The following is a 57,383-nucleotide window of genomic DNA, read 5'->3' on the forward strand; positions in this document are numbered from 1 at the left end:
ACAACATGGAGCTGCGCTGGGACGGCGTGCCGACCCTGGCCGACGCCATGGCCATGCTCAAGAAGCAGGCCGCCAACACCCCGCCGCCGCAGTGGGTGCGGGTGGTGGGCGGCTTCACCGAGCACCAGTTCGCCGAGAAGCGCCTGCCGACCCTGGACGAGATCAACGCCGCCGCGCCCGAGACGCCGGTGTTCATCCTCCACCTCTACGACCGCGCCCTCCTCAACCGCGCCGCCCTGCGCGCCGTCGGCTACACCAAGGACACGCCCAACCCGCCGGGCGGCGAGATCCAGCGCGACGCCTCGGGCGAGCCGACCGGCCTGCTGCTGGCCCAGCCCAACGCCACCATCCTCTACGCCACCCTGGCCAAGGGGCCCAAGCTGCCGCCCGAGTACCAGCTCAACTCCACCCGCCACTTCATGCGCGAGATGAACCGGCTGGGCGTGACCGGGGTGATCGACGCTGGCGGCGGCTTCCAGAACTATCCCGACGACTACGCGATCGTCGAAAAGCTGCATGCCGACGACCAGCTGACCCTGCGCATCAGCTACAACCTGTTCACCCAGAAGCCAAAGGCGGAGCTGTCGGACTTCCAGTCGTGGTCCAAGCAGATCAAGCCGGGGCAGGGCGACGACAAGTACCGCCATAACGGTGCGGGCGAGATGCTGGTTTACAGCGCCGCCGACTTCGAGGACTTCCGCGTCGAGCGGCCCGAGATGCCGCCCAACATGGAGAGCGATCTCGAACCGGTGATCCGCCTGCTGGCCGAGCAGCGCTGGCCCTGGCGGCTGCACGCCACCTATGACCAGACCATTGATCGGGCGCTGGACGTCTTCGAGACGGTCAACAAGGACGTCCCGTTCGACGGCCTGCATTGGTTCTTCGACCACGCCGAGACGATCAGCGAGCGCAACATCGACCGCATCGCGGCCCTCGGCGGCGGCATCGCCGTGCAGCACCGCATGGCTTTCCAGGGCGAGTACTTCATCGACCGCTACGGCGCCAAGGCGGCCGAAGCGACGCCGCCGATCAACAGGATGCTGGCGGCCGGAATCCCGGTCGGTGCCGGCACCGACGCCACGCGGGTGGCCAGCTACAACCCTTGGGTTTCCCTGAACTGGCTGGTCACCGGCAAGACCGTGGGCGGCACGCGCCTCTATCCGCCGGCCAACCGCCTGGACCGGGAAGAAGCGCTGCGCCTGTGGACCACGGCCAACACCTGGTTCTCGAATGAGGAAGGCTCGAAGGGCCAGATCGCCGTCGGCCAGCTGGCCGATCTGGCGGTGCTCAGCGCCGATTATCTGCGCGTGCCCGAAGAGGAGATCCCGCACCTGGGCTCGGTCCTGACCCTGCTGGGCGGCAAGGTGGTGCATGGCGAGGGGGACTATTCCAAGCTGGCCCCGTCCCTGCCCCCGCCCATGCCCGATTGGTCGCCGGTGCGCACCTTCGGCGGCTACCAGGATCGTTCGAAGTCTCACGCCAGGGCCCTGGCCTCGGCTTGCGGCTGCGCCAACGGCTGCGGCGTCCACGGCCACGACCACGCCGCCGCCCTGGGGGGCGAGGCGCCGACTTCCGACGCCCGCTCCTTCTGGGGCGCGTTCGGTTGCGGCTGCTGGGCGGTATGAACATGACCACGCCCACGCCGATCGCGGCCCTGCTGAGATCCCCCGGGCTCTCGATCCTGGCCCGGGGGCTGCTCACCCTGCCCTACTGGTGGAGCGGCCTGAGCAAGATCGCCGACCTGCACGGCGCTCTGGCCGAGGCCGCGCACTTCGGACTGCGGCCGGCCTGGCTGACCGTCGTCGCCACCGTGCTGGTCCAACTGGGCGGTTCGGCGGCGGTGATCTTCGGTCGCGCCACCTGGCTTGCGGCCGGCGCCCTGGCGGTGTTCACCGCCATAGCCACCCTGATCGCTCATCCCTTCTGGATCGTCTCGGACCCCATGGAGCGTTTCCATGCGCTCAACACCTTTCTGGAGCACATCGGCCTGATCGGCGGCTTCATGCTGGCGGCGATCCTGGTCGAGCGAGATCGGAAATCGGAATGACGCCACCCCCTCCGAAAGGAAGCACCGCCACCGCCGCCCTGGCGGCGTTCACGGCCGGCTTTGTCGATACTGTGGGGTTCGTGGGGCTGTTTGGCCTGTTCACCGCCCATGTCACCGGCAACTTCGTGCTGATCGGCGCGGCGATCGTCACCCATCATTCGGGGATCATCGCCAAACTGCTGGCCCTGCCGACCTTCATCGTCGCGGTGGCCCTGACGAGCCTGTTCCTGCGCCATTGCCGCAAGACCCAGCGCTCGGCCGTCAGGCCGCTGCTGATCGTCCAGGCTCTGCTGCTGGCCGCCTTCATGGTCGCTGGCCTGACCCTGGCCCCGTTCACCGGCGGCGACCAGCCGGCCGCCATCCTGACCGGCCTGACCGGCGTGCTGGCCATGGGCGTGCAGAACGCGGCCTCCCGCACCGTCTTCACGCACCTGTCGCCGACCACGGTGATGACCGGCAACGTCACCCAGATCGTCCTGGACCTGGTCGGCCTGACCGAGCGCGACGCGCCCGCCGACGAGGTCAAGGCCCGCATCCGCAAGATGCTGCCGCCCGTGCTGGCCTTCACCGGCGGCGCGATCGCCGGCGGGGTTGGCTTCGCCGTGGCGGGCTTCTGGTGCGTCCTGGCCGGAGTCGCCGCCGTCCTGGCCATGCTGTTGTTCAACCCCGTCACAGAGGCCAGGGCATGAGACGCGCGCTCTCCGCGCTCACGCTCGGCGCGGCGCTGGGCGCCGGCGGCTTCGCCCGGGCCGCCGAGCCTCCGGCGTTCAAGCTCATCCGTTCGGACGAGACCTATCGCTATCTCGCAGACCAGCCGCCCGCGACGCCCGGCGACCGGCTGCGCTACATTCCGCTGAACGATGACCCGGACGTCTACTTCTCCCTGGGCGGCGAGGCCCGCTTGCGGATCGACGCCTTCGACGCCCCGCGTTTCGGGATCGGCGGCGAACCGTCCGATGTCTATGGCCTGGCCCGCGCCCTGGTCAGCACCGACCTGCATCTGGGGTCGCGCGTGCGGATCTATAGCGAACTGGGCCTGCATCGCGACATCAACAAGAAGGCCCCGCCGGCGGTCAGCGATCGTGACGGCCTGGACGCCCAGGTGGCTTTCATCGACTTGACGCCCGACGCGGCGCGCCACTGGCGGTTGCGCCTGGGCCGGCAGGAGGTGTCGCTCAGCCCTACCCAACGCTTCGTCTCGGTGCGTGAAGGTCCCAACATCCGCCAGAGTTTCGACGGCGTCCGCATCACGCGCCAGACCGCGGGCCTGCGGCTGGACGCCTTCTATCTGCGCCCGGTCGTGATCCAGACGGGCGCCTTCGACGACAGTCGCAACATGGATCAGCGCTTCTACGGCGTGTACGCCTCCAGGACGCTGAGCAAAGCGGTGGCCCTCGATCTCTACGCCCTTGAACTGGACCGTGACGGCGTCCGGTTCGGAGCCGTGCGCGGCGACGAGCGGCGGTCGAGCTTCGGTGCGCGCCTGGCGGGCAAGCACGGCCCCCTCGACTACGAGGTCGAGGGCATGATCCAGGGAGGACGGTTCGCCGGCCGCGACATCCGGGCCTGGGGCGGCGGTGTCGGCGGCGGCTACACCCTGGCCCGCCCCTGGGCGCCACGCCTTGGGCTGAGGTTCGACGCCGGCTCGGGCGACGCCGACGCCGCCGACGGCAGGCTCCAGACCTTCAATCCGCTGTTTCCCAAGGGCGCCTATTTCAACGAGACCGGCCTGACCAGTTGGAGCAACCTGGTCGCCCTGCGTCCCAGCCTGGGTCTGTCGCCAACCCGCGACGTCAGCCTGGAGCTCAGCTACCTGATCCGCCGCCGACAGACCGGCGACGACGCGATCTACCTTCAACCTTCGACGCCGCTCGTCCCGGCCGGAACCAACAGGTCGCGGGCGGTCAGCGATGGGATACAGTTGGACGCCGGATGGCAGGTCGACCGTAACCTCAAGCTTCAGCTGCAAGCGCTGCATCAGGACGCCGCAGCCGCCGTGACTGCGATCGGCGGCAAGGACGTGAACTTCGCCATGGCGATTATCCAGTACCGCTTTTGACCCAGGCTAGCGACCTGGCGTCTTCAAAGGTCAGGGTGAGTCCTATGGAAGCCCAGCACAGCCTTCGGTCGCAAGCCGCGCCAATTGTCGGGCGTCGATACTCGTCAAGCGCGACACCTCAACAATCTGAATTGATTTCAAGCGTCTGCGCCTCGCGCCGCTCTTCCTCCCGCTGGCAAATCATCGCATGGTGCCGGCCGATGGACGGGGATCGCCAGCAGGAGCCTACCCACGACGCCGCGCCGGATCTGGCCGCACGCTCGATCACCTTGCGCGGCGCCCTGGCGCGATATTTCCAGCGCCGCCTGCCCGGCGCGAACGACATCGAGGATCTGGTCCAGGATGTCTTCCTGCGGATCGTGAGACGCGGCGACAACGCCGATCTCGATCGATACGAAGGCTATGTCTTCGAGACGGCCGCCAGCGTCCTGAAGGATCGCTTTCGCCGCCGCAAGGTGCGGGCGACCGACCGCCACCAGTCCTTCGATCCGGACCTGCACATCCAGACGAGCCTTGACCCCGAGCGCACCGTCCTGGGCCAGGAAGCCCTGCGGTCGATGACGCGCGTGATCCTGCAGATGCCGGAACGGACCCGGACGATCTTCATCCTGCGCCGGCTGGAAGGCTTGCCGCACCAGGAGATCGCCCGCAGGCTGGGCCTTTCCCTGAGCACGGTCGAAAAACATATTCAGCGCGCCGCGCGCCACATTCTCTCCAGCGGCGAAGGTTCGTGATGGCTGGCCGCAAACTCCACCTCGTGGCGTTGTCCCCCGATGAGGCGGCGGCCGCCTGGCTTGCTCGTCACGATGCGTCGCCGCAAGCGGCCGAGGATCCCGACTTCGTCGCCTGGCTCGACGAATCCGACACCCACCGTCAGGCCTGGTCACGGGCTCAACGGCTTTGGGAGGACGCCGCCCATCCCGTGGCCGATGATCCGCTGCTCTCGGCCCTGCGCGCCGAGGCCTTGGCCGCCCGGCCCGATCCCTGGCCCAGGATGGCGATCGCCGCCTGCCTAGTCGCGATCATCGGCGGCGGCTTCCTGGCCTGGCGTCTGCATGGCCCGCCGGACTCCGAGACCTCGGGCCGAAGGATCGCCGCCGTCGACCCGACGGCGCGTTACGGTGCGGCGGACCTCGTCAGCGCCAAGGGCGCCAGGCTGGTCACGCAACTGCCCGACGGGACGCGCCTGGAACTGGACACCGACAGCGCCGTCGACCTGGCGTTCACCGGGCGCGAACGACGCTTGCGCCTCGTGCGCGGCCAGGCGTTCGTTACGGTCGCCGCCGACCCGCGCCGCCCCTTCGCTCTCGACGTCGCCGACCAGACCATCGTGGATCGCGGCACGGCCTTCGCGGCGCGGCTGGACCCCGCGGGCGTTCGGGTCACGCTCGTCCAGGGGCGGGTGGCCGTCGGGCCGTCGGGCGCGCCTCCACGCTACGACCTGGCGCCGGGCCAAAGGCTGACCCTCAAGCCAGGTCGTCCGGGCGTCGTCGAAGCCGTGGACACCGACCAGGCCCTGGCCTGGCGGCAGGGTTTCATCGAGTTCTCCGACACGCCCTTGGGTGAGGCGGTCGCGGAGATGAACCGATATGGCGGTCCGACCCTGACCGTGCGCGATCCCCACACGGCGGGCCTGAAAATCAGTGGGCGCTTCAAGCTGGGCGATGCCGAGCGGTTCGTCCGCACGACCTCGGCCCTGTTGCCCATCCACGCGACGCGCGTCGCCGGGGGGCTGGAGCTGCGGGCCGGTGCAGAGGCGTCAGAACCGGCGGGCTAGCGTCAGTTCGAAGCGACGTCCGCGCGGGTCGCCATAGGTGCTGTAGCCAAGTTCGGAGTTGGCGTCGATCGGCGCACGGGCGTCCAGAAGATCTCGCACAGCCAGTTGCAGGCGGGTGCGCCCGTCCGCCCCGAAGACGTAGTTCACCATGGCGTCGGTATAGACCTGGGCGGGAAGGGTGTCGGACTGCTGTTTGGCGATCAGGTCGGCGCTGTCCAGGTGCGCGAAGCCGGACCGCGCCACCTTTGATCGCCCGTAATATTGGCCATTGAGCTCCAGCGTCAGGTCGCCCTTGGTCCACTCGACGCCCAGATTGCCGCGATGGGCCAACGGCCCGTCCCGGTAGCCGGCGGTCTCGTACCAGGCTCCGGCCGGATCGTCGCGCCGCCGGTAGCTGGGTTGCCAAGTGTAGCGCAGATAGATCCGCAGGGCCGCGTCGCCGCCCAACTCATGACGATAGTCGAGGCTGACATCGACGGATTCGATGACTGAACGCCCGACATTGAGGGCCGAGGCGTCGACCTTCGTAATGACCCCGCCCGTGTAGCCCAGGGCGCGGTCCGCGTCGGTGAGCGGCAGGCGCGTGATCCGGTCGGGATAGAGGGCTTCACGCGCAACGAAATAGCCCGGATCGTTGGAAGCGTAGGTTGTCACCTCGCGCGACTTGTCCGTCCGCAGATAGTCGATCGAGAGCCGCAAGCCTGGCGTCGCCTGGGGCGTAAACACCAGCCCCGCGGCCAGGGTGCGGGCTTTCTCGGCCTTTAGCCGCTCGGACCCGCCCGCGATCAGGTCGAAGTTTCCGTCGACCCCGAGATCCGCGCCGCCGCGCTTGGGGTCTTGGGCCCAAAAGTAGCGCCCCGACCAGTTTATCACGCGGTAGTTGATCTGCTCGGCGGTGGGCGGGAGGAAGCCGTCGGCATAGCTGGCGCGGAGCATCAGATCGGGGCGAAGAAAGCTGCGAAAGCCGAGCGTCGTGGCGATGACCGTGTCCGACGCCTTCAGGACGCCGACGCCCAGTTCGGCGATCGCTTCGTCCAGATACTGAGGAACGCGCAGGCGATAGCGGTCGGTGCGCACCGACAGTTGCGCCTCCAGGCCTCGCCACGGCCCCTTGGCCTGGGCCGAGACCAGGGGCGCGCGCCATTCGGCGTAGAGCGAGCCATTGGTCTGCTCCAGACCCGGCGTCAGGGTATGCGCGAAGGCGTCTGGCAAGTAGCTGTAGCCCAGGCGAGCGCCCAAGGGCGCGCGCTCGGTTCGGGCTTCGGCCAGAACGGTCATGGTCAACGGCCCGCCCGGCAATCGCAGCAGCGGACCCGAGGCCCGCAGATTGAAGTCCTGCAGCCGATCCTGCTGCTTGATCAGATAGCCGCCGGGCTGGCGATAGCTTCCGTAGGCCTTTAGGAAATCGGCGCCGGACCAAAACGGCGAGATCGCCGGTGTGCCGTAGAGCAGCGGCATGTCCAGAGCCGCCACAATACCGGCATAGATGTTCGGTTGCCGCCGATCGTCCTCCAGCCGCAGGGTCGAAAGGCTCAGGCTGTAGTCGGCGCTGGCCATCCAGCCCGCGGATAGGCGCGCGATCAATCCCGCCGTGCCCCGGCGCGTCAGCGTGCGATTGAGGACAGGCCCCTCCCAACCCAGCGGGAAGACGACCACCACCGTTTGCTCGAAGGGGTTGTTGTCGCTGCTGCCGGCGATGGGGCCGATCATCGCCTCCCCGGCCGGGGCGATGGCGCGGCCTTGGTCGTCGACATGCAGGTAGTCGAAGAACGCCTCGACGGCGCCGAACTGATGGCGACCGCTGAGAATGAACGAGGCGGTCTGTGTGTCGGTCAACAGGCTCTGACGTCGGCCGAAGGCGTCTCCCGACAGGCCAAGGTCCAGCGTCCCCGCATTGGCCAGGACTTCGGCCGTCGTGAACCCCTGAGCGGAAAAATGCGTCTTGGTCGAACCTAGCGCCTGGCCGCCACGGGCGGCGTCGAGGACCAGTGGAGCGCCGAAGCCGTAGACGTTGACGTCGGAGCCGACAGGGATGTCGAGCACCGATTGCACGCCCTGGCCCAGGCGCAGGGTCCGCCCCCGCTCGACATAGTCGCGATCGCCAAAGCGTAGGCCCTCGGCGCGGGACAGTCCCAGGGTCAGCGACAGCGACGATCGGCCATCGGCGGACGAGACGCCCAGATGCCCGCCGAACCGCGTCTGCGGCGCATCGCCTCGAGCGCTCAGGCCCTGGCTCAGGCCGACCGACTGGTCATTATAGTCCCGCTTGAGGATGACATTGACCACGCCGCCGGTCGCCCCCGGACCGTAGATCGCCCCCGCCGTCGCGGTCAGCACCTCGACCCGGTCGATCGCGGCCAGCGGAAGGCCGTTGAGATCGGGCTGAACGAACCTGGCCAGCACGCCCTGGCCGTCCGGCAGGCTGGGCAGCCGCCGTCCGTCGACGAGGACGAGCGTCTGATTGCCGCCCAGGCCCAATAGATCGATCTGTGAACGGGTCGAGGCGAGGTTGGCGCTCGGAGCCTGAATGTTGGCGGCCGCCTGAGCATTGGCCGGCATGCGCGCGCGCATGAAGTCTTCGAGGGTCTCCGCGCCCGAACGCGCCAGGGTTTCGCTGTCGGCGACGTCGTAGGGTTGGATGTCGTCGCGGCTGCGGCGGATGCCGGTGTTGAGGTTGCGACGACCCAGGACCAGCAGCTCGGAAACCGCGCCGTCGCCGGGATCGACCGCCAGCTGTTCCGCCGAAGGTCCCGGACCGGCCTGGCTGACGACGAAGGCGCCGTCGATCGTGCGGCGATAGGTCAGGCCCGAGCCGGCCAGCGCCGCAGCCAGCGCCTGCTGTGTCGTGAACCGCCCGCTCAGCCGCGGCGCGCGCCGACCGTCGGTCACGGCGCGATCGAAGATCAGCTCGGCCGCCCCCGTCCGCGCGACCTGGTTGAGCGTGATCGACAGCGACTGGGCGGGCAGATCCAGGTTGGCGCCGGGCGCGGCGGCGTGCGCGCTCGCGGCCGCGGCGCCGAGCGCCACCGCCAGGGGCGCTCGCCTCCAGCGCCTCGACCGCCACGCTCCGAACTCCACTCACGCCTCCAAGCCGGCCAGACTCGCCGTCTCAAGAAAGTTTCGCGCCCGCGTACGGTTTTTCCGTCGGCTTGCGTTCCTGGCGCCGACCCAGGAGCCCCAAAACGCCGATGCTCGCCAGAAACCCCAACCCGATCTCGCGTCCATATCCCTTCATGCCGCCTCGCGATCGCGAACCGAGCGCGGCGATCAGTCCGCCGTCCGGAGAAGCCCATCTGCGCAGCGCCCTGGCCCGTCAATACGGTTGCAGCGATCCACAGGTGCTGACCTCGCGACTGGGCGAAGACCAGGCGGTCCATATCACCCGCAAGTTCCATCATGCCGACCATTTTGGCCGTGTTGAGGCCCCTGCCAGCGCCGACGCCTACCTTCTGTGCGCCAATCTCGGCGCCGGCAGCCAGCAGATGGTGACCCGGGGGCGAGGTCTTGGGCGCCAGGTGTTCGCGGCGGACACCATCGGCCTTCGCCCGCTGGCCGAGGACCACGCGGCCGAGGTTCTGACGCCCTTCGACTTTCTCTTCATTCATCTGCCGCGCGCAGGCCTGGCGGAGATCGCCGATGATCTTGGACGTCAACGGCTGGTCGACCTGGCCTGCCCCGCCGGCGAAGCCGATCCCGTCGCCGTCAACCTGGCGCGGGCCCTGCTGCCGGCGTTGAACCGTCCACGAGAGACCAATGCGCTGTTCGTTGACTACTTGGTGGCGACGATCGGCGCGCACCTGATCGAGCGGTACGGCGACCTGCGGCCGATCAGCGACGGAAAGGGCGGCTTGGCCCGCTGGCAGCAGATGCGCGCCGAGGAGTTCATGCTGAGCAGCGGCTCCGACCCGATCCGCCTGAGCCGGATCGCCGACGAATGCCGTCTTTCGCCCAGCTATTTCGCCCGAGCGTTCAAGCAGACCTATGGCGTGACGCCGCACCAATGGCTGTGCCGGATGCGGGTCGAGAAAGCCAAGACGATGCTGCTGGACCCCGACCTGTCGATCGCCGACATCGCGCTCGACTGCGGCTTCGCCGACCAGAGCCATCTGACACGCGTGTTCCACCGGCAAGCCGGCGCTCCGCCCGCGCGCTGGCGTCGTCAGTATCGCCTCTGAATTTCGAGATAAGCGACAATTTCCCGTGAGATCCGTTTTCAAATATATAGGAAAATATTCTCAACGCCATCTGAGTGCGCAAGCGCCGAAGCCGACGTCGTCGCGAAGATTCATCGCCGCAGCGAATTCCCGTTGCGGACCTTGGTCCCGCACCGGCCACCGAGAGGCTGTGCGAGTTGGGGAGCGTTCATGGCTGCCCGAATGAGGCAAGAAAAATCCCCAATTCGTTGTAGCTGAAATATGTTAATGTGATTGTGTGGTGCGGTTTATGGAGATGATTTTTGTCATATCAATATAGTATTTTCATAGTTCAAATTACGTATTGAATTTCAAGTTATTTCTTAAATATACTCTTCAATACTATTGACAAGGTTTCGATCTGGGGTAATCGCTAACCACTGTTTCGCTTCGCGTTGGCAAACGTGGCGTTCCATGGGCGGCGAATGGTCGTGGATTGATGTGGAGCGGGCTACCGCTCCCCCACCCTCTCCGACGTCCAAGAAACGAGGCGCGCGCCTCCGGCATCGACGTTGGAGTTCCTCCCAGCAAGCTCTGACGTCGACGCCGTGACAGAGGACTTCCTTTGCATTGCGCGGACGAGCGGGACTGCACGCGCGCGGAATGTTCAGAAGCCTGTCATGGCCGACATCGGCCTCACTTCGCCCGGTAGTATGACGCTACCAACTACATCTCGATGTGCGCCGACTTCGGCGGGCCGGGCTGTTCCGGGCGTTCCGCGAACAGTGAACGCAGCCATGGCGACTTGCACGAGATGGGAAAATATTCCTATCCTGGTGTTAGCCGGGAACGCCGTGGTCAGCGACGATCGTCCAAGGCCGCCCCTTCGCGTCAGGCCTTCAGCGTTACATCGACGCCGTTGGCCTTGAGTTGTCCGGTCATCCAGTCCGCCACCGCCAGCGCGCAGGCCCGGTCGCCGACCACGTCGGGCCAGGGCACGCCGCCGGCCGCGCCATGGGTGCCCGTGAACTTCTTTTCCTCGAGGATCCCGTCGCCGTCGAGCCAGCGTCCGGTGTTGTAGAAATAGAAGCGCGACTTGACCGGGTTCCGGATCCAGAACGCCAAATTGCGCGCTGTCCGGGCATGGGCGACAAAATCGACGTTGTCGGGAATGGTCTGCGAGAGGCCCAGTTCGCTGGTCTGCATGTCGACCGCGTCGAACAGGAACATGGCCTTGACCCGCTTGCCCTGAGCCTTGAGCCGCTTGGCGGCGATGATCGCGGTGCATCCGCCGCGGCTGTAGCCCACCAGGATCACCGATCCGGACCCGCCCTGGGCGGCGCCGACCGCGCGATCGGCGATGCTGGATACTTCCTTGCCGGTTAGCGAGGGACCCCGGAAATAGGTGCTGCCGACGACTTGCTTGGCGATCTGGCTGGGGAACGAGTTCCCCATCTCCTTGGCGTACTCCTGGTCGTTGTCAGGTCCGGTTCCATCGATGATGACGATCATACTCTTTCTCGCTGGCCTGAATTGCGCGGGAGCCTAGCGTCGGTGCACAGCTTACTCAATACAGCTTTGCCACCTTTTGTTGTAATTCAGGAAATCCCTTTCTAAATCAACCGGATGACGCGATGTTGTTTCCTGTAAATGCTCGTAAACATGAGCAATGTGGTGCAAGTATATTGTAGCTTAACCTTGGGAACCTTTATTCGATTCACCCGTTTTGGGCCGCCCTGAGGGCGTCTAACCTGTCGCGCGCCTTTCGGAAGGCCGCCAAAGCTTCGCCATTGAGGGCGCGGCGGCTGCTGGTCTGGAAGGTCATCGGATCGACCTGGGCATCACGGACGATCACCTCGTAGTGCAGGTGCGGTCCCGACGAGAGGCCCGTATTACCCGAAAGCCCGATGGCCTGACCCTGCCGCACGGCCGCGCCCACGACCACTCCGGGCGCGTAGCCGGACAGGTGCGCATAGGCGGTCTGGAGCTCCGGCGAGTGGCGGATCCGGACGAAGTTGCCATGGCCGCCATGCGGTCCCACGAAGTCCACCACCCCGTCGCCCGACGCATAGACGGTTGTTCCCACGGGAACGGCGAAGTCAGTGCCCTTGTGGACTCGGGTATAGCCCAGCACGGGGTGCAGCCGGGGGCCGAAGCTCGACGTGATGCGGGCGCCTTCAACCGGCGTACGCATCAACCCGCGCGCGACGCTGGCTCCATTGCCGTCGAACCAGCTGGGCTTGGCGTCGCCCGGCGGTTGGAACAGATAGAGCGCGCGGGACTTGGTCTGGGTCTGCAGCGAGGCGTACACCAGTCGTTCGGGACCCACGACGTCGCCTCGGCCGTCGACTTTCTGTTCGAACGCGGCCTCGAAAATGTCGCCCGGCCGGATCTCCCGCTGGAAATCGAAATCGAAGGCGAAGGCGCCGGCGAAATCGTTCACCAACGAATCCACGACGCCCGCCGCCACCGCCGAGGAATAGAAGCTGTTGGCGTCCATCTCGCCGCGCACCACCTTGATCCGGACCTTGAGGTCCGGGGCCAGGTCCTCGGCGACCAGGCGACCGCTCTTGTCCGGGCGAATGACAAGGCCCGAACCGTCCGGGCGCCGAAGTTCGATCGCCTCGATGTCGTCGGCCTTGCCATCCGGAAAGGCCAGCGAGACCCGAAGCTCGCCGGGCGCCCCTTCCAGCTTCGCGTTGGCGGCAAGGCCGAACCGCAGCGCCCGGTCCGTCGCGACGCCCTCGGCGGTCAGCGCCGCCGCCAGGTCCTGCACGCGGGCGATCACCAGCGTGCGGTGAAATCCGTCGGCGGGCACGGGCGCCTTGGACGCGGCGGCGGGGCGGACGGGCGCGGCCGGGCGCCGCCAGACGCCCCACCCGACCCCGGCGATGATCGCCAGCAGCGCTCCGCCCGCCATGGCCGACAGCACGAGATTTCTTATGCTCAAGCTTGTTTCAGACAAGCTTGACTTATCGGAGCCCGCGGGTTCCGGCGATGCAGGTTTCCGTCGCCAGCTGCGAGGATCGAACGATGGTTCATCTTCTCGTACGCCTCGCATCCATCTCTCGTTGCTTGCCTTTCTCCAAACATAACCGCAAGGCGCGCGAGAACCAGGGCTGGAGATGGCAAATGCGTCTTCCTCAGCTCTGCCGACTAGTGTTTAAGTGGTATTTCTAGAGTCCGTTGAGGGAAGCGTATGCAGAGCGACAGCCGCGTCGCATGGCGCGAGGGTCTATTCCTTCGACAACAGCATTTTCAGCAGCAGGATCGCTATCTGGAGGCCTTGGTCGCGGCGCGCGCCAATGGCCTGCGGCCCTATCCGTGGGGCCTGTCGGAGCTCAAGATCAACGCCGACCTCGCGGCTCTGGGCAAGTTCGCGATCGAATCGATGACCGGGGTCCTGCCCGACGGCTTGCCGTTCTCGATCCCTGGCGACCTGCCTCCGCCGCCGCCGCTCGACATACCGCCCGACGCCCGCGACGTAATCGTCTACCTCACCCTTCCCGCGCGCCAGAGCGGCGCGGTGGAGTTCAAGAGTCGAGGGGAACGGGGCGGCGCGACCGTGCGCTATGTGGTCGATGAGGAGGATGTCGCCGACTCCTTTTCTGACGAGCGCGGCCAGGAACCCATCGAGGTCGCCCGTCCCAACCTGACGTTCGGCGTCACCCAGGACCAGACCTATGGACGCGTGCTGCTGGGGTTGGCGCGCGTGCGCGAAGTCCACAACGGCGCCGTGGTCTTTGATGACCGCTACATTCCGCCGGCCCTGGACATCCGGGCCAGCCCGCGACTGTCAGGCTTCCTGACCGACATCATCGGACGGGCCTCACAGCGCGTCGACGAACTGGCCCTGAGAGCGGTCGAGGCCACGGACGGCGGGGCGGAAACCTTCGCCAGCTTCCTGCTTTTGCAGGCGCTCAATCGATGGGTCAGTCAACTGCGCCACCTGGCCGCCCTGCCCGCCGTGCACCCCGAGCGGCTCTATGAGACCTTCCTGGGCATGGCCGGGGAACTGGCGACTCTGACGCGTCCCGACCGACGGCCACCGCCCTTCCCCAACTATGTTCATGAGCAGCTGCAACTGACCTTCGAGCCGGTGTTCGAGGTGCTGCAGGCCGCGCTCTCGGCGGTGTTCGACCGTTCGGCGATCCAGTTGCCGCTGCAGGTCGCGGGGCCGGGCGCCTACACCTCCCGGATCACCGACCACAACCTCTACAAGACCGGCTACTTCTATCTGGCCGTCAACGCTCGCGCGTCGCTGGACGACATCCGCGGGCGGTTCCCCGCTATCGCCAAGATCGGCGCGGTCCAGAAGATGCGCGAGATCGTCGACTCCGCCCTGCCCGGCGTGCCGCTGAGACATACGCCGACCCCGCCGCCGCAGCTGCGCGTCATCCCCGGCTACGTCTATTTCGAACTCGACCGCTCCGTTCCCGACTGGCGCGACTTCGCCAACGCCGCGGCGCTGGGCCTGCATGTCGCCGGAGAATGGCCCGACCTCAAGCTGGAACTCTGGTGCGTCAAGGGGACCGGGCGATGACCGGCGACGACGAGGAGAAGAACCCGAACAAGACGGTCTTCCGACCGTCGCCGCTGCAGAACCTACGCAGGTCCGGAGCCCCCTCCCCGCCGTCCACGCCCGCCTTCGCGACCAGTGAACCGGTATCGTTCGCGTCGTTCGCGTCGGCTCCTCCGCCGCGTCGCGCTATCAGCCGCGATGACGACATTCCGCTGCCTCCGCCGGCCGCGCGAGCGCGAAACCCGATGATGATGGCGGCCGCGCCGGTGCTGTCGCTGATCGTCGGCGTCCGGTCCGGCCGCGTCCACCTCAGCCTGCCCGAGCTGCACCAGAGGGCGTCCGCTGCGGTGGCGGCGTTCGATCAGGCGCTCCTGGCCGCCGGCTACGACGCGGAGACGCGCCAGCGGGCTCGCTATGCGGTGTGCGCCACGGTCGACGACATCGCCCAGAACCTTCCCGGTCAGGCCGCCGACGGCGCGGAATGGGCGCGCCGCAGCCTGGTCGTGCAGGTCTTCAACGAGAACATCGGCGGCGACCGGTTCTGGCGGCTGCTCGACGACATGCTGGCCAGGCCGGCGGAATTCGCCAACCTGATCGAGCTCTACCACGCCTGCCTCGCCGCCGGCTTCGAGGGCCGCTATCGCGTCGCGCCCGACGGCAAGCGCCGCCTGCACGAGATCATGGCCAGCGTCTATGCGGCCCTGGACCATCCCCGCGCGCTGTCCCAGACCGAGCTGTCGCCGCATTGGCGCGGCCAGCCCACGCCGGCCGCGCGCGTCAGCTTCTGGGCGACTCTGGCCCTGGCCGGCGCCATCGCCCTGGCCGTTCTGCTGGCCCTCTTCATCCTTTTGCGCGTGGTGCTGATCCAGACGGGGCAGCCGTCGCTGAACGCCCTGAAGGCCATCAATCCGGACCAGCCCTTGCGGATGTCGCGCGTCGCGCCCGCGCCGCCGGTTCCGACCAGCACCCAGCTGCAGCGCATCCAGGGCTTTCTAGCGCCCGAGATCGCCCAGAATCTGGTGGCGGTGGAGCAGGACAGCCAGTCCATCCGTGTGCGCACCACCGTCGGGCAGCTGTTCAAGTCGGGATCCGACAAGTTGGAGCCGGGCCGCGAAGCGCTGTTCGCCCGGATCGGCGCGGCCGTCGAGGCCGAGCGCGGACCGGTTCGGGTGGAGGGCCATGCCGACACTGACCGCCTGGCCAGCGTCACCTTTCCGGACAATTTCGCGCTGTCCAAGGCGCGGGCCGACGCCGCCGCTGGGATCCTGCGCGGCAAGATCACCGACTCCGGCCGCATCAGCACCGAGGGGTTCGGCGACAGCCAGCCGATCGCGTCGAATTCCACCGTCAACGGCAAGGCGCTGAACCGCCGGGTCGAAATCGTCATTCCGCGCGCCGAATAGGGCCCCGATGAAGCGCTTCTTCCTGAACTGGTGGCTGCTCACCGGCCTCGCGGCGATCCTGGTCGCGGTGCTGCTGGTCTTCGTCCTTCCGTTGGTGACGCCGTTCCTAAGGCCGTGGTGGGTCAAGACCCTGCTCGCCGTCCTCGTCGCGACCGTCTGGGGCGTCTTCGCCACGCTCCGGATCCTCAAGGCCCGTAGGGCGGCCGCCGAGATCGCCACACGACTGGCCGCCGTCTCGCCGGGCGATGTCGAGGCCGAGGCGCTAGCCGGCCGCATGCGTTCGGCGCTGGCCAAGCTGAAGACCGCTACGGGCGACAAGCGCGACTACCTCTATGCCCGCCCCTGGTACGTGATCATCGGCCCGCCCGGCGCGGGCAAGACGACCGCCCTGCTGAAATCCGGCGTCCAGTTTCCGTTCGCGGACGCCGCGCTCAAGGGCGTTGGGGGGACCCGCAATCTCGACTTCTGGTTCGCCGACGACGCCGTGTTGATCGACACCGCCGGGCGCTATACTACCCAGACCTCCGACGCCTCCGTCGACCACAAGGGCTGGGACAGCTTCCTCAAGCTGCTGCGCCGCACCCGCCCCTTGCAGCCGATCAACGGGATCCTGGTGGCGATCGGCCTGGACGAGCTTCTCAATTCTGACCGGGCGGGACTGGACGACCACGCGGCCGCGGTGCGGCGGCGCCTGCTCGAACTGCGTCGCGCGCTCGAGGTTTCGGCGCCGGTCTACGTGCTTTTCACCAAGGCCGACCTGCTGGCCGGCTTCGGCGAGTTCTTCGACGATCTCGACGTCGAGGGGCGCCGCGCCATTCTCGGCGCGACCTCGCCGCTGGACTCCCCGGCCAGCCTCGACGCCGTGCTGGCCCAGTTCGACGCGGTCGTCCAGGCCCTGGCCGACCGCGTCGCCAAGCGCCTGCAGGAGGAGACCGATCCGCACCGCCGCAGCCTGATCCTTGCCTTCCCATCACAGGTGGCGTCGTTGCGCGCCCGGCTCAGCCGGTTCCTGGACGGCGCCCTGCTGGCCGAGCAGGATGCGCCGCCGCTGTTTCGCGGCTTCTACCTGACCAGCGGCGTCCAGGAAGGCGCGCCGCTGGACCGGATCCTGGGCGACGTCGCCGCCGTCTACGACGCGACCGCCGTCTCGCGCTCCGGGGCGAACGGCCAGGGCGGTAGAGCCTATTTCCTCAATCGGTTGCTCAAGGAGGTGGTCTTCGCCGAGGCGGGTCTCGTCCAGAGCGATCCGGCGGCTCGCGCGCGGCGCCGCACGGCGCTGATCGCTGGTGTCGCGGGCGTCGCCGGCCTGTCCCTGCTGATCGCCCTGCTGTGGGGCGTCAGCTTCACGAAGAACAGGGCTTTGCAGGATCAGCTCCTGATCGGCGCGCAGAATGTCAGCGCCGAGGTCCGCGAGACCGGCGTCGATCTGGTGGAGGTGCGCGAAGGCGATCCGGACCTGGAGCAGGCGCTGTCGCTGATCCGGGCGCTGCGCGACCTGCCGCGCGGCCATGGCGACCAGGCCAAGGGCGGACCGCCGCTGCTGATGCGGTTCGGCCTGTTCCAGAACGGTCACGCCAAGGCCGCCGACCAGGCCTATCGAGAGGCGCTGCAACGCATCCTCCTGCCCCGCATCCTGCTGCGGCTGGAACGCTACATGCAAGATCACGCCCAGGAGCCGCTGAAGGTCTACGAGCCGCTGAAGGTCTATCTGATGCTGGGCGGCCAAGGCCCCCTGGATCCAAAGACCGTCAAGGCGTGGGTGACCGACGACTGGGCAGAGAACGCCCTGCCGGGCGCGGACCGCGCGGAGGTTCGCGAGGAACTGGGCAAGCACCTGGACGTCCTGCTGGCGGATCCGCAGCTGGGTCGTGTCTGGCCTGGCCGTGAGGCGCCGCTGGACGGCGCGCTGATCGAGTCGACGCGCGCGGCGGTGCAGACCCTGTCCCTGGCCGACCGCGCCTATGCGATCCTTCGCCAGAAGGCGGCGGCGACCGATCAGCCCGACTGGCGCGCCGACAGCGTTCTGGCCAGCGGCGATCGCCAGGCCTTCCTGAACGGCGATGCGGTGCTGGACGCCAGCGTGCCGTACTTCTTCACCCGCGCGGGGTTCGAACGCGCCTATCAGCCGGGACTGCAGACTGTCGCCTCGGACCTGGAAAAGGACCTGTGGGTCATGGGCCAGGACGCCGACAAGGCGGCGATCCGGGGCCAGATCGCCCAGGTCAAGCCCGGCGTCGCGGCGCTCTACGCTAAGGAATACATCGCCGCCTGGGATGGCGTGGTCCAGGGCTTGAAGCCGGCCGACTATTTCACCAATCCCGCCGCCCTGGGCGCCTTCACCCGCACGCCGTCGCCGCTGAAGGTCCTGCTGCTGGAAGTCCGCAAGAACACGACGTTCGGCAGGCCGCCGGCGGTCCGGACGCCCAGCAAGCTGAAGACCGCCGCGCGCATCGTCGGCGGGACCGTGCTGGACTCCGGCGGCGTTGACGCCGGCAAGACCATTTCCGACTACTTCCGGCCGCTCTCGACCTATGTCGGCGACGGCAAGGGCGCCGCGCCGGTCGACGAGTTTCTGGCGGCGGTGAAACAGGCGGCTTCGGCCAACATGGCCGCGGGGATAGCCGGCGGCGGGCTGGGCGGCGTCGCGACGCAGGGCGAACTGGCCTCGGCGCTGGGACAGGTCGCCACCACCAGCGTCGTGGCTCCGCCGCAACTCCAGGGCTTCGTCGCCCTGGCGACCCAGAGCGGTCGCGGCGCGGTGGTGTCCTCGGCCCAGAACGCCATCGGCCAGGAATATGCCGCCAACCTGGCGGGCGCGTGCCGCGGCGTCAGCGATAACCGCTACCCGTTCTACGGTGCGGCCCAGAACGACGCGACGGCGGCCGACATGATGCGGGTCCTGGGCCTCAGCGGCCAGTTCGACAGCCTGATGCGCGATCGCCTGCAGCCCCTGCTGCTGACCTCCGGTCCCGTCTGGCGCTGGCGTTCGGACGACCCGGTCGCCGCGGCTTTCGACCCGGCCAGCGCCGAGCAGTTCCAGAAGGCCGCCCAGATCCGCGATCTGCTGACCTCCGGCCTGCCGATCCGGGTCGAGGCGGCGGGCTTCGGCGGCGCGGTCACCGCGGCCGAGTTCTCGGCCGGTGGCGCGACCTATCGCTTCGAACCCAGCAGCGTCGGGGCCAAGCCCGTGATGTGGGCGATCTCCGGCCTGCCCGAAGCCCATCTCATCCTCTATGCCGGCGCCAAGGAGGTGCGGCGCTACGACGGCCAGGGCGCATGGGCGCTCTTCCGCCTGATGGACGCGGCGCAGAAGGAAAACGCCGGTCCGAGCGCGATCAAGGCCACCTTCGGCCAGGGCGCCCAGTACTTCACCCTCAAGGTCAATCTGCCGTCCGACAAGAACCCGTTCGGTCGCGGCGGCCTGTGGTCGTTCCGATGCCCAGCCAAGCTTTGACCGCACCGTCCGCCTTTGCGTTCGGCAAGCTGCCGAGTCACGGAGATTTCGTGGCTCGCGGTCTTTCCGGTCCCGATCGAGACGCTTGGGACGCCTGGGCGAGCGCCGGGCTGGCGCAGGCGCGAACCGCCCTGGGCGCGGATTTCGAAGCCCGACACGACGCCGCGCCACCGCTGCGCTTCGCGTTCGGACCCGGGCCGTTTGGCGAAGGCTGGCGGACAGGAGCGCTGGCGCCCTCCATCGACTCTGCCGGACGACGCTTCATCATCGTCCTGGGCGGCTACACCACCCTGGCCCCTTCGGCGCCGATCACCGACCAGATCGCCGCGGCGGCGGAGGATCAGATTCATCGCGCCTTCGAAGACGCCGCCGACATCGACGCGATGGTGGTCAGCGCGCAAAATATCTTTCAAACTCTGGAATCAGAGGGCGGAGCAGAAGCGCAAGGCCGCTTCTGGTTGCCGGACTCACCGTTCGATCTGATTGCCAGCCAGCCACCCGCCGACCTGATAGTCCAGGTTTTGACGACATAGGAGCTGTCCATGGATGACGGGAGTTTGCGGTTTCACGACGCCACCCTGACCCATCCCGGGAAGGTGCGGCGCGACAACGAGGACCAGGTGCTGGCGCGCCCGGACCAGGGCCTGTGGGCGGTCGCCGACGGCATGGGCGGCCACGCCAACGGCCAGTGGTCGTCCAAGACCATCACCGCGACCCTGGAGGCGGCCGTCCTGCCTCCCGATTTCGACGACGCCGCCTCCGCCGTCGCCGCGGCGGTGCACGAGGCTAACGAGCGGATCTGGACCAAGTCGGTGGGACAGCCCATGGGATCCACCGTCGTGGCCCTGCTTCTGCGCGACCGGCGGTTCGTGGTGCTGTGGGCGGGCGACAGTCGTTGCTACCTGTTGCGCGGCGGCGAACTCTATCAGCTGACCGTCGACCATTCGCAGGTCCAGGACATGGTGACCTCGGGGCGCCTGACGCCCGAGGAGGCCGAAAACCACCCCATGTCGCATGTGTTGTCGCGCGCCGTGGGCGTCGCGCCCAGGCTCGAGCTGGACGCGGTTTCCGACGAGGCCAAGGTGGGGGATGTCTTCCTGGTCTGCAGCGACGGCCTGACCCGCACGATCCCAGACGCCGAGCTGGCGACTATCCTGGCCCAGGGAAACCCGACCGCCGCCGCGGACGAGTTGGTGAAAATTTGCCTGGAGCGCGGCGCGCCCGACAATGTGAGTGTCGTCGTGGTCAATTGCGACGAGACCACGCTGCTCGCGCTGTCCTGAGCCGGCCGCAGGAGGCCCGCGCTCTAAGGTCGGCGCTTGGCTTTCATGTCGGCGGCGATGCGCTCGTAGGCGTCGCGGAACTCCTTGGCGAAGACCTCCATGAAGGCTTCGTCCGATCCCCGCGTGACCCCCTCGAACTCCCGTTCATAAGCCTGCCAGAGCGCCGCGGCGCGCGCGCCCGGCATGATCTTGGCCAGCAGTCCGCGGGTCTCGGCCCGCCCCCGGATCGCCGAGGGAGAGAAACGGTCGAGCGTGGCGGCCAGTGCGCCCTGCATCGCCGTCAGGGTGGCCAGCTGATGGGCCTGCAGGTCGCGGAAGGCGTCCTCCACGGCCAGGTCCGCCGGCATGAAGCCGCGATCGGGCCGATTGAGCATCTGCGCCATCGCCTTGTCGGCCGACCGCGTGAATTTCAGCGGATTGTTGCCGTCGAATTCGAGGCTGGTGTTCTGCGCTCCGAGCTGCGCCTTCGCCCTGGCCCTGGCCTCCATCATCACGACCATGCCGCCCAGGAGCCGCCGCAGGACGCCGCCCGCCGCCGACAGCACCTCCACGGGCGAACTGCTGAAGTCCTCGGACCGCAGGCCGGCGCCCTGCAGGAAAGCCCGCCATTCGGCCCCCTCGCCCGCCACGGGCGCCGGGCGCGCCTTCCGCGCCGGCTCGGGCGGCGGCGCGGGGGTCTGGCCCCAGGGCGCCGTGGAGGGCGGAGCCAAGGACGGCGCGTCGAACGCTGGCGTGGCGGGACCGCCGAAGCCGCGGACCCAATCGACCTCGTTGGTGGCCGCCAGCTGCCCCCAGACGTCGACCGCCGACGGCGTGGCCTGAGCCGGCGGATCGCTGGACCAGGCCGACGGCGGCGGCGCTTCCGATCGCGCCGGGCTCCAGGCCGAAGCGGGTTGGGGCGCGGTCTCCATGCGCGGCGGCGCCCAGGCGCCCGAGACCGACCCTTGGCCCGTGATGGCCGCCCGCGGCGGCGGCTGGTCCCAGCGCGCCGGATCGGTCGCAACCTCTCGCGCGCCATGGCTGTCCCAGCCGCTCCAGGCCGCGGCGGGCGCAGGGTCCTCGACGCCGAGGCCCCTGCCCTGCTCCAGCCGGGCCTCGATTTCGTAGTGGCCGATCAGGATCACGTCGCCGTCGAGGATCTGATGCGGCGCCGTCAACCGCGACGCCGAGCGGTTCACGAAGGTGCCGTTGGTGCTTCGATCCACAAGCACGTACTCGCCGTCGCGATACTGGATCTCGCAGTGGGCCGAGGAGATGTAGCTGCGCGGGTCCGGCAGGCACCAGTCCATGTGGGGCGAGCGTCCGATACGCGCGCCGTGGCGGTCGAGCTTCAGGCGCGCCGCTTCCCCGTTGTCGAGGCGATCCAGGGCCTTGATGGTCAGGACGAGCGTCATGGGCGTGCGGCTTCCCGGCCGCTGGCGAGCGCGTCGCCGAGCGCAAGGGCCGTACGAAGGCCTTCCTCGCGGCGCCCGCTGTCGGTCGCGGCGGTGAGCACCGCGCCCGCCGCGAAGGCGCCGGCCGTGTCCTTGGGAGGCAGAACGGGCTCGACGTCCGCCGAGGCCACCGAACCGCCCGAAAAGAACGCCGCCAGGGCGCACATCTTCTGGGGGCTGGCCCCGTGGGACTGTTCCGCGATCTGGAACGCCGCCCGGCGACGGCCATCACTGGGATCCTGCAACCACAGCAGGGTCGCCTTCAGCGCTTCGGCGTCATGGGCGCTGGAGGGCAAGGACAGGTCCTGAACGGTCCGGGCCGCCCAGGCGACCACCTCGAAGCGGGGCAAGGCCTGGCCGAGGAACATGGCCGCGTCGTCGTCGCGGCCCTCCTCGATCAGGCGGTCGAAAAAGGCTTCGGGCGGGTCGGCGTCATGACCCGTCTTCGGCCATCCGAGAATCTCGGTGATCTGGCCCGTTTCGGCCCACTTAACCTGTTTCCAGCGTCTCATTCGCGGTCCTAGTTGATCTTGACGATGCCGCCGGTGATCGTCGTCATGGCTTTTCCGTGCACCTCGGCCTGCGGGGCGTTCACGATGTTCAGGGCGCGCGCGTCGCTGGTGATCGTCAGGGCGTTCAGCGTGATGCTGGAAGGGTTCATCACGATCGAACTCGACCCGACCTTGAGCGTGATGCTCTGCGCGGCCTCGATCGTCACCGTCCCCTTGTCCACCTTCAGGCTGTAATTGCCAGAGCGCACGGTGGTTCCATCGTCAAGCTCGATCGTGGTCGTGCGCTTGCCCTTGCTGACCTCGTGGGTTTCATCGCCGGTCTCGATCGTGGTCGCCTCATGCCGCTTGACCGCGGTCTTGCGGTCACGCCCCACCCGCGTGGCGCGGTCGCGCTGGACGGTCAGGGTGTCGTCCAGCAGCACGTCACGCACCATCTCGCGCTGGGCGTGGATGTAGATCTCCTCCGCGCCGCCCTTGTCCTCCAGGCGGATCTCGTTGAAGCCCTTGCTGTTGGGCGGCGGCGTCTTCTCGGCCCCGCCATAGTCGCCCAACCGCCCGATCGTTTGAGTGCGCCACAGCGAACGCGTCTTCTGGGCCGGCAGGTCGTAGGCGTGCCTGCGCTGGCCGTTGTAGACTCGCCCGGTGATGATCGGCCGATCCGGATCGCCGTTGAGGAAGTCGACGATCACCTCCTGCCCCACGCGCGGCAGGTCGACATTGCCGAAGCCTTCGCCCGCCGAGTGGTGCGAGACGCGCATCCAGCACGAGGTCTTGCCCGGCTGGTCGGGCGAGCGATCCCAGTGGAAGCGCACCTTCACGCGGCCCCACTCGTCGACATAGACCACCTCGCCGGCCGGCCCGGTTACGGTGGCGGTCTCGACGCCGCTGGAGATCGGCTTTTCGGCGACCAGCGGCGGCCGAAACAGCGTGTCGCTGGGGATGGCCACGACGTTGACGCGCCGGGCCTGGCGATCGTCGCCGCTACGATGGCTCTCGGCCTCGACGACGTGATTGAGGCCGATGATCAGATATTCCTGGTTGAAGCGATCGACCCCGGCCTCGGTCAGGGTGAAGAGGCCGCCGCAGGCCAGACCCAGGACGTCGCCGCCGCCGCTGTAGAGGCGGCGCGGCGCGCGGCTGGCCGCCAGGCGCGACTGGCCGCGGGCTTCGCCCTCGCTCTTGTCGGTGAAGTCGCCGAGATACTCGTAGACCTCCAGCGCGTCGCCGGGATGCTGGCCCGCGCCCTGGCTGACCGCCTCCACCGGGTTCTGCGGCTTGGTGAAGTCGAAACTGCGCAGGGTCACGCTGGCCTGGCTGACCGAACTGATCCGTTCGTTCCAGTCGGAAAGGGTGTCTGGCGTGCTCGTCTCGTCGCCCGCCACGGGGAGGAAGCGGATGCTCTCGTAGCCCGGCTCGGGCTTGTGAGCCGATTTGCCGTCGCAGAGGATCAGCTTGTGGGCGGCTTCCTCGTGCCGGAAATAGTAGTAAATGCCTTCGTCCTCGAACAGGCGCGACACGAAATTGAAGTCGCTCTCCTTGTACTGGACGCAATATTCGCGCGGCTTGTAGCTGCCGGTCAGGCGGTCGAATTCGACGTCCTTCATGCCGGCGTCGGCGAACACCTGCTTGGCGATGTCGACGACGCTCTTGTCCTGGAAAATTCGATAATTCCGATTCTGGTCCAGGAGCGACAGCCACGGCCTGACGGTCAGCCGGTAGTGCGCGCCGTTGATGTCGACCTTGATCAGGGCGGCTTCGGTCAACAACCCATGGAAGTAGCGGACGTGGTCCATTTCGTCGCCGGCGTCCAGCGAAACTGGCTTTCCGAGGTGCGGCAGGAAATCGATTTCGTCGGGGGAAAACCCTTCTACAACAATCACAAACGGCTCACTCAAGCGCTCGATGGACTCGAAGCGCTCAAGGTTAAGCTTAGCCGTACCAAGAGCGACAGATATCGTGGCCTGCCGATCCATTAATCGCTCCCGTTACTGCGTCTGAAACCTACGACCTGCGGCTCGTTGTGCACAGGTGTAGCGATCAATTTCAACATCTCAACCAGACACACTTGCCAAAACGATTTCTTGGGCCACACTCCGCGCCGGCCCCATCCGCCTTCTTCCGTAAGTCGGCGACGGACAATTCGGGCGCTAAATCAACGTTGAGGCGAACGCGAACATGGCGCTTGATCCGAGTCGATTGTTGGCGCCGGTTTCCGACGACGACCCGACCGGCCCCGACCTCGCCTACGATCCGCAGCGCTACGAAATCGAGCAGGCTTTCGAGACCGAGGTCTCGATCGACGCGTCCGGCGTCGAGGCTCAGGCCTCCGATATCGATTGGCGCGCGATCATCGCCAAGATCGTCGAGCAGAGCGCGCGCACCAAGGACATCTGGCTGCCTGTCTACCTCTGCCGCGCCGGCGCCCGGGCGGGCGATCTGGAAGTCGTCGAGGCCGGCGCTAAATATCTGGCGGGCCTCTTGGAGACCTACTGGCCCGGCCTGCATCCGCGATTGGAGGAGTATGGCTTCCAGGGTCGCAAGGGCCCGTGCGATTCCCTGACCGGGGCGCCGCAATTTATCCAACCCCTGCGCAGGATCACGCTGATCCGTCATCCTCGCCTCGGTGACTATTCCATCGACGACTTCGAGCGCTTCCGCTTGGGAGGTGAAACCGAGGAAGGCTACGGAATGTTCCGGGCCGCGCTCGAGGATGTGAGCCAGGACGGCCTCGAGGAGATTATCCAGCGGCTGGATGCGATCTCGGACAGCCTGCGTCGCGTCGATCTGACGCTCACCGCCAACGCCGACGACGGCGGCTCCACCAACTTTCGGGCCACCTACGAGGCGCTCGATCAGATGCGGCGCGCGGTGCAGGCGTTCGGTCCGAAACTCACGGCATCAGAAAATGGGGAACCAACCGTAGAACCAGACGTTGCATCGCCAAGCTTCTCGAACTCAACGCCTGTCTTGGGTGCGCGGATCGAGACCCGGGACGATGTCGTCCGCGCCCTCGAGGCGTTGGGCGACTATTACCGGCGCAGGGAACCGGGGCATCCGATCCTGACGTTGCTGCAGCGTGCGCGTGAATGGGTTGGATTGGATTTCATGGCAATTCTCGAAGACATCGCGCCCGGAAGCGTCGAAGAAGCTCGCAACGTTCTGCAGTCACGAAAGCATCGCGAACAATCTTGAGTCGCCAGTTGAATATCATCATCATATAGATCTATGATGGTGAAAATTGTCAGCGTAATATAACATCTAATTGCGGGTGGATGACCATGGCGTCGAACAAAGGTGGGCAGCGTTTCATTAAAGAGAATCGCGCGCCTCGTGTTCATATCGAATACGAAGTGGAGACTTTTGGCTCCCGCCAGAAGATCGAAATTCCGTTCGTGGTTGGAGTGATGTCTGACCTGTCTGGAAAGTCGAATATCGAGAAGAAACCGCTCGACAAGCGGGACTTTGTTGAATTCGACATGGATAATTTCGAGCAGAAAATGGAGGCGATCGCGCCCCGCGCCGCCTTCACGGTCGACAACACCTTGACCGGAGACGGAAAGATCGGCGTCGACCTGACATTCAAGTCGATGGAAGATTTCTCCCCCGGCCAGGTGGCGAAGAACGTCCCTGCCCTGGCCAAGTTGCTGGAGGCCCGGCAGCAACTGAACGACCTGATGCTCTACATGGACGGCAAGGATGGGGCCCAGGACCTGCTCGACAAGGTTCTGAAGGATCCCGAGCTGATGAAGGCCCTCGCGGCCGCCAAGCCGCCCGCCGACAACGCCTAGACAATCTCCGGTGGATTCAAAATGATTTCCCCTACCCTGCCCGTTGGGAGACCTTGATGGCGCAAGAAACGCTTCAGCACGCTGGCGCCCCCGTCGCGGAAACCGTCACGGTGGATGATTTCGCGTCCCTGCTGCAAAGGGAGTTCAAGCCCAACACCGACGCCAAGCAGGCTCGGATCGAATTGGCCGTGAAGACCTTGGCGCAGCAGGCGCTCGAGGACACCCAAGTCATCGGCGCCGACGTTTTCTCGACCGTGGACGCCCTGAAGGCCGCGATCGATCGCAAGCTGACCGAACAGGTCAACAAGATCATTCACCACAAGGACTTCCAGACCCTGGAATCCGCCTGGCGCGGGCTTTGGTATCTGGTCGGCAACACCCCAACGGGCAAGGACCTCAAGGTTCGTGTGCTGAACGTCTCCAAGGACGAGACCCGCAAGATGCTGCGGCAGTTCCGCGACGCGGCCTGGGACCAGAGCCCGCTGTTCAAGAAGATCTACGAGGCCGAATTCGGCCAGCTGGGCGGCCAACCCTACGGCGCCTTCATCTGCGACTACGCCTTCGACCACACCGCGCCGGACATCGAGGTGATGAAGGGGCTGTCGAAGATCGGCGCGGCGGCGCACGCCCCGTTCATCGCGGCGGCGGACTCCCAGCTGCTGGGCATGGAGAGCTGGCAGGAGCTGGCCAATCCGCGCGACATCGCCAAGCAGTTCGACGCCACCGACTACATGGCCTGGCGTTCGTTCCGGGCCTCGAACGACAGCCGCTACATGGCGCTGACCCTGCCCCGCTTCCTGGGGCGTCCGCTCTACGGCGCCAACAGCGAGCCGGTCGAGGAGTTCGCCTTCGAGGAGGATACCGACGGCGGCCAGCACGACAACTATCTGTGGCTGAACGCGTCGTACGCCCTGGGCGTGCGCATCACCGAGGCCTTCAAGACCTACGGCTGGTGCACACGCATTCGCGGCGTGGAATCGGGCGGCACCGTCGAGGACCTGCCGACCGCGATGTTCCCCACCGACGATGGGGCGATGGACGCCAAGTGCCCGACGGAGATCGCGATTTCCGATCGTCGCGAGGCCGAACTGTCCAAGGCGGGGCTGATGGCCCTGGTGCATCGCAAGAACACAGACCAGGCCACGTTCATCGGCGCCCAGACCCTTCACGCTCCGAAGGCCTACGAGGACGCCGACGCGACCGCCAGCGCCAACCTGTCGGCGCGCCTGCCTTACATCTTCGCCAGCTGCCGCTTCGCGCACTACCTCAAGTGCATGGTGCGCGACTGGATCGGCAGCAGCCGCGAGGCCCCGGTCCTGGCCAGCGATCTGCAGTCCTGGATCATGCAGTACGTGGACATGCAGCCGGACTTCTCGACCGAAGAAGACAAGGCCCGCAAGCCCCTGAAATCCGCTTCGGTGGATGTCATCCCCGACCCCGAGAACCCCGGTTACTACCGTGGCGTCTTCCGCATGGTGCCGCACTACCAACTCGAGGGGATGGACGTGTCGCTCAGCATGGTCTCGCGCCTGCCCAAGGGCCCGAACTAGCTGTCAGTAATCATTTTCGTGAGGAGAACGCCTTATGGCCGTTGATATGTTCCTGAAACTTGAAGGCATCAGTGGTGAGTCCAAGGACACCAGCCACAAGGGAGAGATCGATGTTCTGGCCTGGAGCTGGGGCATGACCAACTCCGGCACGGCTCACGTCGGCGGCGGCGCCGGCGCCGGCAAGGTCAACGTCCAGGATCTGTCGTTCACCAAGTACGTCGACCTGTCGTCGGCGCCGCTGATGCTGGCCGCAGCCAACGGCAAGCACATCAGCAAGGCCACGCTGGTGGTGCGCAAGGCCGGCGAGACGCCGCTGGAATATATCACCATCACCATGACCGACTGCCTGGTCAGCTCGGTGTCCACCGGCGGCAGCGGCGGCGAGGATCGTCTGACCGAAAACGTCTCGCTCAACTTCGCCAAGGTCGAGGTTGCGTACAAGGAGCAGAGCTCGGCCGGTAAGGCCGCCGGCACGGGCGATTTCAAGTGGGACATCGCCGGCAACGCCAAGTTCTAAGGCGAGCCGCGCCGGTCTTCGGTCAATCATAGAAGCGAAGAATGCGTAACGCCGACGACCTCCTACGCGCTGGCGATCTGGACGGCGCGCGCCAATCCCTTGTCGAAAGGGTCAAGCGCGCGCCGGACGATCAGCCCAGCCGCATGTTCCTGTTCCAGCTGTTCTGCGTCCTGGGCGAGTGGGAAAAGGCCAAGGCGCAGCTGAAGGTGCTGACCCAGCTGTCTCCCGAAGCCCAGATGCTGGCGGTCGCCTACAACCTGGCCATCGACGCCGAGTTCGAGCGCGAGAAGGTTTTCGCGGGCCAGGTTCCGCCTGCCTTGCTGGTCAACACCAGCCCTTGGGCCGGCGACCTCGCCGTCGCCCTCGGCGCGGGCCTGCAAGGGCGCGTCGACGACGCCGGGGCCGCTCGATCACGCGCCTTCGACGCCGCGCCCGACACGCCCGGCCGGTTCAACGACCAAGCCTTCGACTGGATCGCCGACGCGGATCCGCGCTTCGGCCCGGCCTTCGAGGCGGTCATCCATGGACGCTGGGGGCTGGTTCCCTTCGACGCGGTGCGCAAGGTCACCAGCGACGGGCCGCAGGACCTGCGCGACCTGGTCTGGCTGCCCGTGGAAATCGAGTTCAAGACCGGACAGGGCGTGGCGGCGATCCTGCCGGTCCGCTATCCCGCGACCCAGGGGGCGACGGACGCCAACCTGCTGCTGGCCCGCGCCACCGACTGGCGCGACGGCCCCATGGGCGCCGAAGGTCTCGGCCAGAAGCTCTGGTCGCTGGGAGACGGTGAAGAGGCAGGAATCCTGGCGCTTCGCCACCTGGCCTTCGCCTGACGCCATGCCAGCCCGGATCAATCCGACCCTGTTCGACAAGCTGGTCGCCGATCTCGACATCGACGATCTCCGCGACGACCCGAAGGTCGGCGAGGGCCAGACCAGCCGTGCGGCGACGCGGCGGCTCTATCCGATCCTGAAGATCGAGCGTTTCAACGAGGCCGCGCTTCGGGCCACGGTCCTGCGCGAGTTGAACTGGATCCTGAACACCACCAATTTCAGCTCAGTCCAGAACCTGAAGCCCTATCCCGAGGTCGCGACCTCGGTCCTGAACTACGGCGTGCCCGACATGGCCGGCAAGCTGCTGCAACGGCGGGCGATCGAAAATCGCGCACGCGAGATCAAGCAGGCCATCCGGCGCTTCGAGCCGCGCATCGCCCCGCAGCGTCTCGACGTCACCGCCAGCGCCAAGGACGCCAAGCCCAACGCCGTGACCTTCGTCATCCGGGCCGACGTCACCAGCGCCGTCATGGCGCTGCCCGTCGAGTTCAAGACCGACGTCGAGATCGACACGGGCGCGGCGACCCTGCGGGAGTAGACGGATGGATCCTCGCCTCCTCAGGGCCTACAACGAGGAACTGCTCTATCTTCGCGAAACCGCGCGCGAGTTCGGCGAGGAATACGAGACGGTCGCGGGACGCTTGGGCCTCAATGCTCCGGCAGACACCGACCCCTATGTCGAGCGGCTCCTGGAAGGCGTTGCCTTTCTCGGCGCCCGGGTGAAGCTGAAGCTGCAGGACCAGTTTCCCGACTTCACGCAACATCTGCTCAACGCCATCCAGCCGCACTACCTGGCGCCGACCCCGTCGATGTGCGTGGTGACTCTCGAGCCCCAAGATAGCGACCACGCGATCGCCGCCGGGTTCGTGGTCCCTCGCCTGACCGAAATGTCCGCCACCTCAAGCGACGAAGCCGCTACGCCGGTGGTCTTCCGGACCGGACAGGACGTCACGCTCTGGCCGCTGAAGATCACCGAAGCCGAATATCTGCCGACCCGGGCGGCCGTCGCCGCCTATGCCGGGGCGGCGGGCGTGCGCGCCGAGGCGGGACTGCGCCTGAAATTCAACGCCCTGGGCGGCGTCCCCCTGTCGGCGATCGCGCCGGACTCCCTGCCGATCTATCTAGACGGCTCAGAGGTGGCGCCGGGCGAGCTCTATCGGCAACTGATCGGGGACGCCGTCGCGACCGTGGCCCGGTCGGTGGACTCCGCGGCCGGCGCTGAGGCTTGGGTCAAGCTGCCGGCGGCCGAGCAGCATGGCTTCGAGGAGAACTGCGCCCTGCTGCCGACGGGGCGGCGGTCCTTCCGAGGCTATCGCCTGCTGTCGGAATATTTCGCCTGTCCGGAACGCTTCCTGTTCGTCCGCCTGCGCGAACTGGGCCGAGCCTTCGCCAAGTGTCGGAACGAATGCGAGGTGGTCTTCCTGTTCGACCGCGCGTCCACGGCCCTGGCGGGCGCGGTGTCGCCGGCGAACTTCAAGCTCTTCGCGACACCGGCGATCAACCTGTTCGAAAAGCAGATCGATCGCGTGGCGATCAGCGAGTTCGACCACGAACACCAACTGATCGCCGACCGTACTCGGCCGCTGGATTTCGAGATCTTCCGTCCTCTGGAGGTGACGGCCTATTCGCAGAAGAACGGCGACGCCCGGCCGGTCGCGCCTCTGCATGCCTTCGGGAGCCTGCTCTACGACTGGACCGAGGCGCTGTTCTACGTCACCCGCCTGCGCCACCGACGTCTGTCGACCAAGGAGCAGCGGTTGAGGCGCAGGACCGACTATCTGGGTACGGAAACCTGGATCAGCCTGGCCGCCCCCGGCGAGCCAAGGCGGCTGGAGGGTATCCACGAGTTGGCCGTTCGTGCGCTCGTCACCAATCGCGAACTGGCCGAGACCTTGCGCACCGGCGGTGCGACGGACTTTCGGATCAGCGGCGTTCCGGTGCGCGCCGTGACGATCGTGCGCGCTCCGACCAAGCCTCGGCCGCCGATGGGCATCAGCGACGGCGCCTGGCGGGTCATCGGCCATCTGACGCCCAACTACGCGTCTTTCGCCCTGGGCGACGACGACGATCCCTCGGTGCTGCGCGATCACCTGGCTCTCTATGGACGGATCGACGATCCGGCCCTGCGACGGCAGATCGACGGCGTCCTGGCCATCCGCTCCGAGCCCGTGACGCGGCGAGTATCCGGACCGGGACGCAGCGCCTTCGCCCGCGGCCAGCGCCTGCGCCTCAAGCTGGACGACGCCCCGTTCGAGAACGGCCGGATGTTCCTGTTCTCGGCCGTTCTGGAGCGTTTCCTCGGCGAGTTCGCGACCGTGAACGCCTTCACCGAATGCATCTTCGAAAGCCCTCAGGAAGGAACCTTCGCGCAATGGCCGCCGAGAATGGGCGAACATCGCAACATCTAGAGTTTCTTCGCCACGCGGCGGGGAACGCGAGGCGGTACGGCCTGTTTGGCCTGCTGCGCGCGGCGGAGGCGCGTGCGCCGGACCTGCCGCGCATCGGCGACGCCCGGCTTCCCGCGCAGAACCTCGTCGACCTGGCCCAGCTCCCCGCCCTAGGCTTCCCCGGCTCGACGCTAGAAGCGATCACCATCAAGGACGGGCGCGCCAAGGTCGAGGGCTACTGGTTCGGACTGACCGGGCCGATGGGGCCGCTGCCCCTGCATGTCAGCGAGTTCGCCCATTTCGAACGCCGCTACGCCAAGGGCCGTCCTTTCGGGCATTTCCTCGACGTGCTCGCAGGAAGGATGCTGCAGTTCTTCTACCGCGCCTGGGCGGAATCCAATCCGGCGGCCAACGCCGATCGTCCCGGCGATGATCGGTTCGCCGGCTACCTGGCCGCCTTGACCGGTGCGACCGTGGGGGTTCCTGCCGACGCGGCGTTCCCAGCTCGGGCCCGCCTCTACTATGCGGGCCTTTACGCTTCTAGGCGCAGCGCAGCCGGCATCGAGGACGCCGTCGCCGACTTGGTCGGCGCGCCCGTGCGGCTCATGGAATACCGCCCGGTCTGGCGAGACATCGAGCCCGCCGACCAGACCCGCCTGGGCGGCGCCTATAGCCGCCTGGGCGGCGACGCCGTCTGCGGGCGTCGCACCAGCACGGTTTCCGACGCCTTCCGCATCGCCGTGAAGGTCGAGACCTTCCAGGCCTACGAGAACCTGCTGCCGGGCGGCCCGCGCTTCGCGGTCGTCGCCGAGGCGCTGGATTCCTTCGCTCCGTCCCACCTGGAATGGGACCTTGAGATCGAGGCCAGCGAAGCTGCTCGTCGTCCCGCGTCGCTGGACGGCCGCGCGCGGCTGGGCTGGACCAGTTGGATCAACCCGCCAGCCGGCAGCGGCTCGCGCGCCGAGACCCGTCTTGGCCCGAGCTCGCGTCGCGTCGCTCGAGCCGCCGCCAAGAGAGATGCCGCATGACCGAGATCAACCGCTCCGCCCTGTTCGGCCGCCTCAGCCCGACGGGCCTGAAGAGCATCGAAACCGCGACCGGCTTCTGCAAGATGCGCGGAAATCCCTATGTCGAACTCGTCCACTGGATCCACATCCTGCTGCAGGATCCGCGGAACGATCTCGCCGCGATCCGCACCCGGTTCGCCCTGGACGACACCAAGCTGGCCCGCGATGTCGTGGCCGCGCTCGACGGTCTGCCGCGCGGCGCGACCTCGATCTCCGATTTCTCGCCCCAGATCGAAGAGGCCATCGAGAAGGGATGGCTCTACGCGTCGCTGATGTTCCAGGCCGGTCGCGTACGCACCGGCCACCTAGTCTTCGGCATGCTCAAGACCCCGATCCTACGCAACGCGCTGTTCGCGGTCTCGCCGGAGTTCCGCAGGATCTCGGCCGACGCCTTGGGCGACGAGTTCGACAAGATCGTCGCGGGGTCGGCCGAGGTGGGCGGCGCGCCCGCTGTCGATAGCCCCTCGGACCAGGCGGGGACCGCCGGCGCGCCCTTCGCGAGCGCTTCGGGCGAGACCCTGGCCAAATACTCCGTCGACCTTACCGAGCGGGCCAGGGCGGGCGAGATCGATCCGATCGTCGGTCGCGACGCCGAGATTCGCCAGGTGATCGACATCCTGCTGCGTCGACGCCAGAACAACCCGATCCTGGCGGGCGAGGCGGGAGTCGGCAAGACGGCGGTCGTCGAGGGCTTGGCCCGCCGGATCGTCGATGGCGACGTCCCCCCAGCGCTCAAGGACGTCACTCTCCGCGCCCTGGACATCGGGCTGCTGCAGGCCGGCGCGGGCGTGAAGGGCGAATTCGAGAAGCGGCTGCGGCAGGTCATCGACGAGATCGAGTCCTCGCCCAAGCCGATCATCCTGTTCATCGACGAAGCCCATACCCTGATCGGGGCCGGCGGGCAGGCCGGCACCGGCGACGCCGCCAACCTGCTCAAGCCCGCCTTGGCGCGCGGCCGGCTCCGAACCATCGCCGCCACCACCTGGTCCGAATATCGCCAGTACTTCGAAAAGGACCCCGCCCTCACCCGCCGGTTCCAGACGGTCAATGTCGGAGAGCCGGACACCGAGGTGGCGATCGCCATGCTGCGTTCGGTGGCCTCGGCCATGGAGAAGCACCACAAGGTGGTGATCCTCGACGAGGCCGTGGAAGCGGCCGTCAAGCTGTCCCAGCGCTACGTGCCGGCCCGGCAGCTGCCTGACAAGGCCGTCAGCCTGCTCGACACCGCCGGCGCCCGGGTGGCCGTTTCACAGCACGCGACCCCCGCCCCGGTCGAAAGCCGCCGTCGGCGGGTCGAGCTTCTCAATGTAGAACTCGACATCGCCACCCGCGAGGCCGAGGGCCAGTACGCCGGCGTGGAGCGCATCGCCAAGCTGAAGGAGGCCATCGAGGAAGCGCGCGCCGCGCTCGATACCGTGGAAGCCAAGTGGGCGGCCGAGAAGGACGCCGTCGCCAAGGCCTACGAGGCCCGCCAGGCCGTTGCGGCCTCGGCCTCGGCGAACGCGGACGACATGACCGGCCCGAAGGCCGCCCTCGATGCCGCCCTGCTGGCCGTCGCCAAGGCCCACGGCGATGACCCGATGGTTTTCGGAGAGGTCGACGCGGACGCGGTCGCCGCCGTCGTCGGCGACTGGACCGGCATCCCCGTCGGCCGCATGGTCAAGGACGAGATCGCCTCGGTCCTGACCATCGCCGACCAACTGAAGAAGCGCGTGGTGGGCCAGGACCACGCGATGGACGCCGTCGCCAAGCGCATCCAGACCAGCCGCGCCAAGCTCGACAACCCCAACAAGCCGGTCGGCGTGTTCATGCTGTGCGGCCCGTCCGGCGTGGGCAAGACCGAGACCGCCCACGCCCTGTCCGAGCTGCTCTACTCCGGCGACGACAGCCTGATCGTCATCAATATGAGCGAGTTCCAGGAGGCCCACACCGTCTCGACCCTGAAGGGCGCGCCAGCGGGCTATGTCGGCTACGGCCAGGGGGGCGTCCTGACCGAGGCCGTGCGCCGCCGGCCCTATTCGGTGGTGCTGCTCGACGAGGTCGAGAAGGCCCATCCCGACGTCCACGAGATGTTCTTCCAGGTGTTCGACAAGGGCTACATGGACGACTCCGAGGGGCGTCACATCGACTTCAAGAACACGCTGATCTTGCTGACCTCCAATGTCGGCTCCGACCTGATCGTCTCGCTGTCGGAGGACGAGGAGATGAAGCCCGAGGCCGAGGTCCTGGCCCAGACGCTGCGGCCCGATCTGCTGAAGGTGTTCCCGCCCGCCCTGCTCGGCCGGTTGATCGTCCTGCCGTACTATCCGCTGTCGCCCGATATGCTGCAGGGCATTGTCCGCCTGCAGTTGGACCGCGTGAAGAAGCGCATCGCCGAGAACCACGGCATCGTCTTCGCCTACGGCCAGGCGGTCGTCGAGCTGATCGTCTCGCGCTGCACCGAGGTCGCCTCGGGCGGACGGATGATCGACGCCATCCTGACCAACACCATGCTGCCCGAACTGTCGATCGCCCTGCTCGAACGCCAGATGGCCGGCAAGGATGTGAGCAAGATCGCGGTGGGTGTCGAGAACTCCGCCTTCACCTACGCGTTCGAGGGAAGTGAAGCGTCACCACGAGCCGACGCGCCCTTGATCCCGGAAGCCGTGGCCTGATGTTCGACGCCCTGCATAACAACTTGCAACCGGCCCATACCCAAGGCGAGGTTGTGGTCAGAGTTGGAAAGAGACGCCCCCAGTGAGCATGCCCGACGACCCCTCTAATGAAGACGTCGCGTCCGTCACGAACTCGACCTCCAGCTCCTGGGGCAAGCGCGGCTCGCGCAAGCCCGCACAGCGGGGCATCCTGCCGGTCGGGTTCGTGCTGAACGGCATCTACGAGATCAAGCGCTTCATCGCTCGCGGCGGCATGGGCGAGGTCTACGAGGGCGCCAACGTCAACGCCGAGGAGCGGGTGGCGGTCAAGGTCATCCTCCCGCATCTGGCCGCCGATCCCAAGGTCCAGGCGCTATTTCGCAAGGAGGCCAAGACCCTCACCAGCCTGGCCCATCCGGCGCTGGTGCAGTACCGCGTCCTGGCGCGCGAGCCGCGCAAGGACCTGCTGTACATCGTCACCGACTTCATCGACGGCGAGCCGCTGACCAACCTGATCGGCCGCCATCCCCCGACCACGGGCGAATTGGTCATGCTCACCCGTCGCCTGGCTGAGGGCCTGCACGCGGCGCACAGCCACGGGGCCATCCATCGCGACATCTCTCCCGAAAACGTCCTGCTGCCGGACGGGCTGCTCAGCCGCGCCAAGATCATCGATTTCGGCATCGCCAAGAGCATGGAGATCGGCGCCCAGACTGTCGTCGGCGATGGCTTCGCCGGAAAGCTCGGCTATGTGGCGCCGGAGCAGTTCGGCGATTTCGACCGGCGTATCGGTCCGTGGACGGACATCTATAGCCTAGCCCTGGTCGTGCTGGCCCTGGCCGGCGGACGGGCGCCGAACATGGGCACGACGCTGGTCGAGGCCATCGATCGCCGACGCGCGGGCGCCGATATGACCGCCGTGCCGCCGCTGCTGCAGCCGTTGTTCGCTCGCATGCTCAGCCCTGATCCCCGCAGCCGCCCCCAGACCATGGCGGAGGTGATCTCGGCGCTGGATGCGCTGGATGTTCCGCTTGAGCCACCATCGACGCGGTCTTGGAACCCTGATCCCGGGAATACCACGTCGAAGGAGATCGGATCCGAGATCGACCGCACAGTGATCCATCTCGGTTCCGAACCGCCCTCCTGGCAGAGCGCCGAACCGCGCGGAGAGGACAGCCTTCCCCTGTCGCTGGCCGCCGCCGCCAGCGACGGGATCGCGCCCGAGGGCCGTACGATCTTCGCGCCCGAAGAGCCCGCCGTGCAGACGAACGAGCCGCCGCCGACGGACAGATCAATCGACGACGACGCCCCAAGACCGGTCACGGATCAGACGCCGTTCTCCGAACCGGCGGCTCCGCCGGCCGTCACGAGCGCGGCATCGTCGCTTCCTTCCCTGGTCTCGGCGCCGTCGGAGAGCGAGGCGGTCGTCGCTTCCAATCCCACGATCTACGCGCCCGGCGCCGAACCGCCCCCGGAGCCCGATGTCGATCCGCCGCCGAGCGCGATCGAGATCGAGCCGCAGGAGAAGGCCACGCGACCGCCTGCCGCCTTCGTCTCGGCAGAACTGGACGAGGAAGAGGATGATGCGACCTCGCCCATCCCTCCGGCTATGGACGTCGCCTACAGGTCTCCAGGCGGACCGACCGCCAGACCCTCAGGTGAGGAAGAGCGCCAAACTCTAGGAGCGGCGGCGGCGCGTGGCCTCCCCAAGGGAAGGGTCGTGGCGATCAGCGCGGTGGCGGCCGTCATCGTGGTCGGGGTGGGCTTCGCCGTCCTCTCGTCCCAGAAGAAGGCCGCCCTGCCCGCGCCGACGCCGCCCGCCACGAGCGCGGCGCCCCTGACCGTCAGCCGGGCCGACGAAGTCCTCGCCGCGGCGCTGCCGAACGTCCCGTGCTCCTGGCTGACACTGAGCCGTGGTCAGAACGCCGATGGCTCGACCAACATCAAGATCTCCGGCGCGGCCGGAGATCCGGCGGGCGCGAACCGCGCGGTGGCCAGCGCGGCGCGCGCCACCGGTGCGGCTGGCCTGCAGGTCGACACCACCGAGATCCTTCCCGCCGACCCGGCGTCCTGCCCGCTGTTCGACACGGTCAACCGGTTCCGCGGTCAAAGCGGCGCGGTTCCCAGCCTTGTCGCCCAACAGGCGCGCTTCGAGATCGACCGCGGCATCCAGGGCTGTCCCAAGGGGCTCTGGTCCCAGTCGATGATCAACGTCGCGCCTGACCCTTCCAGAGGTTTCAGCCTCATCGCCATACAGCCCTCGGGCCGGCTCCAGCAGTTCACGAGCAATCGCGACCAGTTCGCCGCCTTGGCCGCCCGCAATCCGGACCTCTACAAAGACCTCGGCGGCGGTCGCTATCGGGTCTCCATGTGCCAGAACGCCCCTGGGCTTGCCGGTGTCCTGATGATCGAAGGCGATGGGCCGTTCGACATTGGCCTGCGGCCCGGCGCCATCGAACGGCCGACGCGGGACTTTCCGGCCCGTCTAGGCCAGTTGGCCCAGGCGCGGGGCTGGACGATGCAGATGGCCTGGTTCCAACTGGTCAACGACCAGCCGGACCTTCCGGAGCAGGCCAGCACCGACGAGGCCGAACGTCATCGCCGGGAGATGGCCGAAGCCGCCAAGACCGCCGCGGCCGCCGAAGCCGCCAAGGCGGTGGAGCCGGTCGAGGCCGCCGCGCCCGTCGCCGAGCCCCAGAAGCTTCCGGCCGACTACGTGGCCTGTCGCCGGTTCGTGAACGGGGCTTGGGAAGAACTCGGCTATGCGCAGCGCGCGGCTTGCGTCGAGAAGGTGTTCGCCGGGCGCTGCGATGTTCTCACCGGCCAGTCAGGCGACATCGCTCTGCGGCGCTACAATGACCGGCTGCAGGCCAAGACTGGGCGCGGCTTCAAGAAGTGGGACAATGTCGGCAAGTCCGATTGCGCCAAATAGAAGCGCCGGCGTCGTGCTTGCGCCGGAAACTAGGTCGGATGAGCCTCGGTCGTTCGCCGACCGAAACGGCGAAGAGCCGGTGCTCATCCGACCGCCCTCCCCCAAGGGCGAGGCGCGGCGGTCGACGGGTGTCTGACGCCGCGGCCTAAACGTTGCCACGAGTGGCGAGGATCACGATTTCTCCGCGTCCAGCGCGTCGGTGATCACTCGCTTGGCCGTCTCGCATCGACTCTCGGCGAACCGGGAATCCGGAGCCGACGAGGCCTTGGCGTCGGTCTCGCGCGCGATCGCCTCGGCCGCAGCCTGATCGATCGCGCGCCGCAGCTCGCTCAATCGCCTGTCGGCCGCAGCCATGCTGGCCCAGAAGCTCTTGTCCTGCGGCGTTGGCTCCCACCCGGCGCCCGCCGTCGATCTCGGCGCGAACGGCGGCTCTTCAGCCATCGCCGCCGCAGCGGCGGTCTCGCCGCCGGCGATCAGGCTCTTGGCGCGGGCGAGGATCGCGCTCGGGATCTTGAGCAGCGGCACGCTAGGCGACGACATGGATCTTGCGCTCACAGTCGCGGATCGCCGACTTCGCGAAGCCCACGACCATCTCGGTCACGCGGGTGAGATCGTTTTCGGCGACGCCGTGATCGCGAGCCCAGATCTTGACGGCGTGCTTGAGAATGCTCGCGGCGGGATCAGAGGCGAACGCGCCGGAAAATTCATCGGCGATAGGACGTTCGTTGAAGACAGCTGCGTCGAGAGACATGGCGAGGTTCCTGATGCAACGTGGGGATCGCGCTGGATCGTCGGCGCGACGTCGGAAAGCGTTCGGCAAGTCGGACCCGACCGATGGGGATGGCCGGGTCCGAGAGGCCGCTTAAACGGTCCGCGGTGACGGGCCGAGTGCGGTGTGGATCGTGACGACGCTCCAACCAAGGCGATTGACTGGGATATCCCGCGGCCGCCTGGGCTGTGGTCGTCGCAACCTACGCGTCGAAACATGTCGGAGGGACCGCCGCGTCGAATGTGCGGATCTGCACATCGCCGGAAATAAAGGTTTCTTAGCGCGCCGGACGGCGCGATCAGGCCCGCGTCAGGTTGAAGATCGGGGTCGCCGGGAAGCCCTTGCGCCCTTGGGTGCGCCCGACATAGCCGCAGCGCACGCGGTCGCCGTGCAAGGTCGCCAGTGCTCCGGCCAGAGCCTCGCTGACGCAGGCCGAGCCTGGAGCGACGTCGGGCTCGATACGCGCGGCGACCACCACGTGGGCGCCGATCACCGCTGGGGCCTTGGTCAGCGGATTGGCGCCCAGGTGCACCGGCCCGTAGTGCCCGCCGATCCGCAGGCCCAGGCCCCGCGGCAGGCCCAGGGCCCGAAGATCCAGGGCGCGATGGGCCTCCTGCAGGGCCAAGGCGGCGACGGCGGCCTCGATCGGATGGTCGAAGACCAGGAACAGGCCGTCCCCCCAGGTTTCGACGTGCCGCGGACCGGCGTCCAGGCCCTCGACGACCTTGGCCATCCGGCCCATCACCGTCTCGAAGAAGGCCGGGATTTGGTCGTCGCGCAAGGATCCGAAGCCCTTCACGTCGGCGAACAGCATGGCCTTCGTCGCTCGGGAGGCGGAGATGTCGGCGCCTGGTCGGGAGACTGGAGGCGGTGGTGGACGACGCACCGGGATGACCTCTTGCCGGCGGCCGCCCTTGGCCCAATAGGCCAGATCCACCGCTACGCCAGCCGGTCCAAGGGCCGCGTGGCCGTCCCAGACCGCGACCTGGATCGCCTCGGTCGCCAGGGTCTGGGCGCGCAGCACCGCGCAGCCCATGGCGATCTGGCTGGCGTAGGCGAACACCTGCTCGTCGCCGACATAGGGATCCTGCGAAGCGTAGCGCACGGATGCGGCCTGGGCGAAGCAGCGCTCGAAGCGCTCGACCCAGTTGGTCCCGAAGGGCGCGACCGACACGGCGACGAAGGACTCCAGGTTCACCGGCAGGACTAGGTGCAGTTCGGCGCCGGCTTCCAGCAAGGCCTCGGCGAAGACGATGTCGGCGCCGGCGGCCAGGCCGCCGTAGGCGAAGCCGATCCCCTGCTCCCGCACCAGGCGGTCCGCCTCGCCGCGCAGGCTGCTGTCCAATCCGCCGCTCAATCCTCCGCTCAGGGCGCCCTCGCGGGAGGCGTCCAGGATGTGGCCGGTGAAATGAGCGCAAACCGGCGGCCGGAAGGCGGCCAGCCAGGTTGGATCGACACCGGTCTCGCGGCACAGCATCTCCAGCTGGCGCAGGGTCGAGGCGTGGGCCGCGAAAGCCCGGGGCGCACGTGCCAGAGCCTCCACCATTGTCGCGCGCGCGGCGTCCAGCTCGCCGGTCAGGAACCACGCCTCGGCCCGGCTGGCGGCCTCGTAATAGGCCGCCTCCCCGGTCAATCCCGGCGGTGGCGGACTCCTCAGAGCCGCCGCCGCCAAGGCCTGACCGCCCGCTCGATCTCCCGCAACGAGCGTCATGGTCGCGGCGTTGACCGCGCCGTAGAGGCCGCCGAACCGTTGGAAGAGCGCGTGGTAGCGCCGCGTGGAGGCCCTGGCGAAGGCCGTGCGGCGCGGTCCGCGCGCGGCCAGGGCGACATCCTTTAGGAGGCGCGCGCCCAGGGCGATGGCGTCGGGATCGTCGTCGACCCGGTCCAGCCCCAGGCGGACATATTCAGCCCGCGCGAAATCGACAGCCCCGGCCCGCGCCAAGCAAAGCACGGCCTGATACGCGATCCTCAGCGAGGTCTCGCCCGCCCCCAGGGCGGCGCGGGCGAGATCATAGGCGGCGAGGATCTCGCCGCGCTGGATCAGCGCGGCGATCTTGTCCTCGTCGAAGGCTGTCGCCTCGATCAGGGCACCCTGCCCCCGCCGTTTTCGATCTTTGGATCCAGAATGATGTTCTGTTTGTGCGAGTCGGTCATGAACAGGCTGTAGATGTATTCACCAACCCGCTTGTCTTCATAGGTGATCGTGAAGCACGTGAAGGGCTTCTGCGGCACGTCGTAAAGAAATTCGATCCAGGTATAGCTGGAGAAGTTAATCCCGAAGTCGTCCGTGAAGATGATCGGGCGCTTCTGGAACGTCCAGCCGACGCCGATGAGGTCGTCGCTCAGCCGGAAGACCAATCGGCTCGGCGTGTCGAGTTTCAGCGACAGCGGAACCGGATTATCGGGATCGAGAACGTTCATGAAGTTGACGTTGTCGGCGATGCCGACGACCAATTCGACGATCGGTAGTGACTCTGTCATGTGAAACCCCCTTGGACAGTGGCGCCAGCTAGAGGCGACTCTCGCCAGAATGCAAGGAAGCCGGGATAGGCATAGCCCTGTTTTCTCAGGTCCTTCACGATCGTCTGGGCCTGGTCGCGTTGTCCCTGGGCCAGATACGCGCGCGCAAGAATGTCGAGGCTGGTCGAAGACAGGGATCGGCGGCGCGGTGACAAGGCCGAGATCGCCGCCGCCGGCTGCCCCGCCGCCAGGTGGGCCGCGCCATAGAGGGCCGCGCGCTCGGCCGCCGTTTCACGCGATCCCGACGTGCGGTCCAGCCGATCCAGCAGCGCCAGAGCCAAGCTTCGCGCGCCTGCCGGATCGCCGCCGAGCCGCGCCAGGGTGATCGCCTGCACGTCCAGCCGCCCGTCAAGATCGATGCGCCAGGTCCGGGCCTCGTCACCGGTCCGGAGTCCGGCCAGGGTAGTGGCGGCCTGGGCGTGGGCCGCGCGCGCCTGCGTCAACCCGGCTGACCAGGCGGCGAAGTCCGCCGCGTCCAGTTGGCCGATCAGCAAGTATTCGCGCCAGCGAGCGTTCGTCGGGTCCAGGGCCGCCAATTCGCGCAGCCCGTTCAGGGCATGGGCCGAGCGCGCTGCGCCTTGGGTGACCTGGCCCAGATCCAACTCCAGCCGCGCCAGGGCCAATTGGGCGGCCAGGTTGCGGGCGGCCAGCGGCTTGTCGGTCGGCGCCTTCGCCGAGGCGGCCGCCAACAGGGATGCCGCGCCCTCGCGCTCGGCATAGGCTTCGCGGGGGCGTCCCAGCTTGGCCAGGGAATCGGCCACCCAGGCGTGGGCGTCCACCGCGTCGACCAGACGGTCCTGGTCGTCCGGCGCCCGGATCCGTTCGGCCTCAAACCCGGCCAGGGCGGCGCGGAAGGTGGTCAGCGCCTCTTCCGCCCGGCCCTGCTCCAGCAGCAGGGTGCCGAGATTGCTTTTGGCATAAGCGACCTCCAGCCTCCAGTCGGCGCGGGACGGATCCAGCCTCACGAGCGTCTGGGCCAGCTCGCCATAGCGCTTGAAACCCTGTTCGGCGCCAGCGGTGTCGCCCTGGCGCCATTGCATATAGGCTAGCCAGTAGACGTTCTGGGCCTCGTCGAAGATCCGCTCGCCGTTGTCGGGCGCGCGGGCGGCCAGTTCATGCGTGGTGGATGCGGCCTGGCCGAAGGCGTCGCGGGCGCCGGACAGGTCGCCGCGTTGCTCCCGGATCGTGCCCAGCAGCGTCTGGGCCTTGGCCCGCTGGGCCAGCGCCCTGTCGTCCAGCTGATCCGTGCGCGCTTTGCCATAGTAAGCCAGCACCTTAGCGCTCACGCCGTCCAGGACGTCCAACCGTCCCACCGGCTCCAGCTGTTCGCGCAGGTCGCCCAACATGTAGGCCACCAGGGCCTCGGTCTCGTCGCGCTGGTTGCGGGCGATCTGCCGCGACTTCAGCGTGGCGACAGTCATCGCGCCCATGGCGAGGGTCACGACCACGGCCACGGCGGTGAAGGCGGCCATCAGGCGCATGCCGCGGCGGGCGTCGCGCTGGACCAATTGGTCGAGGCGAACGTCCAGCAGCCGGGCGGCGATCTTCAGCCGCGCCAAGCGCAGTCCGTCAGCGTCGCGCCGCGGATCCACGGCCAGGGGTTCAACGCCCGTCGGCAAGGCCGCCCGCAAGGCCGGCGGCAACACCTCGGCCAGCGGCGCGCCCTTCGGCGTCGTGGGCGCGATCACGCAGATGACCTGGCCAAGACCGTGGTCCTCCAGGAAGTAGGCCGCCTCCTGGTCCACCCAGCGCGAGACGGCCGAGGCCGGGGAGCAGAGCACGATCAGGGCGTCGGAGCGGTCCAGCGCGTCACGGATCACCCCGCCTAGATCGGGCGAGGCGCTCAGCTCGTCGCGGTCGCGGAAGATCGGCGTCAGCCGCCGCGTCGACATCTCGCCGCTGGTCGTGGCCAGGCGGCGGGGCGCGCGATAGGTCTCCAGGACGCGATGCAGCCATTCGGCGGCTTTGCGGTCCTGGTGGCTATAGCTGATAAAGGCCCGGTAGCGCGGTCGGCTGTCCATTCGTCGTCCCCAATCGACTGTGCAGGAGCGTTCTCGATGGCCGTGATTCCTCCCCCGCCCCCGCTCGCTCCGAGCCATACGCCGATCGCGTCGTCGCCTGAAGGCGACTATCGCGCCAACCGGCTGTTTCGTCACATGGCGCGCGACGAGATCGAGGCCCTGGCGCCGCAGATCGAGCACCTTCACTATGGCAAGGGCGAACTGATCGTCCAACGGCTGGATGAGAGCGGCGGCGTTCATCTGCTGCTCAAGGGCGCGCTGCTGGCCAACCAGTACGCCCGGTCGGGCCGCGAAATCGGCTATCGGCGCATCTCGGCGGGCGGTTATTTCGGCGAGATCTCGGCCATCGACGGATTGCCCCGCTCGGTGAACATCGTGGCGCTGGAGGACGTGCGCGTCGCCCGCCTGCCCCAGATCCTGGTTCAAAGTCTGTTCGAGCAGTCACCGCGCTTCATGCGGGCGATCCTGGAGGACCTGGCGAACCTGACGCGCGCCCTCACCGACCGATTGTTCGAGCTGAACGCCGTCTCGGTGGCCTGCCGGGTCGACATCGAGCTGTTGCGCATGGCGGCGTCGGCGGGCGGAGACGGCCGCGAAGCCGTCATCCAGCCCTGCCCCACCCACGCCGAGTTGGCGGTGCTGGTGGGGAGCCAGCGCGAGCCGGTGACGCGGGAGCTGAACCGCTTGGCCGGTCTGGGGATCGTCTCCCAGACCGGTCGCACCTTGCGGATTCTCGACCTGCCGGCCCTGGCCGACGAGATCGAACGCATAGGTGGCGAGGTTTAGCCGCCATCGGCCGAAACCCGCATCGGGCGCCCTCGTGGCCGGACGGCGTCTTGGGCGATAGACTGCCGCCGCGAGGAGCTTCACGCCGCGACCCCTTCAGCGGGCCGCATCGACGTCCACCACCACGTCAATCCGCTGGTCGTGGCCAAGGCCATGGAACGATATGGCGTGACCAGGGTCGGCGACGCCGCCCTGCCCCGCTGGAGCCCGCGGACCTCGCTCCGCGTCATGGACCTCTATGGCATCCAGACCGCCGTCGCCTCGCTGTCGGCCCGCCGCGCCGTCGGCGGGCGGCTAGGTCGGCTCGAACCCTGGGCCGCCAAGCTCGAAGTTCGAGCGATGAGGCGCTGAAGAGGCGTCGGTTCGTGATGGTTTCATCGGTCGAACGCGGCTCCACGAACGTCGCTTGCCAAAATGATAGCTTTAGCTACTGTAATCCTCATAAAACAGCGACGGGGGTATGGAATGCGAAAGCTCCAAGTGCTCGCGGGCGTCGCCGGGGCGGCGATGATGGCGGCGGCGGGACAGGCCGCCGCCCAGGAGGCGACCGCGCTCGACGAGATCGTCGTCACCGCCCAGAAGCGATCGGAAAACCTGCAGGACGTGCCGGTCTCGGTGACTGCCCTGACCGCCGACCAGCTCAAGGACCAGCGCGTGGGCGACGTGCTGGCCTTGTCGGGCCTGTCGCCGGGCCTGCAGATCAAGACCGACGACAACGCCGCCAACCCGCGAATCTTCATCCGCGGCATCGGGGTCAACGACTTCAACCCCAGCACGGCCAGTGCGGTCGGGGTCTATGTCGACGGGGTCTATGTCGCCTCGCCCCTGGCCCAGATGGCTGGCTTCTACGACCTGCAGCAGGTGGAGGTGCTGCGCGGGCCGCAGGGCACGCTCTACGGCCGCAACACCACCGGCGGCGCGATCAACGTCACCACGAAGAAGCCCAGTGATACGCCCGAAGGCGACCTGGCCGTCGACTACGGCCGGTTCAACGCGCTGAATGTCCAGGGCGGCTTCGGCGGCCCGATCGCCGACACCCTGGCCTTCCGGATCGCCGGCCTCTACGACAAGAGCGACGGCTACACGCTCAATCGCCTGACCGGCAACAAGGGCAACGACGCCGACCGCAAGGCCGTGCGCGGCGCCCTGCGCTGGACGCCCGACGACAAGCTGGCCGTCGACGTCTCGGCCAGCTACAGCAACTCCAGCGGCGGCTCGATCCTGACCTACAATCGCTCCCTGGTCGCCCAGACAGCCGAGGCGGCCAGCACCGTCGATCCCGATCCGACCTTCGGCTACAGCTTCTGCAAGCCGGCCTACTACACCTCGGGCCAGTGCACGAACGTCGCCGGCTACGCCAACACCAGCAGCAACAAGTACGAGGGCGACTACCGCTTCGAGGGCAAGGACATCGTCAAGCTGTTCGGGGCGACCAGCGCCGTCAGCTACGATTTCGGCGGGGTCACGCTCTATTCGATCACCGGCTACCAGCGGGCCAGGCGCGACGACTACGAAGAGACCGACGCCAATCCGATCTCGATCTTCGACGCGCGTTACGTCGCCGAGCAGGACACCACCAGCCAGGAGCTGCGCTTGCAGTCAAACGGCGCGACCGCCCTGCGCTGGGTCGCCGGCCTCTACGCCGCCCGCGACAACCTGGACAACGACAGCCACTACAACGTGCTGGAAGTGCTGCGCGTCCCCGATCCGGTCAACAATCCGACCGGCATGGACCCGGCCAACAGCGTCGGCGTGTTCGGCTGGCCCTTGCACCAAAAGACCATCAGCTACGCGGCCTTCGGTCAGGTCGACTACGACCTGACGCCGAAGCTGACCTTGACCGGCGGCCTGCGCTGGTCGCAGGACAAGAAGACCTTCCACTATGTCAGCGACGTCGACTACGGCCTGCTGACCCTGTTCGAATACGACAACCAGAAGACCTTCAGCTCGATCTCGGGCCGGGTGGGCCTACGCTACGCGATCAGCGACGACGCCAACGTTTATGCGACCTACAATCGCGGAACCAAGAGCGGCGGCTTCTTCAGCGGCCAGACCACCGATCCGGCCGACCTGGGCCCCTATCGCGACGAGACCGTCAACGCCTACGAGGTGGGCGCCAAGAGCGAGTTCCTGGACCGTCGCCTGCGGGTGAACGTCTCGGCTTTCTACTACGATTACAAGGACCTGCAGGTCTATACGGTGATCCAGCGCAACGGCTTGCCGGTGCAGCTGTTCACCAACGCCTCCAAGGCTCGGGTCTATGGCGGCGAGGCCGAGATCGAGGCGCGACCAACGGCGGGCCTGTCCCTGACCCTGGGCGCGTCGCTGCTCAACGCCGAGTACAAGGACTTCCAGTCGCTGGGCGACGACTATTCGGGCAACACCCTGCCCTCGGCCCCCAAGGCCAGCCTGAACGGCGCGGCGCGCTACGAGCATCCGCTGGGGGCGGGAAACCTGATCACCCAGCTGGACTTCACCTACCGCGGCAAGGTCTATTACGACACGGCCAACACCGAACGGCTCAGCGACAAGGCCCGGGCCTATGTCAACGGCCAGGTGGGCTGGGCCTTCGCCGATGGGCGCTATGAACTGGGCGTGTGGGGCAAGAACCTGGCCGACACCACCAACATCTCCGACATCACGCCGATCGCCGCCTTCGGCTTCGACGTGTTCAGCATGGGCCCGCCGCGCACCTACGGCGTCTATTTCCGGGCGAAATATTGAGCGCGGTCGAGATCCCCGCTTCCGACTCGCCGGCGACGGTCGCGGGCGCCTGGATCGGCGCGCCGCCCCGCCTGGTCCAGCGCTTGACGGTGTTCTGGATTGGCCTGGTTGGGGTGCTGTTTCCCGGGGTCGGGCCCCTGCTGCTGGGCGGTCTCGAGGCGGCCGGCCGCCTGACCGCCAACCAGCTGGGCCTAGCCGGCATGGCCGAGCTGGTGGCGATGGGGATCGGGGCGGCGGTCGTCGGCCCGCTGTTCGGCGAGCGTCGGCTGCGGCTGGCGGCGATCACCTGCGGCTTGGCGCTGGCGGCGCTGGACGTGGCCACCACCCGCGCCTCTGGCGACTTGCTGATCCTGGCGCGCGCCGTGGCGGGCCTTCCGGCCGGTGCGATGATCTGGGTGATTACCGGCATGATCGTCCGTTCGCCGCGTCCGGAGCGCTGGGCGGGTCTCTACCTGACCATCCAGACCCTGCTGCAGTTGGGCGTGGTCAGCGCGATCGGCGCCTTCGTCGTGGGGCCGTTCGGCCCGGACGGCGGTTTCGTGGTGCTGGCCGCCCTCGCCGTCTCCGCCGCCGTGGCCGGCCTGGCCATACCGGCCGTTTATACGCCGCTGGTCGAGACGCAGGATAATCCCAAGGGCCTGCCGAGCCCGCGCGGCTGGATCGCCCTGGCCGCCGTCTTCTGCTTCCAGGCCTTCATCCTGGCGGTCTGGATCTACGCTGAGCCCCTGTCGCGCCAGGCCGGACATCCGGCCGGCGTCGCCAGCGCCGCCTTCGCGGTGTCTCTGGCCGCCCAGGTGGCGGGCGGGGCGGCGGCCACGGCGTTGGCGGGGCGGTTGTCGTGGTTCTGGTCGCTGGCGGTCGCCGTGGTCCTGGCGATCGGCGCCCTGTTCGTGATGGCCAGCCTGCCGTCGGCGGCGGTGTTCCTGGCGGCGTCGGGCGTGTTCGGCTTCGTCTGGCTGTTCGCCTCGCCCTATCTGACGCCCTTGGCGATCGAGGCCGATCCCAGCCGTCGGGCCGCCCTGCTGGGGCCCGGCGCCAGCCTGCTGGGGTGCGGCGCCGGCCCCCTGCTGGCTTCGTTCGTGGTCAGCGGCGTCGACGTGCGGCCGGCGGCGTGGCTGGGCGTGGGCCTGGCCCTGGTCGCCCTGGTGATCGTCGCCTTCCTGCACCTGACAAGGTCGCGCTAAGGTGGCGGAGTGATTGGTTTTTTCCTCGAAGCGTTCTAGTCCAGGCGAACTTGCCAGACCGGCTTGAAGGAGAGACCGCATGCCGAAGGCGACGGCCAGGAAGACCGCCGGCCCCGACATTGCGCTGGACGCCAAGCTGCAGCCGACCCAGGCCCGCGGACAGGACACCTATGAGGTCGTCCTGGCCACGGCCGGCGAGATGCTGGGCGAGATCGGCTTTGAACAGCTGACCACCAACGCCATCTGCAAGCGCGCCGGCCTGACTCCTCCGGCCCTCTACCGCTACTTCCCCAACAAGTACGCGATCCTCAAGGCGCTGGGCGACCGGCTGATGAAGGCCCAGGACGACCGGGTCTTCGCCTGGATCGAGAGCGGCGGGCTGGAGGGCGAGACGGCCGCCGAGCGCATCGACAAGAACGTGGTCATGCTGACCGAGATGATCGAGATGACCCGCCAGTTCCCCGGCGGGGCGGCGATCGGTCGGGCCCTGCGCGCCGTGCCCATGCTGCAGCAGTTGCGCTTCGCCTCGCGCGACATGGTCGCCGGCCAGTTCGCCGAGATCCTGAAGGCGCGCTATCCGGGCGCGCCGGAAGGTCGGGTCCGGCTGGCCATGCGGATGATGGTCGAACTAGTCTATTCGGCCACCGAAATGGCCGTTGAGGAGCCGGACCAGGACGCCCTGGCCCTGAGCCGCGAGGTCTGCCTGCTGTTCGAGCGCTATTTCGACACTTTCGGCGATCCATCGCTGGTTCCCTGGCCAACGGAGAGAGGCCGATGACGGGATGGAGCAACTGGTCGGGCAGCGTCGCGGCCTCCCCTCGCCGGATCGCCAAGCCGCGTGACGCCGCCGAACTGGCCGCGCTGGTGAGCCAGGCCCATAAGGTCCGCGTGGTCGGCGCCGGCCATTCGTTCATGCCGCTGTGCGAAACCGACGACCTACTGCTGAACCTGTCCGACTACGAGGGCGCGATCGAGGTCGCGGTCGATCGCAAGACCGCCTGGGCTCCCGCTGGCTGGAGCCTCAAGCGGCTGACGGCGGCCTTGTGGGAAAAGGGCCTGTCGCTGATCAACCAGGGCGACATCGATCCCCAGTCCCTGGCCGGCGCCATCTCGACCGGCACGCATGGCACGGGCGCCGAGCTGGGCAGCCTCTCGACCCAGGCTTGCGGCTTTCGGCTGATGACCGCCGACGGCGCGATCGTCGAGTGCGGTCCCGATCAGAATCTGGAGCTCTTTCAGGCCCAGCGCCTGTCGCTGGGGCTGCTGGGCGTCGCCGTCCAGATCCGCATCTACGTCGTTCCCGCCTACCACCTGGAGGAGCGGGTCGAGCGCCGCCCCCTGGCCGAGGTCGCCGAACGCCTGGACGAACTGGCCGCCGCCACGCGCCACATGGAGTTCTTCGTCTTCCCCTATTCGGACGAGGTGATCTTCAAGACCCTGCAACTGGTCGAGGCCGAGGCGCCCGCCCGGCCGGCTAAGGAGATCGGTGAGGATAGCGAAGCCACCTTCAAGGCGATCTGCGATCTCTGCGCCGCGGTTCCGATCCTCACGCCGTCGCTGCAGCGCCTGATGATGCGCATGATGGGCAAGGCGAGCCGCCGGGTCGGCCCTGCCTATACGATCTTCCCTTCCGAGCGGAACGTCCGGTTCGAGGAGATGGAGTACGAACTGCCGCGCGCCGCCGGCCTGCCGACCCTGAAGGCGGCCATGGCCCATATCCGCAAGCGCCGCCTGCCGATCACCTTCCCGTTCGAGTTCCGCCTGGCGGCCGGCGACGATATCTGGATGAGCCCGTTCAACGCTGGTCCCGGCGCCTCGATCTCGTTCCACCAGTACGCCAGGATGCCTTGGCGGCCGGCCTTCGCCGAGATGGAGGCGGTGCTGCGCGACGGCGCGGGCCGCCCGCACTGGGCCAAGCGCCACACCCTGACCGCGGCCGACGTCCACCGACTGTATCCGCGCGCCGGCGACTTCGTGGCGGCCTGCAAGGCCTGGGACCCGGCCGGCAAGTTCGCCAATGCTCACCTGACCCAACTTTTCGGCCTCTGACGGGAACCGCCATGACCGACCAAGACCTGCACGCCAGCCTGATCGGCGCCCAAGGCTCGCGCCGCGACCTCAACACCCCGGTGCTGGTGATCGACCGCCCGGCCCTGGAGCGCAACATTGCTCGCATGGCGCAATTCGCGGCGGCCAAGGGCGTCAAGCTGCGGCCCCACGCCAAGACCCACAAGAGCGTCGACATCGCCAAGCTGCAGGTCGCCGCCGGGGCCGTGGGCCTGTGCTGCGCCAAGATCGGCGAGGCCGAGGTCCTGGCCGATGGCGGGGTGACGACTGGCCTGCTGATCACGTCGCCGGTCGTCTCGGCCCCCGCCATCGCCCGGCTGATCGCCCTGAACGGCAAGACCACCGACCTGATGGCGGTCGTCGATCATCCTGCCAATGTCGTGGCCCTAGGCGCGGCCGCCGCAGCGGCCGGCAAGCCGCTGAAGGTGGTTATCGATCTCGATCCCGGCATCCACCGCACCGGCGTCGCCTCGCCCGAGGCGGCGGTCGCGCTGCTGGCGGCGATCCGAGCTCAGCCAGGCCTGACCTATGCCGGTCTGCAGTGCTATTGCGGCATGCAGCAGCACATCGAGGGCTTCGCCGACCGCAAGGCCAATCTGGAGGATCGCGGCGCCTATATCCGCTCGGTGGTCTACGCCCTGACCGCCGCCGGCGGCCCGCCGCCGATCGTCTCGGGCTCGGGCACCGGCTCGCACCGGATCGACGCCGAGCTGGGGATCTTCACCGAGTTTCAGGTCGGCTCCTACGTGTTCATGGACGGCCAATACCTGGTTTGCGACATCGCCGGCGACGGGGCGGATCAAAGCCCCTACGAGGCCGCCCTGCTGATCGACGCGCGGGTGGTCAGCGCCAACACGCTGGGCATGGTCACGGTCGACGCTGGCTTCAAGGCCCTGTCGACCGACGCCGAACCGCCCCAGGTGCTGGGCGGTGCGCCGGACGGGTCGCGCTACTTCTTCATGGGCGACGAGCACGGGGCGATCCTGCCGCCGCCCGGAACGACGCCGCCCGGCCTCGACGACCGGGTGATCCTGGGCGCGCCGCACTGCGATCCGACCGTGAACCTCTACGACACCTATCACGTGGTCGATGGTGACACCCTAGTGGCGCTGTGGCCGGTGTCGGCGCGGGGACGTTCGCGCTAGATGGCTGAAGGCTCAGCTCGGCCGGAACATCTGGAACTTCTCCGCCTCGTCGACGCCGAAATAGTCGCCCGCCCCGCCGCCGCGCAGGATCGGCTCGGCGGCGACGGTGTCGTAGACGCCGTCGACCAGCAACGCCTGATCGATATGGACCATCACCACCTCGCCCAGGGTCAGCCAGGCGTCGACCGGCGCGCCCTCGATGTTGGTCAGGCGGATCATCTGGGTCAGGCGGCATTCAAACGCCACGGGACTTTCGGCGACGCGTGGGGCCGCGACCCGTTGCGAGGGCGCCGCAGTCAGGCCGGCCAGGGCGAACTCGTCGACATGGTCGGGAACGATCGCCGAGGTGGCGTTCACAGCCTGGGCCAGCGGCCGCGTCGCCAGGTTCCAGACGAACTGACCTGTCTGCTCGACATTGCGTACCGAATCCTTCCAGCCGGTGCTGCAGAAGCCGATGATCGGCGGCTTGTAGTTGAAGAGATTGAAGAAGCTGTAGGGCGCGAGGTTGCGGACGCCCGCGGCGTCGACCGTCGAGATCCAGCCGATCGGCCGGGGCGCGACGATGGCGTTCAGCGGGTCGTGCCGCAGGCCATGGCCGGCCTTGGGGTCGTAGGAATGAATCGCGGTCATGGAGGTCTCGCTTAGCGGGGACCCGTCATAGGGTGACGGGCCGCGATCCGCCAGCCGCCGGAACGGGTCTGGTCGGCTCGCGTCTCGGACCGGGTCGACAGCTCCGCCAGGATCGGCGTCGTGGTCCACGCGGCCGTTGGAGCTATGGTCTTGAGTGAGCCGCCTAGCGCGGACTAAAGCAAATGGCTTAGGTCGTCGCCGCACCATGATCTCGTTCGACGGCGTACGGGCGTCGCGCCGCACGACTAGAAGTTCGCAGATGGAGTATTTCTCAACCTTGCGCGGAAAATTCAGCAAACGTTTCACTTAAAGGCGGACAATCATAGTGTGCGCTACCCTTGGAGCGAGAATCAAAGATGCCCTTGCCTAGCGCACCGACCATTCTGCTCGCCGACGATCATTCGATCGTACGAGCAGGACTGCGCGAGGCGCTGGAGTCCCAGCCGGGCTGGACCATCTGCGGCGAGGCCTCCAACGGCCGCGACGCGATCCGCCTGGCCAAGGAACTGGTTCCGGACGTCATGATCCTCGACATCAGCATGCCCGACCTGAGCGGCGTGATCGTCGCCCGCGACGTCCGCAAGCTGAAGATCCCCACCGAACTGCTGATCTTCACCATGCACGACAGCGAGCAGTTGGTGCGCGAGGTGTTCAGCGCCGGCGCGCGGGGCTTCGTGCTGAAGTCGGCCTCGACCGACATCATCATCGCCGCCGTCGCCTCGCTCTTGAACCACAAGCCCTACTTCTGCCCAGGTATCACCGACGCCGTGCTGCGCGGCTACCTCTCACCCGGCGGGGCGGGGCTGGGCGAAGTCATCGAAGGGGCCGAGACCCTGACCACGCGCGAGCTGCTGATCGTCCAGCTGCTGGCCGAGTCTCGCAGCAACAAGGCCATCGCCGCGATGCTCGACATCAGCGTCAAGACCGTCGAGAGCCACCGCGGCAACATCATGCGCAAGCTCGGCGCCCATTCGCTGGCCGACATCGTGCGGTACGCCATCCGCAACAAGCTGATCGAGGCCTAGCCTCCCGGTTGGGGGGGAGAGCCGGCCCGACACATGCGTCGGGACATGTGGGCCGGCTCTCGGCCCGCGACCACGGGCGCGCTCTTGGGGGGTGAGCGGTCCGCGGCTTGCCAAGGGAAATCGGGGGTGACGCCTTGGCGAGCGAGCGGCGCCAGATTGCGGCCGCGACGCCCCGGGCGCCATCGGGTCAAACCCTAGGTTGGCGCGAGAAAACCCTTACGGCCACGATCAGGCTAGGTGAGCCGAATTCTTGATCGCGCTCGCGGCGGCGGCCTGCTTCTGGCGAGCGCGCTCGATGGCGTCGTCCAGCAGCCTCAGGAACTCGGTCTGCATCTGTATCGACTCGACGTCCGTGGCCCTCACCCCGTCCAAGGTCGACTGCCGGATTTCCTCGAGTTGCTCAAGCGACAGCGCCGCGCAAAGGCGGAGGCTGAGGAACTGAAGCGCGGCCACTCGGATCTCAAGATTTGTCATCGGCATGTCGCTGCGAAAACAAGGTGTGAGCAGATACGGACGGGTGGCGCCGTCGGATGTGGCCGACAAGGCAACCATAGCCATCAAGTTCAAGCGGCGCCACGGCTGAACTCCCCGCAGGCGAATCCCACGGCGGCGCCAGGATAGAACGGACGAAACGCTGTTTGGCCCGTTTCAATTGTTAACTAGTGCAAATGACGGGCTGATGGAAAAAGGCCGAAAACCGAGCATTCGTGAAATTCGCCAAGCCCTCGAACCCGCGGCGCGCGTGTGCTCGAACGCCATTTTCGCTCAGCGCGGAGCCTGCGCTAGGGGCAGAGCAAAGCGTGATGTGTTTCTTCAGGGCCGTCCACCGTTATCCCGGCGTCCGGTCCGGCCTGAAATCGGGCAAATCCCTTTTCCGGCCAGGAAAAACGACCCACATGGCGAGACGCGATCCAGCTTTGGCCGGGGTCGTGAGCGATTGGCACGGCCTAGGAAGCTCCGAAATCCCAAAACCGCCGGAGCTATTGAGGCGCGGGTGCGCTATGATGGAGGCGTCGGTGATCGCCCCGCGCCACGCGGGATCGCCGGCCTGAAAGGACCTCATGTCCGACCGACCGGACGCCCGTCAGACGACGCGCTGGACCGCCCTGCTCGACCTTATCGGCATCCACCAGATCACGGCGCAGGAAATCCGCGCGGAGACCCTGTTCCTGGGGAGCCGTCATCAGGGGCGGATCATCGAAGGCGCGCGCCTGGAGCTCAAGGCGCCGGAACTCTCCGCCTATCGCGCCGCGCTGCTGCGGGCCGTGATCCGCGCGGCGCCCGCAACGGAAACCACGGGAGCCGATCAATGACCGACGAAGACGCCCAGGCCCTGCGCCGGGAAAACGACTACCTCAAGCGCCGCAACGCCCAGCTGCAGGACGACGTCACCAGCCTGGGCGGCCAGGTGTTGCGCCTGCAGCAGGAACTGGAACGGGTGAGCGGCCGGCGCGTCATGAGCCCGCCCGATCCGCTGTCGGGCGGCCAGTAGGATGGGGCTTACACCAGGCCAACTCGCGGCGTTGAAGAACCTGGCGCGCAAGAAGGCCGGCGAGGCGGTCGACTGGATCAACATCGCCGACGCCCGGGGGCTGACCGATCTGGGCCTGGCGGAACGCAACGGCGGCGGCTGGGTGATAACGACCGACGGGCTGAGCGCCCTGGCAAGCCATGAAGGCAAGGGTGTCGATTAACTCCGCAGCCCCTTGAAGTTTCGACGTTATCGGCGTCGTGCTTAATACAGCCTCTTCAGTCGCCGATGAAGCGGTAGCCGATCCCCGGTTCGGTCAGGATCATCGTCGGGGTCGACGGATCGGCCTCCAGCTTCTGGCGCAGCTGGCCGACGAACACCCGCAGGTACTGGGTGTCGTGGGCGTGGGCCGGGCCCCAGACGGCGGTCAGCAGGTCCTTGTGGGTCAGCACCTTGCCCCGGGCCTGGGCCAGGCGGGCCAGGACGTCGTATTCGCGGGGCGAGACCTTCACCACCATGCCGTCGCGGGTCACCAGGTGCTTTTCCAGGTCGATCTCGACCGTTCCGGCCCGGATCGGCTCGACGGGACCTTGCGCGGCGCCGCGCTGGCGGAGCGCCACGCGAAGACGCGCCAGCAACTCCCCGACTCCGAATGGCTTTTCCACATAGTCGTTGGCGCCCAGGTCCAGCGCCTGGATCTTCTCGGCCTCCCGGTCGCGGGCCGACAGGATGACGATCGGGCCGTCATAGAAGGCGCGGGCCTTCTCCAGCACCGCCTTGCCGTCCATGTCGGGCAGGCCCAGGTCCAGCACCACGGCGTCGGGCGACCACAGGGCGATGCCGCGCAGGCCCTCCTGGCCGCTGTCGGCGCGCAGGGGCTCGTAGCCGGCAGCGTCCATAGCCGGACCTAGGAACCGGTGGATCTGCGGCTCGTCGTCGATGATCAGGATGCGTTGGCGGACAGGGCTCATGACACGGTCATAACAGATGATGCGGAGTCGCGACCGCCTTGGGCAGGCTGATCAGGATCCGCGTGCCCTTGCCGTCGTGGATGGGGCTGGCGGCGGCGATGCGCCCGCCCATGGCGTCGACGAAGCCCTTGGAGATCGACAGGCCCAGGCCCGCGCCCTGGTGGCGGTCGGTGGGCTCCTCCATGCGACGGAACTTCTCGAACACCTGCTCCAGCTCGGCGGTCGGTATGCCCCGGCCCTCGTCCTCGATGCTGATCACCACGTTGGAGCGATCCTCGTAGGCGGCCATCTCGATCCGGGCGCCGTCCTGGCTGTAGGCGATGGCGTTCTCCAGGATGTTGACCACGGCCTGTTCCAGCAGGCTGGAGTCGACGCGCACCAGGCTGAGCTCGACGGGGAAATCGCGGGCCAAGATCCGGGTCTCCAGCCGGCGCGAGACCCGCTCGGCCGCCGCGCCCAGCACGTCGCGCACGTCGGTCCAGTCGGTGCGCAGCCGCAGCGCCCCGCCCTCCAGCCGGGTCATGTCCAACAGATTGCCGACGTAGCGGTTCAGCCGCTCGGCCTCCTCACGGATGCTCAGCAGCAGGTCGTCGCGCACCGCCGCGCTCATGCCCTTGCCGTAGTCGATCAGGGTGCTGGATGCGCCCAGCACGGTCGACAGAGGCGTGCGCAGGTCGTGGCTGATCGAGTTCAGCAGGGCCGAGCGGAAGCGGTCGGCGCGGCGCAGGGTCTCGGTCTCGACCGCCTCCGTCGCCAGTTCGGCCCGTTCCAGAGCCACCGCGCCCTGCTCTAGCAAGGCCAGCAGCAGGCGCTCGTCCTCGGAGCCGGCGACCATGGCCCCCGCCTCCACGCCCGCCACCCCAGCTCGCGAGCGCACGCCCTCCAGCGGCCAGAAGGTCCAGCGGGTCTGCGGCAGGGTGCCGGTGCCGAAGCCGGCGGCCTCGCCCTTCTCCCAGGCCCAGCGGGCGGCGGCCATGGGCGCGGCGTCCAGCTCCTCCAGCGCGGGCGCGCCGGCGGCTGGCTGCAGTTCGCCATTATGGGGCAGCAGCACCACGGCCTTGGCCCCGACCGCCGCCGCCGTCTGCTCGGCCAGGGCCTGGGCCGCCGCCTCGCGCCCGGCCGCGGCCGAGAAGGTCCGGCTGGCGGCCAGCAAGGCAGAGACCGCCGAGGCGCGCCGCTGGGCGTCGCGGCCCTGGTCCCGCACCCGCCCCGCCAACCCCCCGGCCGCCAGGGCGACCGCCCAGAAGACGATCAAGGTCAGAAAGTCGGTCGGCGTGCCGATCGCGAACGAGTGGCGCGGCTCCAGGAACATGTAGTTGTAGACGAGGAAGGCCACGGTCGCCGCCGCCAGGGCCGGCCGCAACCCACGCAACACCCCGGCCGCCAACACAGCGGCCAGGAAGATCATCCCCAGGTCCACGCGATCGAAGGCCAGGTCCAGGCCCCAGGCCACGACCGTCGCGGCGGCCACGCAGCCGGCGGCCAGCAGGTAGGCGATCCAGTCCACCGCGCGCCGGCGCGGCGGCGGCTCGACGATCGCCTCGTGCGTGGCTTCGGTGACCACGTGGATCGCCGCCCCGCGCGCCTCGCGCAGCAAGGCCGCCGCCAGCGAGCGGCCCAGCAGCTCGCGCCAGCGGCTGTCGGCCGACTTGCCGATGACGATCTGGGTGACGTTGTTGCGGCGGGCGTAGGCCATCACCGTGGCGACGATGTCGGCCCCGCTGAGCACCACGGTCGAGCCGC

General features: G+C 67.7%; 48 protein-coding genes (1 of these 48 running past the window's edge). 33 read left to right on the top strand and 15 right to left on the bottom strand.

Annotated elements, in window-relative coordinates; translation table 11 throughout:
* The 6 genes from BM066_RS14815 to BM066_RS14840 form a co-directional block, all read left to right on the top strand.
* Nucleotides 1-1,625: amidohydrolase (locus BM066_RS14815; protein WP_089929135.1), on the top strand; the 1,625-nt coding region annotated here is incomplete at its 5' end.
* A gap of 2 nt (nt 1,626-1,627) precedes the next feature.
* Nucleotides 1,628-2,047, top strand: a complete 420-nt coding sequence (locus BM066_RS14820) for a DoxX family protein (RefSeq protein WP_255367597.1) — start codon at nt 1,628-1,630, stop codon at nt 2,045-2,047.
* Entirely contained in the window at nt 2,044-2,736 is a 693-nt protein-coding gene (locus tag BM066_RS14825) for a YoaK family protein (protein ID WP_089929140.1), read from the top strand. Before BM066_RS14820 ends, BM066_RS14825 begins: the two co-directional genes overlap by 4 nt.
* Nucleotides 2,733-4,106, top strand: coding sequence for an alginate export family protein (locus tag BM066_RS14830; protein WP_089929142.1), 1,374 nt, complete (start codon nt 2,733-2,735; stop codon nt 4,104-4,106). Before BM066_RS14825 ends, BM066_RS14830 begins: the two co-directional genes overlap by 4 nt.
* Nucleotides 4,107-4,150: 44 nt before the next feature.
* Entirely contained in the window at nt 4,151-4,840 is a 690-nt protein-coding gene (locus BM066_RS14835; RefSeq protein WP_089929144.1) for an RNA polymerase sigma factor, read from the top strand.
* A complete protein-coding gene (locus BM066_RS14840; protein WP_089929147.1) occupies nt 4,840-5,883 on the top strand; it encodes a FecR family protein in 1,044 nt (347 codons plus the stop codon). Before BM066_RS14835 ends, BM066_RS14840 begins: the two co-directional genes overlap by 1 nt.
* Here the strand turns inward: BM066_RS14840 and BM066_RS14845 are convergent.
* Nucleotides 5,866-8,910, bottom strand: coding sequence for a TonB-dependent receptor plug domain-containing protein (locus BM066_RS14845; RefSeq protein WP_177218464.1), 3,045 nt, complete (start codon nt 8,908-8,910; stop codon nt 5,866-5,868). The genes BM066_RS14840 and BM066_RS14845 overlap by 18 nt on opposite strands.
* A gap of 161 nt (nt 8,911-9,071) precedes the next feature.
* Here BM066_RS14845 and BM066_RS14850 point away from each other — a divergent pair, with 161 nt between their 5' ends.
* Nucleotides 9,072-10,058 carry a helix-turn-helix transcriptional regulator gene (locus BM066_RS14850; protein ID WP_089929151.1) on the top strand — a complete coding sequence of 329 codons (987 nt, stop codon included), beginning with the start codon at nt 9,072-9,074 and terminating at the stop codon, nt 10,056-10,058.
* An 849-nt stretch (nt 10,059-10,907) separates the two neighbouring features.
* Here the strand turns inward: BM066_RS14850 and BM066_RS14855 are convergent.
* Both BM066_RS14855 and BM066_RS14860 read right to left on the bottom strand, forming a co-directional pair.
* Nucleotides 10,908-11,528, bottom strand: coding sequence for a thioesterase domain-containing protein (locus BM066_RS14855; protein WP_089929153.1), 621 nt, complete (start codon nt 11,526-11,528; stop codon nt 10,908-10,910).
* A gap of 205 nt (nt 11,529-11,733) precedes the next feature.
* Nucleotides 11,734-13,077, bottom strand: coding sequence for a peptidoglycan DD-metalloendopeptidase family protein (locus BM066_RS14860; RefSeq protein WP_089929155.1), 1,344 nt, complete (start codon nt 13,075-13,077; stop codon nt 11,734-11,736).
* A 138-nt stretch (nt 13,078-13,215) separates the two neighbouring features.
* On the opposite strand from BM066_RS14860, the gene tssK reads away from it, so the two are divergent.
* The 5 genes from tssK to BM066_RS14885 are packed head-to-tail and all read left to right on the top strand — an operon-like array spanning nt 13,216 to nt 20,678.
* A complete protein-coding gene (tssK, locus tag BM066_RS14865; RefSeq protein WP_089929157.1) occupies nt 13,216-14,559 on the top strand; it encodes a type VI secretion system baseplate subunit TssK in 1,344 nt (447 codons plus the stop codon).
* Nucleotides 14,556-15,941: a type IVB secretion system protein IcmH/DotU gene (icmH, locus tag BM066_RS14870; protein ID WP_089929160.1), complete on the top strand. Its 1,386-nt coding sequence runs from the start codon at nt 14,556-14,558 to the stop codon at nt 15,939-15,941. Before tssK ends, icmH begins: the two co-directional genes overlap by 4 nt.
* Before the next feature lie 7 nt (nt 15,942-15,948).
* The gene (tssM, locus tag BM066_RS14875) at nt 15,949-19,395 is read left to right on the top strand and encodes a type VI secretion system membrane subunit TssM (RefSeq protein WP_089929162.1); all 3,447 of its coding nucleotides are present in this window, start codon (nt 15,949-15,951) and stop codon (nt 19,393-19,395) included.
* Nucleotides 19,377-19,928: a type VI secretion system-associated protein TagF gene (gene tagF / locus BM066_RS14880; RefSeq protein ID WP_089929164.1), complete on the top strand. Its 552-nt coding sequence runs from the start codon at nt 19,377-19,379 to the stop codon at nt 19,926-19,928. Before tssM ends, tagF begins: the two co-directional genes overlap by 19 nt.
* 9 nt (nt 19,929-19,937) lie before the next feature.
* Complete coding sequence (locus tag BM066_RS14885; protein ID WP_255367599.1) at nt 19,938-20,678, top strand: PP2C family protein-serine/threonine phosphatase; 741 nt, start codon at nt 19,938-19,940, stop codon at nt 20,676-20,678.
* 23 nt (nt 20,679-20,701) lie between these two features.
* On the opposite strand, the gene tagH is transcribed toward BM066_RS14885, so the two are convergent.
* The 3 genes from tagH to BM066_RS14900 are packed head-to-tail and all read right to left on the bottom strand — an operon-like array spanning nt 20,702 to nt 24,596.
* On the bottom strand, nt 20,702-22,072 hold the full coding sequence (gene tagH, locus BM066_RS14890; protein ID WP_089929171.1) for a type VI secretion system-associated FHA domain protein TagH: 1,371 nt from the start codon (nt 22,070-22,072) through the stop codon (nt 20,702-20,704).
* Nucleotides 22,069-22,623, bottom strand: a complete 555-nt coding sequence (locus tag BM066_RS14895; protein WP_089929174.1) for a DUF6931 family protein — start codon at nt 22,621-22,623, stop codon at nt 22,069-22,071. The genes tagH and BM066_RS14895 overlap by 4 nt, the downstream gene beginning before the upstream one ends.
* 8 nt (nt 22,624-22,631) lie before the next feature.
* Nucleotides 22,632-24,596, bottom strand: a complete 1,965-nt coding sequence (locus tag BM066_RS14900; RefSeq protein WP_089929177.1) for a type VI secretion system Vgr family protein — start codon at nt 24,594-24,596, stop codon at nt 22,632-22,634.
* Nucleotides 24,597-24,798: 202 nt separating this feature from the next.
* Here BM066_RS14900 and BM066_RS14905 point away from each other — a divergent pair, with 202 nt between their 5' ends.
* The 10 genes from BM066_RS14905 (at nt 24,799) to BM066_RS14950 (ending at nt 38,327) form a co-directional block, all read left to right on the top strand.
* Nucleotides 24,799-25,815, top strand: a complete 1,017-nt coding sequence (locus tag BM066_RS14905; RefSeq protein ID WP_089929180.1) for a type VI secretion system protein TssA — start codon at nt 24,799-24,801, stop codon at nt 25,813-25,815.
* 86 nt (nt 25,816-25,901) lie between these two features.
* Nucleotides 25,902-26,411 (top strand): type VI secretion system contractile sheath small subunit, encoded by a 510-nt coding sequence (tssB, locus tag BM066_RS14910; protein ID WP_089929277.1) that lies wholly within the window; start codon nt 25,902-25,904, stop codon nt 26,409-26,411.
* 56 nt (nt 26,412-26,467) lie between these two features.
* Complete coding sequence (gene tssC, locus BM066_RS14915) at nt 26,468-27,961, top strand: type VI secretion system contractile sheath large subunit (RefSeq protein WP_089929182.1); 1,494 nt, start codon at nt 26,468-26,470, stop codon at nt 27,959-27,961.
* A 34-nt stretch (nt 27,962-27,995) separates the two neighbouring features.
* Entirely contained in the window at nt 27,996-28,478 is a 483-nt protein-coding gene (locus tag BM066_RS14920; RefSeq protein ID WP_089929185.1) for an Hcp family type VI secretion system effector, read from the top strand.
* Nucleotides 28,479-28,519: 41 nt separating this feature from the next.
* The gene (locus BM066_RS14925) at nt 28,520-29,308 is read left to right on the top strand and encodes a type VI secretion system accessory protein TagJ (RefSeq protein ID WP_089929189.1); all 789 of its coding nucleotides are present in this window, start codon (nt 28,520-28,522) and stop codon (nt 29,306-29,308) included.
* Between the two features lie 4 nt (nt 29,309-29,312).
* Nucleotides 29,313-29,846 (top strand): type VI secretion system baseplate subunit TssE, encoded by a 534-nt coding sequence (gene tssE, locus BM066_RS14930; protein WP_089929192.1) that lies wholly within the window; start codon nt 29,313-29,315, stop codon nt 29,844-29,846.
* 4 nt (nt 29,847-29,850) lie between these two features.
* Nucleotides 29,851-31,716 carry a type VI secretion system baseplate subunit TssF gene (gene tssF / locus BM066_RS14935; RefSeq protein WP_089929195.1) on the top strand — a complete coding sequence of 622 codons (1,866 nt, stop codon included), beginning with the start codon at nt 29,851-29,853 and terminating at the stop codon, nt 31,714-31,716.
* Nucleotides 31,680-32,723, top strand: a complete 1,044-nt coding sequence (gene tssG / locus BM066_RS14940) for a type VI secretion system baseplate subunit TssG (RefSeq protein WP_255367600.1) — start codon at nt 31,680-31,682, stop codon at nt 32,721-32,723. The genes tssF and tssG overlap by 37 nt, the downstream gene beginning before the upstream one ends.
* Complete coding sequence (gene tssH, locus BM066_RS14945; protein ID WP_089929197.1) at nt 32,720-35,416, top strand: type VI secretion system ATPase TssH; 2,697 nt, start codon at nt 32,720-32,722, stop codon at nt 35,414-35,416. Before tssG ends, tssH begins: the two co-directional genes overlap by 4 nt.
* 88 nt (nt 35,417-35,504) lie before the next feature.
* Nucleotides 35,505-38,327: a serine/threonine-protein kinase gene (locus tag BM066_RS14950; protein WP_089929199.1), complete on the top strand. Its 2,823-nt coding sequence runs from the start codon at nt 35,505-35,507 to the stop codon at nt 38,325-38,327.
* Nucleotides 38,328-38,498: 171 nt separating this feature from the next.
* Here BM066_RS14950 and BM066_RS14955 read toward each other — a convergent pair whose 3' ends face one another.
* The 5 genes from BM066_RS14955 to BM066_RS14975 all read right to left on the bottom strand — a co-directional run bounded on the left by BM066_RS14955 (nt 38,499) and on the right by BM066_RS14975 (nt 43,637).
* Entirely contained in the window at nt 38,499-38,852 is a 354-nt protein-coding gene (locus BM066_RS14955) for a hypothetical protein (protein ID WP_089929202.1), read from the bottom strand.
* Between the two features lies 1 nt (nt 38,853).
* Nucleotides 38,854-39,078: a hypothetical protein gene (locus BM066_RS14960; RefSeq protein WP_089929204.1), complete on the bottom strand. Its 225-nt coding sequence runs from the start codon at nt 39,076-39,078 to the stop codon at nt 38,854-38,856.
* A 316-nt stretch (nt 39,079-39,394) separates the two neighbouring features.
* Nucleotides 39,395-41,047, bottom strand: coding sequence for an adenylate/guanylate cyclase domain-containing protein (locus BM066_RS14965; RefSeq protein ID WP_255367601.1), 1,653 nt, complete (start codon nt 41,045-41,047; stop codon nt 39,395-39,397).
* Between the two features lie 131 nt (nt 41,048-41,178).
* Nucleotides 41,179-41,577, bottom strand: a complete 399-nt coding sequence (locus BM066_RS14970; protein ID WP_177218465.1) for a hypothetical protein — start codon at nt 41,575-41,577, stop codon at nt 41,179-41,181.
* On the bottom strand, nt 41,574-43,637 hold the full coding sequence (locus BM066_RS14975; protein WP_089929211.1) for a toll/interleukin-1 receptor domain-containing protein: 2,064 nt from the start codon (nt 43,635-43,637) through the stop codon (nt 41,574-41,576). Before BM066_RS14975 ends, BM066_RS14970 begins: the two co-directional genes overlap by 4 nt.
* Before the next feature lie 36 nt (nt 43,638-43,673).
* Here BM066_RS14975 and BM066_RS14980 point away from each other — a divergent pair, with 36 nt between their 5' ends.
* From BM066_RS14980 to BM066_RS15010, 7 genes are all read left to right on the top strand, one after another.
* A complete protein-coding gene (locus tag BM066_RS14980; RefSeq protein WP_218150912.1) occupies nt 43,674-44,423 on the top strand; it encodes a Crp/Fnr family transcriptional regulator in 750 nt (249 codons plus the stop codon).
* Nucleotides 44,424-44,591: 168 nt separating this feature from the next.
* Nucleotides 44,592-44,774: a hypothetical protein gene (locus BM066_RS14985; protein ID WP_143093743.1), complete on the top strand. Its 183-nt coding sequence runs from the start codon at nt 44,592-44,594 to the stop codon at nt 44,772-44,774.
* A gap of 114 nt (nt 44,775-44,888) precedes the next feature.
* On the top strand, nt 44,889-47,147 hold the full coding sequence (locus BM066_RS14990; protein ID WP_089929216.1) for a TonB-dependent receptor: 2,259 nt from the start codon (nt 44,889-44,891) through the stop codon (nt 47,145-47,147).
* Complete coding sequence (locus tag BM066_RS14995) at nt 47,144-48,331, top strand: MFS transporter (RefSeq protein ID WP_089929218.1); 1,188 nt, start codon at nt 47,144-47,146, stop codon at nt 48,329-48,331. The genes BM066_RS14990 and BM066_RS14995 overlap by 4 nt, the downstream gene beginning before the upstream one ends.
* A 79-nt stretch (nt 48,332-48,410) precedes the next feature.
* Nucleotides 48,411-49,109 (top strand): TetR/AcrR family transcriptional regulator, encoded by a 699-nt coding sequence (locus BM066_RS15000; protein ID WP_089929220.1) that lies wholly within the window; start codon nt 48,411-48,413, stop codon nt 49,107-49,109.
* Nucleotides 49,106-50,380 (top strand): D-arabinono-1,4-lactone oxidase, encoded by a 1,275-nt coding sequence (locus tag BM066_RS15005; protein WP_089929223.1) that lies wholly within the window; start codon nt 49,106-49,108, stop codon nt 50,378-50,380. The genes BM066_RS15000 and BM066_RS15005 overlap by 4 nt, the downstream gene beginning before the upstream one ends.
* Nucleotides 50,381-50,391: 11 nt before the next feature.
* The gene (locus tag BM066_RS15010) at nt 50,392-51,543 is read left to right on the top strand and encodes a DSD1 family PLP-dependent enzyme (RefSeq protein WP_089929225.1); all 1,152 of its coding nucleotides are present in this window, start codon (nt 50,392-50,394) and stop codon (nt 51,541-51,543) included.
* 12 nt (nt 51,544-51,555) lie between these two features.
* On the opposite strand, the gene BM066_RS15015 is transcribed toward BM066_RS15010, so the two are convergent.
* Nucleotides 51,556-52,173: a flavin reductase family protein gene (locus BM066_RS15015; RefSeq protein WP_089929227.1), complete on the bottom strand. Its 618-nt coding sequence runs from the start codon at nt 52,171-52,173 to the stop codon at nt 51,556-51,558.
* A gap of 356 nt (nt 52,174-52,529) precedes the next feature.
* On the opposite strand from BM066_RS15015, the gene BM066_RS15020 reads away from it, so the two are divergent.
* Nucleotides 52,530-53,198, top strand: coding sequence for a response regulator (locus BM066_RS15020; RefSeq protein ID WP_089929229.1), 669 nt, complete (start codon nt 52,530-52,532; stop codon nt 53,196-53,198).
* 228 nt (nt 53,199-53,426) lie between these two features.
* Here BM066_RS15020 and BM066_RS15025 read toward each other — a convergent pair whose 3' ends face one another.
* Entirely contained in the window at nt 53,427-53,756 is a 330-nt protein-coding gene (locus BM066_RS15025; RefSeq protein ID WP_089929232.1) for a hypothetical protein, read from the bottom strand.
* Nucleotides 53,757-54,259: 503 nt separating this feature from the next.
* Here BM066_RS15025 and BM066_RS15030 point away from each other — a divergent pair.
* The 3 genes from BM066_RS15030 to BM066_RS15040 are packed head-to-tail and all read left to right on the top strand — an operon-like array spanning nt 54,260 to nt 54,892.
* Nucleotides 54,260-54,511, top strand: a complete 252-nt coding sequence (locus BM066_RS15030; RefSeq protein ID WP_255367602.1) for a hypothetical protein — start codon at nt 54,260-54,262, stop codon at nt 54,509-54,511.
* A complete protein-coding gene (locus BM066_RS15035) occupies nt 54,508-54,690 on the top strand; it encodes a hypothetical protein (RefSeq protein WP_089929234.1) in 183 nt (60 codons plus the stop codon). Before BM066_RS15030 ends, BM066_RS15035 begins: the two co-directional genes overlap by 4 nt.
* A 1-nt stretch (nt 54,691) precedes the next feature.
* Nucleotides 54,692-54,892 (top strand): hypothetical protein, encoded by a 201-nt coding sequence (locus BM066_RS15040; protein ID WP_089929236.1) that lies wholly within the window; start codon nt 54,692-54,694, stop codon nt 54,890-54,892.
* A gap of 55 nt (nt 54,893-54,947) precedes the next feature.
* On the opposite strand, the gene BM066_RS15045 is transcribed toward BM066_RS15040, so the two are convergent.
* Both BM066_RS15045 and BM066_RS15050 read right to left on the bottom strand, forming a co-directional pair.
* Entirely contained in the window at nt 54,948-55,640 is a 693-nt protein-coding gene (locus BM066_RS15045; RefSeq protein ID WP_089929239.1) for a response regulator, read from the bottom strand.
* A gap of 7 nt (nt 55,641-55,647) precedes the next feature.
* Nucleotides 55,648-57,383, bottom strand: partial view of a sensor histidine kinase gene (locus BM066_RS15050; RefSeq protein ID WP_089929241.1) — the 3' portion only. 943 nt of this gene lie beyond the right edge of the window; only the last 1,736 of its 2,679 coding nucleotides appear in the window; its start codon lies beyond the right edge, outside the window; it ends in the stop codon at nt 55,648-55,650.

The sequence above is a fragment of the Caulobacter sp. UNC279MFTsu5.1 genome (genome assembly GCF_900114015.1).
Taxonomy (GTDB): domain Bacteria; phylum Pseudomonadota; class Alphaproteobacteria; order Caulobacterales; family Caulobacteraceae; genus Caulobacter.

Excerpts from the sequence above, each read along its gene's own strand:
- BM066_RS15045 (WP_089929239.1), bottom strand. The coding sequence starts at position 55,640 with ATGAGCCCTGTCCGCCAACGCATCCTGATCATCGACGACGAGCCGCAG.
- BM066_RS14990 (WP_089929216.1), top strand. The coding sequence starts at position 44,889 with ATGCGAAAGCTCCAAGTGCTCGCGGGCGTCGCCGGGGCGGCGATGATG.
- BM066_RS14860 (WP_089929155.1), bottom strand. The coding sequence starts at position 13,077 with ATGCGAGGCGTACGAGAAGATGAACCATCGTTCGATCCTCGCAGCTGG.
- BM066_RS14835 (WP_089929144.1), top strand. The coding sequence starts at position 4,151 with ATGGAAGCCCAGCACAGCCTTCGGTCGCAAGCCGCGCCAATTGTCGGG.
- tssH (WP_089929197.1), top strand. The coding sequence starts at position 32,720 with ATGACCGAGATCAACCGCTCCGCCCTGTTCGGCCGCCTCAGCCCGACG.
- tssB (WP_089929277.1), top strand. The coding sequence starts at position 25,902 with ATGGCGTCGAACAAAGGTGGGCAGCGTTTCATTAAAGAGAATCGCGCG.
- BM066_RS15010 (WP_089929225.1), top strand. The coding sequence starts at position 50,392 with ATGACCGACCAAGACCTGCACGCCAGCCTGATCGGCGCCCAAGGCTCG.
- BM066_RS14905 (WP_089929180.1), top strand. The coding sequence starts at position 24,799 with ATGGCGCTTGATCCGAGTCGATTGTTGGCGCCGGTTTCCGACGACGAC.
- BM066_RS15000 (WP_089929220.1), top strand. The coding sequence starts at position 48,411 with ATGCCGAAGGCGACGGCCAGGAAGACCGCCGGCCCCGACATTGCGCTG.
- tagF (WP_089929164.1), top strand. The coding sequence starts at position 19,377 with ATGCCCAGCCAAGCTTTGACCGCACCGTCCGCCTTTGCGTTCGGCAAG.
- BM066_RS14960 (WP_089929204.1), bottom strand. The coding sequence starts at position 39,078 with ATGTCTCTCGACGCAGCTGTCTTCAACGAACGTCCTATCGCCGATGAA.
- tssC (WP_089929182.1), top strand. The coding sequence starts at position 26,468 with ATGGCGCAAGAAACGCTTCAGCACGCTGGCGCCCCCGTCGCGGAAACC.
- BM066_RS15015 (WP_089929227.1), bottom strand. The coding sequence starts at position 52,173 with ATGACCGCGATTCATTCCTACGACCCCAAGGCCGGCCATGGCCTGCGG.
- BM066_RS15020 (WP_089929229.1), top strand. The coding sequence starts at position 52,530 with ATGCCCTTGCCTAGCGCACCGACCATTCTGCTCGCCGACGATCATTCG.
- BM066_RS14975 (WP_089929211.1), bottom strand. The coding sequence starts at position 43,637 with ATGGACAGCCGACCGCGCTACCGGGCCTTTATCAGCTATAGCCACCAG.
- icmH (WP_089929160.1), top strand. The coding sequence starts at position 14,556 with ATGACCGGCGACGACGAGGAGAAGAACCCGAACAAGACGGTCTTCCGA.
- tssE (WP_089929192.1), top strand. The coding sequence starts at position 29,313 with ATGCCAGCCCGGATCAATCCGACCCTGTTCGACAAGCTGGTCGCCGAT.
- BM066_RS14925 (WP_089929189.1), top strand. The coding sequence starts at position 28,520 with ATGCGTAACGCCGACGACCTCCTACGCGCTGGCGATCTGGACGGCGCG.
- BM066_RS14895 (WP_089929174.1), bottom strand. The coding sequence starts at position 22,623 with ATGAGACGCTGGAAACAGGTTAAGTGGGCCGAAACGGGCCAGATCACC.
- BM066_RS15030 (WP_255367602.1), top strand. The coding sequence starts at position 54,260 with ATGTCCGACCGACCGGACGCCCGTCAGACGACGCGCTGGACCGCCCTG.
- BM066_RS14820 (WP_255367597.1), top strand. The coding sequence starts at position 1,628 with ATGACCACGCCCACGCCGATCGCGGCCCTGCTGAGATCCCCCGGGCTC.
- tagH (WP_089929171.1), bottom strand. The coding sequence starts at position 22,072 with ATGACGCTCGTCCTGACCATCAAGGCCCTGGATCGCCTCGACAACGGG.
- BM066_RS14840 (WP_089929147.1), top strand. The coding sequence starts at position 4,840 with ATGGCTGGCCGCAAACTCCACCTCGTGGCGTTGTCCCCCGATGAGGCG.
- tssG (WP_255367600.1), top strand. The coding sequence starts at position 31,680 with ATGGCCGCCGAGAATGGGCGAACATCGCAACATCTAGAGTTTCTTCGC.
- tssM (WP_089929162.1), top strand. The coding sequence starts at position 15,949 with ATGAAGCGCTTCTTCCTGAACTGGTGGCTGCTCACCGGCCTCGCGGCG.
- BM066_RS14885 (WP_255367599.1), top strand. The coding sequence starts at position 19,938 with ATGGATGACGGGAGTTTGCGGTTTCACGACGCCACCCTGACCCATCCC.
- BM066_RS14850 (WP_089929151.1), top strand. The coding sequence starts at position 9,072 with ATGCTCGCCAGAAACCCCAACCCGATCTCGCGTCCATATCCCTTCATG.
- BM066_RS14900 (WP_089929177.1), bottom strand. The coding sequence starts at position 24,596 with ATGGATCGGCAGGCCACGATATCTGTCGCTCTTGGTACGGCTAAGCTT.
- BM066_RS14920 (WP_089929185.1), top strand. The coding sequence starts at position 27,996 with ATGGCCGTTGATATGTTCCTGAAACTTGAAGGCATCAGTGGTGAGTCC.
- BM066_RS15005 (WP_089929223.1), top strand. The coding sequence starts at position 49,106 with ATGACGGGATGGAGCAACTGGTCGGGCAGCGTCGCGGCCTCCCCTCGC.
- BM066_RS14970 (WP_177218465.1), bottom strand. The coding sequence starts at position 41,577 with ATGACAGAGTCACTACCGATCGTCGAATTGGTCGTCGGCATCGCCGAC.
- BM066_RS15040 (WP_089929236.1), top strand. The coding sequence starts at position 54,692 with ATGGGGCTTACACCAGGCCAACTCGCGGCGTTGAAGAACCTGGCGCGC.
- BM066_RS14830 (WP_089929142.1), top strand. The coding sequence starts at position 2,733 with ATGAGACGCGCGCTCTCCGCGCTCACGCTCGGCGCGGCGCTGGGCGCC.
- BM066_RS15035 (WP_089929234.1), top strand. The coding sequence starts at position 54,508 with ATGACCGACGAAGACGCCCAGGCCCTGCGCCGGGAAAACGACTACCTC.
- BM066_RS14855 (WP_089929153.1), bottom strand. The coding sequence starts at position 11,528 with ATGATCGTCATCATCGATGGAACCGGACCTGACAACGACCAGGAGTAC.
- BM066_RS14980 (WP_218150912.1), top strand. The coding sequence starts at position 43,674 with ATGGCCGTGATTCCTCCCCCGCCCCCGCTCGCTCCGAGCCATACGCCG.
- BM066_RS14950 (WP_089929199.1), top strand. The coding sequence starts at position 35,505 with ATGCCCGACGACCCCTCTAATGAAGACGTCGCGTCCGTCACGAACTCG.
- BM066_RS14825 (WP_089929140.1), top strand. The coding sequence starts at position 2,044 with ATGACGCCACCCCCTCCGAAAGGAAGCACCGCCACCGCCGCCCTGGCG.
- tssF (WP_089929195.1), top strand. The coding sequence starts at position 29,851 with ATGGATCCTCGCCTCCTCAGGGCCTACAACGAGGAACTGCTCTATCTT.
- BM066_RS15025 (WP_089929232.1), bottom strand. The coding sequence starts at position 53,756 with ATGGCTATGGTTGCCTTGTCGGCCACATCCGACGGCGCCACCCGTCCG.
- tssK (WP_089929157.1), top strand. The coding sequence starts at position 13,216 with ATGCAGAGCGACAGCCGCGTCGCATGGCGCGAGGGTCTATTCCTTCGA.